The organism is Acidiphilium sp. MT5, from assembly GCF_054767495.1.
Genome location: NZ_BAABMR010000007.1, coordinates 115344 through 170306, shown reverse-complemented (window position 1 = coordinate 170306; position 54963 = coordinate 115344). Strand labels below are relative to the sequence as shown.

The 54963-nt window shown below is 60.9% G+C and carries 57 protein-coding genes (2 of these 57 running past the window's edge); 22 read left to right on the top strand and 35 right to left on the bottom strand.

Annotated features, from left to right (window positions below; genetic code table 11):
- Both ACYUCQ_RS09595 and ACYUCQ_RS09590 read right to left on the bottom strand, forming a co-directional pair.
- Window positions 1-358, bottom strand: the 5' portion of a protein-coding gene (locus ACYUCQ_RS09595) for a P-loop NTPase family protein (RefSeq protein WP_460254309.1). The gene continues 413 nt to the left of window position 1, outside the view; only the first 358 of its 771 coding nucleotides appear in the window; it begins with the start codon at window positions 356-358; its stop codon lies beyond the left edge, outside the window.
- A complete protein-coding gene (locus ACYUCQ_RS09590; protein ID WP_460254308.1) occupies window positions 355-1479 on the bottom strand; it encodes an AI-2E family transporter in 1125 nt (374 codons plus the stop codon). The genes ACYUCQ_RS09595 and ACYUCQ_RS09590 overlap by 4 nt, the downstream gene beginning before the upstream one ends.
- A 193-nt stretch (window positions 1480-1672) precedes the next feature.
- Between ACYUCQ_RS09590 and purM the strand changes: the two genes are divergently transcribed.
- From purM to ACYUCQ_RS09575, 3 genes are all read left to right on the top strand, one after another.
- On the top strand, window positions 1673-2743 hold the full coding sequence (purM, locus tag ACYUCQ_RS09585) for a phosphoribosylformylglycinamidine cyclo-ligase (protein ID WP_460254307.1): 1071 nt from the start codon (window positions 1673-1675) through the stop codon (window positions 2741-2743).
- On the top strand, window positions 2740-3366 hold the full coding sequence (gene purN / locus ACYUCQ_RS09580) for a phosphoribosylglycinamide formyltransferase (RefSeq protein WP_460254306.1): 627 nt from the start codon (window positions 2740-2742) through the stop codon (window positions 3364-3366). The genes purM and purN overlap by 4 nt, the downstream gene beginning before the upstream one ends.
- Before the next feature lie 121 nt (window positions 3367-3487).
- A complete protein-coding gene (locus tag ACYUCQ_RS09575; protein ID WP_460254305.1) occupies window positions 3488-3649 on the top strand; it encodes a hypothetical protein in 162 nt (53 codons plus the stop codon).
- Here ACYUCQ_RS09575 and argF read toward each other — a convergent pair.
- The 6 genes from argF to ACYUCQ_RS09545 all read right to left on the bottom strand — a co-directional run bounded on the left by argF (window position 3646) and on the right by ACYUCQ_RS09545 (window position 8225).
- Window positions 3646-4584, bottom strand: coding sequence for an ornithine carbamoyltransferase (gene argF / locus ACYUCQ_RS09570; RefSeq protein ID WP_460254304.1), 939 nt, complete (start codon window positions 4582-4584; stop codon window positions 3646-3648). The genes ACYUCQ_RS09575 and argF overlap by 4 nt on opposite strands.
- Window positions 4581-5801 carry an acetylornithine transaminase gene (locus ACYUCQ_RS09565; RefSeq protein WP_460254303.1) on the bottom strand — a complete coding sequence of 407 codons (1221 nt, stop codon included), beginning with the start codon at window positions 5799-5801 and terminating at the stop codon, window positions 4581-4583. The genes argF and ACYUCQ_RS09565 overlap by 4 nt, the downstream gene beginning before the upstream one ends.
- Window positions 5802-5933: 132 nt before the next feature.
- Entirely contained in the window at window positions 5934-6089 is a 156-nt protein-coding gene (locus ACYUCQ_RS09560) for a hypothetical protein (RefSeq protein WP_460254302.1), read from the bottom strand.
- Window positions 6086-6214 carry a hypothetical protein gene (locus ACYUCQ_RS09555; protein WP_460254301.1) on the bottom strand — a complete coding sequence of 43 codons (129 nt, stop codon included), beginning with the start codon at window positions 6212-6214 and terminating at the stop codon, window positions 6086-6088. The genes ACYUCQ_RS09560 and ACYUCQ_RS09555 overlap by 4 nt, the downstream gene beginning before the upstream one ends.
- Window positions 6215-6312: 98 nt before the next feature.
- Window positions 6313-7167 (bottom strand): formyltetrahydrofolate deformylase, encoded by an 855-nt coding sequence (gene purU / locus ACYUCQ_RS09550; protein WP_460254300.1) that lies wholly within the window; start codon window positions 7165-7167, stop codon window positions 6313-6315.
- Entirely contained in the window at window positions 7164-8225 is a 1062-nt protein-coding gene (locus tag ACYUCQ_RS09545) for a phosphotransferase (RefSeq protein WP_460254299.1), read from the bottom strand. The genes purU and ACYUCQ_RS09545 overlap by 4 nt, the downstream gene beginning before the upstream one ends.
- Before the next feature lie 350 nt (window positions 8226-8575).
- On the opposite strand from ACYUCQ_RS09545, the gene ACYUCQ_RS09540 reads away from it, so the two are divergent.
- From ACYUCQ_RS09540 to proC, 7 genes are all read left to right on the top strand, one after another.
- Window positions 8576-9859, top strand: a complete 1284-nt coding sequence (locus tag ACYUCQ_RS09540; RefSeq protein ID WP_460254298.1) for an acyl-CoA dehydrogenase family protein — start codon at window positions 8576-8578, stop codon at window positions 9857-9859.
- Window positions 9859-10833 carry an NADPH:quinone oxidoreductase family protein gene (locus ACYUCQ_RS09535; RefSeq protein WP_460254297.1) on the top strand — a complete coding sequence of 325 codons (975 nt, stop codon included), beginning with the start codon at window positions 9859-9861 and terminating at the stop codon, window positions 10831-10833. The genes ACYUCQ_RS09540 and ACYUCQ_RS09535 overlap by 1 nt, the downstream gene beginning before the upstream one ends.
- Window positions 10830-11717 (top strand): SDR family oxidoreductase, encoded by an 888-nt coding sequence (locus ACYUCQ_RS09530; protein ID WP_460254296.1) that lies wholly within the window; start codon window positions 10830-10832, stop codon window positions 11715-11717. The genes ACYUCQ_RS09535 and ACYUCQ_RS09530 overlap by 4 nt, the downstream gene beginning before the upstream one ends.
- Window positions 11718-11825: 108 nt before the next feature.
- On the top strand, window positions 11826-12263 hold the full coding sequence (locus ACYUCQ_RS09525; protein WP_460254295.1) for an ArsR/SmtB family transcription factor: 438 nt from the start codon (window positions 11826-11828) through the stop codon (window positions 12261-12263).
- Window positions 12260-12562, top strand: coding sequence for a 50S ribosomal protein L28 (gene rpmB, locus ACYUCQ_RS09520; RefSeq protein WP_460254294.1), 303 nt, complete (start codon window positions 12260-12262; stop codon window positions 12560-12562). Before ACYUCQ_RS09525 ends, rpmB begins: the two co-directional genes overlap by 4 nt.
- A gap of 122 nt (window positions 12563-12684) precedes the next feature.
- A complete protein-coding gene (locus ACYUCQ_RS09515; protein WP_460254293.1) occupies window positions 12685-13188 on the top strand; it encodes a type III secretion system chaperone family protein in 504 nt (167 codons plus the stop codon).
- Window positions 13185-13991, top strand: coding sequence for a pyrroline-5-carboxylate reductase (gene proC, locus ACYUCQ_RS09510; protein WP_460254292.1), 807 nt, complete (start codon window positions 13185-13187; stop codon window positions 13989-13991). Before ACYUCQ_RS09515 ends, proC begins: the two co-directional genes overlap by 4 nt.
- Here the strand turns inward: proC and ACYUCQ_RS09505 are convergent.
- Window positions 13980-14966 (bottom strand): SEL1-like repeat protein, encoded by a 987-nt coding sequence (locus ACYUCQ_RS09505; RefSeq protein ID WP_460254291.1) that lies wholly within the window; start codon window positions 14964-14966, stop codon window positions 13980-13982. The genes proC and ACYUCQ_RS09505 overlap by 12 nt on opposite strands.
- A gap of 213 nt (window positions 14967-15179) precedes the next feature.
- On the opposite strand from ACYUCQ_RS09505, the gene ACYUCQ_RS09500 reads away from it, so the two are divergent.
- On the top strand, window positions 15180-15626 hold the full coding sequence (locus ACYUCQ_RS09500) for a hypothetical protein (protein ID WP_460254290.1): 447 nt from the start codon (window positions 15180-15182) through the stop codon (window positions 15624-15626).
- Between the two features lie 8 nt (window positions 15627-15634).
- Here ACYUCQ_RS09500 and cysN read toward each other — a convergent pair whose 3' ends face one another.
- The 7 genes from cysN to ACYUCQ_RS09465 form a co-directional block, all read right to left on the bottom strand.
- Window positions 15635-17488, bottom strand: a complete 1854-nt coding sequence (gene cysN / locus ACYUCQ_RS09495; protein WP_460254289.1) for a sulfate adenylyltransferase subunit CysN — start codon at window positions 17486-17488, stop codon at window positions 15635-15637.
- A complete protein-coding gene (cysD, locus tag ACYUCQ_RS09490) occupies window positions 17488-18396 on the bottom strand; it encodes a sulfate adenylyltransferase subunit CysD (protein ID WP_460254288.1) in 909 nt (302 codons plus the stop codon). The genes cysN and cysD overlap by 1 nt, the downstream gene beginning before the upstream one ends.
- Window positions 18397-18559: 163 nt before the next feature.
- The gene (locus ACYUCQ_RS09485; protein WP_460254287.1) at window positions 18560-20068 is read right to left on the bottom strand and encodes a Do family serine endopeptidase; all 1509 of its coding nucleotides are present in this window, start codon (window positions 20066-20068) and stop codon (window positions 18560-18562) included.
- Between the two features lie 158 nt (window positions 20069-20226).
- Window positions 20227-20934 carry a pirin family protein gene (locus ACYUCQ_RS09480; RefSeq protein WP_460254286.1) on the bottom strand — a complete coding sequence of 236 codons (708 nt, stop codon included), beginning with the start codon at window positions 20932-20934 and terminating at the stop codon, window positions 20227-20229.
- A gap of 35 nt (window positions 20935-20969) precedes the next feature.
- Window positions 20970-21464: a MarR family winged helix-turn-helix transcriptional regulator gene (locus tag ACYUCQ_RS09475; RefSeq protein ID WP_460254285.1), complete on the bottom strand. Its 495-nt coding sequence runs from the start codon at window positions 21462-21464 to the stop codon at window positions 20970-20972.
- Complete coding sequence (locus tag ACYUCQ_RS09470) at window positions 21464-22333, bottom strand: universal stress protein (RefSeq protein WP_460254284.1); 870 nt, start codon at window positions 22331-22333, stop codon at window positions 21464-21466. Before ACYUCQ_RS09470 ends, ACYUCQ_RS09475 begins: the two co-directional genes overlap by 1 nt.
- Before the next feature lie 175 nt (window positions 22334-22508).
- Complete coding sequence (locus ACYUCQ_RS09465) at window positions 22509-23558, bottom strand: rod shape-determining protein (protein WP_460254283.1); 1050 nt, start codon at window positions 23556-23558, stop codon at window positions 22509-22511.
- Between the two features lie 273 nt (window positions 23559-23831).
- Between ACYUCQ_RS09465 and ACYUCQ_RS09460 the strand changes: the two genes are divergently transcribed.
- Complete coding sequence (locus tag ACYUCQ_RS09460; RefSeq protein WP_460254282.1) at window positions 23832-24074, top strand: YMGG-like glycine zipper-containing protein; 243 nt, start codon at window positions 23832-23834, stop codon at window positions 24072-24074.
- Window positions 24075-24201: 127 nt separating this feature from the next.
- Here the strand turns inward: ACYUCQ_RS09460 and ndk are convergent, their stop codons facing one another.
- A complete protein-coding gene (gene ndk / locus ACYUCQ_RS09455; protein ID WP_460254281.1) occupies window positions 24202-24624 on the bottom strand; it encodes a nucleoside-diphosphate kinase in 423 nt (140 codons plus the stop codon).
- A 268-nt stretch (window positions 24625-24892) separates the two neighbouring features.
- Here ndk and ACYUCQ_RS09450 point away from each other — a divergent pair, with 268 nt between their 5' ends.
- A complete protein-coding gene (locus ACYUCQ_RS09450) occupies window positions 24893-26767 on the top strand; it encodes an ABC-F family ATP-binding cassette domain-containing protein (protein ID WP_460254280.1) in 1875 nt (624 codons plus the stop codon).
- Between the two features lie 19 nt (window positions 26768-26786).
- Here ACYUCQ_RS09450 and ACYUCQ_RS09445 read toward each other — a convergent pair whose 3' ends face one another.
- From ACYUCQ_RS09445 to secB, 4 genes are all read right to left on the bottom strand, one after another.
- Window positions 26787-28130, bottom strand: coding sequence for a TldD/PmbA family protein (locus tag ACYUCQ_RS09445; protein WP_460254279.1), 1344 nt, complete (start codon window positions 28128-28130; stop codon window positions 26787-26789).
- A complete protein-coding gene (locus ACYUCQ_RS09440; protein WP_460254278.1) occupies window positions 28127-29392 on the bottom strand; it encodes a M16 family metallopeptidase in 1266 nt (421 codons plus the stop codon). Before ACYUCQ_RS09440 ends, ACYUCQ_RS09445 begins: the two co-directional genes overlap by 4 nt.
- Window positions 29389-30792, bottom strand: coding sequence for a threonine synthase (gene thrC / locus ACYUCQ_RS09435; protein ID WP_460254277.1), 1404 nt, complete (start codon window positions 30790-30792; stop codon window positions 29389-29391). Before thrC ends, ACYUCQ_RS09440 begins: the two co-directional genes overlap by 4 nt.
- Before the next feature lie 64 nt (window positions 30793-30856).
- Window positions 30857-31360 (bottom strand): protein-export chaperone SecB, encoded by a 504-nt coding sequence (gene secB / locus ACYUCQ_RS09430; RefSeq protein WP_460254276.1) that lies wholly within the window; start codon window positions 31358-31360, stop codon window positions 30857-30859.
- 76 nt (window positions 31361-31436) lie between these two features.
- Here secB and argC point away from each other — a divergent pair, with 76 nt between their 5' ends.
- Window positions 31437-32375, top strand: a complete 939-nt coding sequence (gene argC, locus ACYUCQ_RS09425; protein ID WP_460254275.1) for an N-acetyl-gamma-glutamyl-phosphate reductase — start codon at window positions 31437-31439, stop codon at window positions 32373-32375.
- Window positions 32376-32377: 2 nt separating this feature from the next.
- Window positions 32378-33976 (top strand): APC family permease, encoded by a 1599-nt coding sequence (locus tag ACYUCQ_RS09420; protein ID WP_460254274.1) that lies wholly within the window; start codon window positions 32378-32380, stop codon window positions 33974-33976.
- Here ACYUCQ_RS09420 and ACYUCQ_RS09415 read toward each other — a convergent pair.
- Complete coding sequence (locus tag ACYUCQ_RS09415; protein WP_460254273.1) at window positions 33955-34329, bottom strand: hypothetical protein; 375 nt, start codon at window positions 34327-34329, stop codon at window positions 33955-33957. The genes ACYUCQ_RS09420 and ACYUCQ_RS09415 overlap by 22 nt on opposite strands.
- 244 nt (window positions 34330-34573) lie before the next feature.
- Between ACYUCQ_RS09415 and ACYUCQ_RS09410 the strand changes: the two genes are divergently transcribed.
- Window positions 34574-35197, top strand: a complete 624-nt coding sequence (locus ACYUCQ_RS09410; protein ID WP_460254272.1) for a hypothetical protein — start codon at window positions 34574-34576, stop codon at window positions 35195-35197.
- Here the strand turns inward: ACYUCQ_RS09410 and ACYUCQ_RS09405 are convergent.
- The 3 genes from ACYUCQ_RS09405 to ACYUCQ_RS09395 are packed head-to-tail and all read right to left on the bottom strand — an operon-like array spanning window position 35156 to window position 36456.
- Window positions 35156-35710 carry a DUF6362 family protein gene (locus tag ACYUCQ_RS09405; protein ID WP_460254271.1) on the bottom strand — a complete coding sequence of 185 codons (555 nt, stop codon included), beginning with the start codon at window positions 35708-35710 and terminating at the stop codon, window positions 35156-35158. The genes ACYUCQ_RS09410 and ACYUCQ_RS09405 overlap by 42 nt on opposite strands.
- Window positions 35707-36024 carry an AsnC family protein gene (locus ACYUCQ_RS09400; RefSeq protein ID WP_460254270.1) on the bottom strand — a complete coding sequence of 106 codons (318 nt, stop codon included), beginning with the start codon at window positions 36022-36024 and terminating at the stop codon, window positions 35707-35709. The genes ACYUCQ_RS09405 and ACYUCQ_RS09400 overlap by 4 nt, the downstream gene beginning before the upstream one ends.
- A 60-nt stretch (window positions 36025-36084) precedes the next feature.
- The gene (locus ACYUCQ_RS09395) at window positions 36085-36456 is read right to left on the bottom strand and encodes a hypothetical protein (protein WP_460254269.1); all 372 of its coding nucleotides are present in this window, start codon (window positions 36454-36456) and stop codon (window positions 36085-36087) included.
- Window positions 36457-36524: 68 nt separating this feature from the next.
- Between ACYUCQ_RS09395 and metH the strand changes: the two genes are divergently transcribed.
- A complete protein-coding gene (gene metH, locus ACYUCQ_RS09390) occupies window positions 36525-40010 on the top strand; it encodes a methionine synthase (protein ID WP_460254268.1) in 3486 nt (1161 codons plus the stop codon).
- A gap of 14 nt (window positions 40011-40024) precedes the next feature.
- Here the strand turns inward: metH and ACYUCQ_RS09385 are convergent, their stop codons facing one another.
- A complete protein-coding gene (locus ACYUCQ_RS09385) occupies window positions 40025-41110 on the bottom strand; it encodes an NADH:flavin oxidoreductase/NADH oxidase (RefSeq protein ID WP_460254267.1) in 1086 nt (361 codons plus the stop codon).
- A 128-nt stretch (window positions 41111-41238) separates the two neighbouring features.
- Here ACYUCQ_RS09385 and ACYUCQ_RS09380 point away from each other — a divergent pair, with 128 nt between their 5' ends.
- The gene (locus ACYUCQ_RS09380) at window positions 41239-41868 is read left to right on the top strand and encodes a Crp/Fnr family transcriptional regulator (protein ID WP_460254266.1); all 630 of its coding nucleotides are present in this window, start codon (window positions 41239-41241) and stop codon (window positions 41866-41868) included.
- Window positions 41869-41931: 63 nt separating this feature from the next.
- Entirely contained in the window at window positions 41932-42120 is a 189-nt protein-coding gene (locus ACYUCQ_RS09375) for a YgaP family membrane protein (RefSeq protein ID WP_460254265.1), read from the top strand.
- 44 nt (window positions 42121-42164) lie between these two features.
- Here ACYUCQ_RS09375 and ACYUCQ_RS09370 read toward each other — a convergent pair whose 3' ends face one another.
- From ACYUCQ_RS09370 to ACYUCQ_RS09350, 5 genes are all read right to left on the bottom strand, one after another.
- Complete coding sequence (locus ACYUCQ_RS09370) at window positions 42165-44027, bottom strand: ABC transporter ATP-binding protein (protein ID WP_460254264.1); 1863 nt, start codon at window positions 44025-44027, stop codon at window positions 42165-42167.
- Between the two features lie 134 nt (window positions 44028-44161).
- Complete coding sequence (lpxC, locus tag ACYUCQ_RS09365; RefSeq protein ID WP_460254263.1) at window positions 44162-45049, bottom strand: UDP-3-O-acyl-N-acetylglucosamine deacetylase; 888 nt, start codon at window positions 45047-45049, stop codon at window positions 44162-44164.
- Between the two features lie 206 nt (window positions 45050-45255).
- A complete protein-coding gene (locus ACYUCQ_RS09360; RefSeq protein ID WP_460254262.1) occupies window positions 45256-46080 on the bottom strand; it encodes an ABC transporter ATP-binding protein in 825 nt (274 codons plus the stop codon).
- Between the two features lie 3 nt (window positions 46081-46083).
- Window positions 46084-47055 carry an ABC transporter permease gene (locus ACYUCQ_RS09355; protein ID WP_460254261.1) on the bottom strand — a complete coding sequence of 324 codons (972 nt, stop codon included), beginning with the start codon at window positions 47053-47055 and terminating at the stop codon, window positions 46084-46086.
- Between the two features lie 47 nt (window positions 47056-47102).
- The gene (locus tag ACYUCQ_RS09350) at window positions 47103-47297 is read right to left on the bottom strand and encodes a hypothetical protein (protein ID WP_460254260.1); all 195 of its coding nucleotides are present in this window, start codon (window positions 47295-47297) and stop codon (window positions 47103-47105) included.
- Window positions 47298-47760: 463 nt separating this feature from the next.
- Between ACYUCQ_RS09350 and ACYUCQ_RS09345 the strand changes: the two genes are divergently transcribed.
- A complete protein-coding gene (locus ACYUCQ_RS09345; protein WP_460254259.1) occupies window positions 47761-49074 on the top strand; it encodes a transglycosylase SLT domain-containing protein in 1314 nt (437 codons plus the stop codon).
- A gap of 16 nt (window positions 49075-49090) precedes the next feature.
- Here the strand turns inward: ACYUCQ_RS09345 and ACYUCQ_RS09340 are convergent, their stop codons facing one another.
- The gene (locus ACYUCQ_RS09340; protein ID WP_460254258.1) at window positions 49091-50296 is read right to left on the bottom strand and encodes a Coenzyme F420 hydrogenase/dehydrogenase, beta subunit C-terminal domain; all 1206 of its coding nucleotides are present in this window, start codon (window positions 50294-50296) and stop codon (window positions 49091-49093) included.
- Window positions 50297-50323: 27 nt separating this feature from the next.
- Window positions 50324-52987 carry a glycosyltransferase family 2 protein gene (locus ACYUCQ_RS09335; RefSeq protein WP_460254257.1) on the bottom strand — a complete coding sequence of 888 codons (2664 nt, stop codon included), beginning with the start codon at window positions 52985-52987 and terminating at the stop codon, window positions 50324-50326.
- Window positions 52988-53291: 304 nt separating this feature from the next.
- Between ACYUCQ_RS09335 and rpmI the strand changes: the two genes are divergently transcribed.
- Window positions 53292-53495 carry a 50S ribosomal protein L35 gene (gene rpmI / locus ACYUCQ_RS09330; protein WP_460254256.1) on the top strand — a complete coding sequence of 68 codons (204 nt, stop codon included), beginning with the start codon at window positions 53292-53294 and terminating at the stop codon, window positions 53493-53495.
- A gap of 12 nt (window positions 53496-53507) precedes the next feature.
- Window positions 53508-53867: a 50S ribosomal protein L20 gene (rplT, locus tag ACYUCQ_RS09325; RefSeq protein WP_460254255.1), complete on the top strand. Its 360-nt coding sequence runs from the start codon at window positions 53508-53510 to the stop codon at window positions 53865-53867.
- Window positions 53868-53893: 26 nt separating this feature from the next.
- Here the strand turns inward: rplT and ACYUCQ_RS09320 are convergent, their stop codons facing one another.
- Window positions 53894-54949, bottom strand: a complete 1056-nt coding sequence (locus ACYUCQ_RS09320; RefSeq protein WP_460254254.1) for a glycosyltransferase family 4 protein — start codon at window positions 54947-54949, stop codon at window positions 53894-53896.
- Window positions 54933-54963 carry the final stretch of a UDP-2,3-diacylglucosamine diphosphatase gene (locus ACYUCQ_RS09315; RefSeq protein ID WP_460254253.1) on the bottom strand. Its footprint extends 797 nt past the window's final position, so the window shows 31 of its 828 coding nt (coding positions 798-828); its start codon lies beyond the right edge, outside the window; its stop codon occupies window positions 54933-54935. The genes ACYUCQ_RS09320 and ACYUCQ_RS09315 overlap by 17 nt, the downstream gene beginning before the upstream one ends.

Below are 54963 nucleotides of genomic sequence, written 5' to 3'. Positions count from 1 at the left end.
CCGCATAGGCGATATTCAGGCTGGCGAGCAACGCGATGGGGTTTATTGCGGTATCGATGTCCTCGATCACCAGCTTTGTCGTGCTGTCGTCAGGGTCAATCGGCGCGCGCAGGCTCGCAGCGTGCAGCGTTTGTGCGCCCGATATTTGCGCCCAAACCGAAGCCAGGTGCGATTTGCCACAACCGCTATCGCCCCACAGGAGCAGCCGATGATTAATCCATGCCGCCTCGTGGGCTAAGGCCGTGCGGGCTTGGGCGTTGGAGGGGGCGGGAACGAAATCGTCGGGCGAAAACCCAACCGGCTCATCGAGCGGCAGGGCGAGTTGACGGGCCTCGGCGAATGGCGCGCTCGCGGTCATTCACGCAGCTTGGGCGGGTCGAGATAGAGCGGGCTTTGCAAATAGAGCTTCAGCCAAAACCGCGTCAGCACACCGAGTGTCGCGGTCACCGGCACGGCGAGCATAACGCCGAGAAAGCCGAAGGTTTCCGCGCCCGCGAAGAGTGCAAAAATCACCCATGCCGCGCCAAGCCCGAGTCGATCACCCAGAAAACGCGGGGCGACCACATAATCATTGAGCAATTGCCCGATCACAAAAATCCCGGCGATAATCAGCACCGGATCAATCCCGTTAAACTGGCCCAGAGCCAGCACCACCGACGATACGGCGCCAACAATCGTGCCGACATAAGGGATGAAAGACAGTAATCCGGCGGTGAGACCGATAACGAGGCCGAGATTAAGCCCCGCGCTGGTCAACGCGATGGCATAGAAGGTGGCGAGAAACAGGCAGCATATCGCTTGGCCACGCAACCACGCATTGAGGATCCGGCTGATCTCTTGGGCCAAACCACGGATGGTGGCTTCCTGAGAGCGCGGCAGCCAGGAATCGATGCGCGCAATCACGGTGGGCCAATCACGCAGCAAGTAGAACGCCACGATCGGCGTGATGATCAGCAGCGTCAAAATATTGAACAAGGCAAAGCCGGTGCCCAGCACATGGGTCAGCGCCGTGCCGATGAACCCCACGATCGTGCCCGCTTCGGTGCCAACCAATTGCTTGAGCTTGTCGGATACGAAGCTGGGGCCGAGATGCGACTGGATGGTGCTGAGTTGATGGGTCGCGAAATTTTGCAGGCGGGTGATCATCGTCGGCAACTGGTCGGCGAGCAGATGGATCTGTGCTGCGGCGAGCGGATACAGCAGAAAGCTGCTCAAAAACAAAAACGCAATCAGGCTGAGCAAGGCAATCGAGGCGCCCAGCGAGCGCGGCACGCCAACGCGGTGTAGGGCTGACACGGCTGGGTCCAGAAAATAAGCAATGCCTGCCGCTGAAACGAAGGGCAGTAAAATCCCCGAAAACAGGCGCAGAAAAATCCAGACAACCAGAACCCCGCCGAGGATGGCGAGCAGGCGCGGCCAGCGGATTGATTTCAATAATCCGCCATCAGCGTCGGTCGAACCGGGGGGGGACTCACTCATGCGGAGAAATTCCTCGTGTGTTGGGTGGTTGCGCCCCGCACGGGTCTGTGGTGATAGACGTCGCGTGACAGTCCGCCTCGGGATGGGCAGGCTGCTTCAGGCAACCGGGCTTGGGGCCCAGCACCTGCAGCGGCGCAAAATCGGGAGCGGAAGCCGGTCATGATCGAATGGACATAGCGCATCGGAGACAGGGATGACCAGCAGCGACGGCGGCAATGGTGCGACCTATCGGGAGTCGGGCGTTGATATCGAGGCCGGGGACGCGCTGATCGAAGCGATCAAGCCTCTGGCAAAAGCGACGTCGCGGCCAGGCGTGATGGGGAGTCTGGGTGGTTTTGGCGCGCTGTTCGATGTGCGTGCGGCCGGCTTTACCGATCCGGTGTTGGTGGCCACCACCGATGGCGTGGGAACCAAATTGCGCCTCGCAATCGATACCGGCATTCATGAGACGGTAGGCATCGATCTGGTCGCCATGTGCGTCAATGATTTGGTAGTGCAGGGCGCGGAGCCGCTGTTTTTCCTCGATTATTTTGCCACCGGCGCGCTCGATGTCGCGGTGGCGCGGTCGGTCATCGCTGGTATCGCCGAGGGCTGCCGGCAGGTGGGTTGCGCGTTGATCGGCGGCGAGACGGCGGAGATGCCGGGCATGTATCATCGCGGTGACTATGACCTCGCGGGCTTTGCCGTGGGTGCTGCGCCGCGTGACGGGCTGCTACCGGCTGGCGTTGCGCCGGGTGATGTTTTGCTCGGTTTGCCCAGCACCGGGTTACATTCGAACGGGTTCTCCCTGGTGCGCCGCATTTTGGAGCGTGCGTCGCTCCGCTGGTCTGATCCGGCACCCTTTGCGCCGGGCTTAACGCTGGGCCAGGCGCTGATGCAGCCGACGGCGCTATATGTGCGCCCGTTGCTCGCTTTGGCGCGTGCGGGATTGTTGCGGGCGGCGGCGCATATCACGGGCGGTGGTCTGCCGGGCAATTTGCCGCGCGTGCTGCCGGAGGGCTGCGTCGCGGTGATCGATCACGCATGGCCGATGCCGCCGGTATTTTCCTGGCTGGTGAAAATCGGCGGGGTCGCGGCGGAAGAGATGCTGCGGGTGTTTAATTGTGGGATCGGCATGGTGCTGGTGGTGCGGCCGGGCGATGAGGCGGCGGCGTGCGATTTACTCGCAGAATCGGGCGTGCAGCCGGTCAAGCTGGGCGCGCTGGTCGCGGCGGCGGGTCCGGCCACGGTGCAGGTGGTCCATAGCCAGAGCCTCTTTGGATGAAGCGGCGCGTTGGCGTTCTGATTTCGGGGCGGGGTTCGAATATGACCGCCCTGATCGATCAAGCGGCCAGGCCGGATTATCCGGGTGAGATTGCGCTGGTGATTGCCAACCGAGCGGATGCGGCGGGTTTGCCGGTTGCAGCACAGCGCGGGGTGGCCACTCAGGTGATTGCGAGCCGCGATTTTGGTGCCGACCGCGCCGCGCACGAAGCCGCAATCGATGCGGCCTTGCGGGCGGCGGGGTGTGAATTTTTGTGCCTTGCGGGCTATATGCGCCTGCTCACGCCTTGGCTGGTGCAGCGTTGGTCGGGGCGGATGATCAATATTCATCCCTCGTTGCTGCCGGTATTCCCCGGCCTCGATACGCACCAGCGCGCTTTGGCGGCGGGCGTCAAAATCCACGGTTGCACGGTGCATCTGGTCACCGATGGCATGGATGCAGGGCCAATTTTGGCGCAGGCGGCGGTGCCGGTGCTGCCCGCTGATGATGAATTAACCCTCGCTGCCCGCGTTTTGGCGCAGGAACATCGGATCTATCCGGCGGCCTTAGCGGCGCTGATCACCGGCATGTCGGTCCCGGCACGGGCTGAGAGCGGACTGGTAAACCCTTGCATTTCCGGCTAATCCACCATAATCAATAGATAGTCACAATCTCGTGTGGCCCTATTCCAAGGCATAACACTGTTTTTTGGCTCGGCTAACCCGTTCCCAAGGAAAGTCTCAAAGGATGTCGCAGGCGAATACGATGGCAAATATTGAAACCCATGAGACGGCGGCTTCGGCTGAAACGGATCTTAACCAGGTGAGCCAAACCGGCTGGAACCGCTTCACCCGGTTTTTGACCATCACCGTGATCGCTGTGGTGGTGGTGATGCTGATTATCGGCGCCTTCACCGTCTGGAGCTAACCGCCCAACGCCCAGTTTAAAATACCCTGCTGCGCAAATAAGCGATTTTCCGCCTCATCGAATACAACCGATTGCGGACCGTCAATAACCGCCTCGGACACTTCCTCATCGCGATGAGCGGGCAGGCAATGCATGAAAATCGCATCGGACGCGGCGTGCGCCATCAGCTTCTCATTCACCTGATAGGGCGCCAACAGCGCGTGACGGGCGGCAATATCGGTATCGCCCATGCTCACCCAGGTATCGGTTACCACGCAGCGTGCGCCAGCCACCGCCTCCTGCGGATTTTCCGTCAGTAAAATTTCGGCGCCCAAGCTGCGCGCCCAGCTCACGGCCTCCGCATCGGGGCGGAGCGACGCCGGGCAGGCGAGGCGTAGCGAAAATCCGAAACGCGCTGCGGCCTCGATCCAGCTTTTCGCCATATTATTGCCATCGCCAACCCACGCAATCACTTGCCCCGCAATCGGGCCGTGATGTTCCTCAAACGTCATCACATCCGCCATCACCTGACAGGGATGCGACCGTTCGGTGAGGCCGTTAATCACCGGCACGGTGGCAAAAGCGGCCAGCTCGCGCAGTTTGGATTCCCGGTCGGTCCGCAGCATGATCGCATCGACATAGCGTGATAACACGCGGGCCGTGTCCGCCACGGTTTCACCGCGACCAATTTGCATCTCATTGGACGACAGCATCACCACATCGCCGCCGAGGCCGCGCATCGCCATTTCGAAACTGACGCGGGTTCGCGTCGAGGGTTTTTCGAAAATTAGCGCCAAAGCCCGCCCAGCGAGCGGGCGCGAGGCACCACGCCCGGCGCGTTTGAACCGCACGGCATGGTCTAAAATTTGCCGTAGTACCGGCGTTTCGATCAAGGAAAGATCGAGAAAATGGCGCAACGGCGCGGCTTTCATGCCCGATTCAATAGCGGCGCTCACTTTGCGGGGACCTTCGCGGTCATCCGGGTGGCGGCGGGAGACATTGCCGGGCGGCAGCGTTTGGCCGCGGCATGCAGGCGGGCCACGGCCTCATCGCATTCGGCATCGCCAATAATCAGCGGCGGCACCAAACGGATCACGTTCTCGCCGGCGGCGACCACGAGCAACCCTTCGGCGAGGCAGGCGCTTTGCACCTCGGTATTGGGCACGGCGCAGACCAGCCCGAGCATCAATCCCTGCCCGCGCACGGCAGAAAATACAGTCGGCTCGGCGGCGACGAGCCGTTCAAGCTGAGCGCGCAGCCGTGCTGCGGTTGCACCCAGCCGATCGAGAAATCCGGGTGCCAGCACCACATCCATCACCGCATTGCCCGCCGCACAGGCGAGGGGGCTGCCGCCATAGGTCGTGCCATGGGTGCCGGGCACCAGATGTTGGGCAACACGTTCATTGGCCAGCAAGGCGCCGAGCGGAAACCCGCCACCAATGCCTTTGGCGGTGCTCACCGCATCGGGTGTCACCTCGGCCCATTCATGGGCGAATAATTTGCCGGTGCGGCCCATGCCACATTGCACTTCATCAAAGCCAAGCAGCAGCGAAAACTCATCGGCGGCGGCGCGCAGGCCGCGCAAATACTCAATCTGAGCCGGGCGAATGCCGCCTTCACCCTGGATCGGCTCGACCAAAATACCCGCCGTTTCCGGCGTGATCGCGGCGCGCAGCGCGTTCAAATTATTGAACGGCACATGGTCGAACCCCTCGACCGCCGGGCCAAAGCCGGCCAGATATTTGGCATTGCCGGTGGCGCTGATCATCGCCAAGGTGCGACCGTGAAACGCGCCATCCGCGCAGATAATCCGGTAGCGTTCGGGCTTGCCCTCATCCGCCATGGTTTTGCGAAACGCCTTGACCAAAGCCTCATTGGCCTCGGCACCGGAATTACAAAAAAACACGCTATCGGCGAAACTCGCGGCGGTCAGCCGTTCGGCGAGCTGCTCGGCCTGCGGCACGCGATAAAGGTTCGAGACATGCATCACCCGCGCGGCTTGTTCGGCAATGGCGCGGGTAAGGCCCGGATGGCCGTGGCCGAGTGACGAGGTGGCGATGCCTGCACCGAAATCGAGGAATCGTTGGCCATCACGCGTAAACAGCCAGGCGCCTTCGCCATGGTCGAACGCAATGTCCATCCGATTGTAATTCGGCATCAAAGCAGGGATCATTTTTGGTCACTTTCTTTCGCAGAGCATCTAATGTGCGAACCGCAAGTGCCAAGTCAAACAAGAAATTTCGCCTGTGCAGCCGAATCGCCCCAAAATTCGCGGTGGCTGGGTTGCGAAATGCGAGGGGCAGGCTCAGCAAACGCCGCGCGAGCCGGTGCGCCGAGCTTGCCCCGGCATAAAGCGCAGCATCGTCGGCGGCATCACCAGCGCTGCAGGCTGGTTCTCGCCGAACAGGGCAAAGAAACAGGTGGCCATAATCGCCCGCCAACGATGATCAAGCCGCGTCACCGGCAGCGATACGGATGATAATAACAAAAGCCCGGACGCGCCGGCACCACCACGCAGCCGGACAGGCTGATGCCAACCCCGATGATCAGAACCGTCGCGCAAATGCCTCGCCAGCGTTTCGCCATGAATAATCTCCTTGGTTGGAGCAGAAACATAGCGCCGTGATCGTAATTATCGGATGTCGCACCGTCTCCAAATGTAACCGGTCAGGCCATCGGGCAAATCAGTCCTTGAACACCACAGTTTTACTGCCGCTGATGAACACTCGGCGTTCCAGATGGTATAAAACGGCGCTGGCCAGAACTCGGCGCTCAATGTCGCGGCCTTTACGCACCAGACTATCGGGCGTGTCGCCATGGGCGATGCGCTCTACATCCTGCTCAATAATCGGCCCCTCATCAAGCGCGCCGGTCACATAATGGGCGGTTGCGCCGATCAGTTTCACGCCACGCGCGTAAGCTTGGTGATAGGGCTTGGCACCCTTGAAGCCGGGCAGGAATGAATGATGGATATTGATGCAGCGCCCCGCTAACTGCTCGGCGAGATCATCAGACAGCACTTGCATATACCGCGCCAGGATCACCAGCTCGGTGCCACTGGCGGCGAGCAGGCGGCTGATTTCGGCTTCCTGTTGCGGTTTACTGTCACGGGTGATCGGCAAATAATGGAACGGAATGCCATCGAAATCGACATGGGCATAGTTTTCGCGCGGATGATTGGCGATCACCCCGGCAATCTCCATCGGTAATTCGCCAATCCGCTGGCGATAGATCAAATCCACAAGGCAATGATCGAAGCGCGACACCAAAATCATGCTGCGCGGGCGGTGGCTGATCGGGGTGATCACCCAATCCATCGCGAACCGTGCGGCGAGGGCGGCGAAATCATGGCGCACCATCGCAGCATCGGTGGCGGCAATCGGTGCGAACACCACGCGCATGAAAAATATGCCACTGGCCGGGTCGTCAAATTGCTGGGCTTGGCGAATATCCAGCCCGCGATCATATAAAGATGTGCCGACGGCACCGACGATTCCAGGCCGGTTTGCGCAAGACAGGGTCAAGATTGACGGGGTCATGCGCCGCGCACCAAATCCCAACCCGTTTGTGCAACCTGAATGCATACGTCATGCATCCGGCTGGCGCGTTCATCCGCCGCATTGCCAGCCAGCGCCCGCGCATACACCCCCTCGACAATCGCGGCTGAGCGAAACAGCGAGAAGCCCATGAAAAATTTCCAATCGGGAATGTCGCTGCGCCCGGTGCGGGCGCAGTAAAGCTCCAGCGCCTGTTGTTCGCTCATCAGCCCGAGTGCGGCGACATCCACGCCTTGATAACCCGCCATCGCCGGGCCGGACCCGGGCGGCAGGTGATAGGACATGCAGCAATAGGCCAAATCGGCCAGCGGATGGCCGAGTGTCGAAAGCTCCCAATCGAGCACGGCGAGAATGCGCGGTGCATCGGGCGCGATCATCATATTGCCCAAGCGGAAATCGCCGTGCACGATGGCACTTTCATCGCGCTCGGGAATATGGCTCGCAAGCCAGTCGGTCAGGGCATCCATCGCGGGTAGGGTCTCGGTTTGCGAGGCTTGATATTGCTTGCTCCAGCGCGCCATCTGCCGCGCCACATAGTGATCGGGCCGACCATACTGGCCAAGGCCCCGGGCATTGTAATCAAGGCTGTGCAAGGCGGCGATGGTTTCAATCAATTCACGCTGAACGGCGCCGCGCTCAGCCGGGGTAAGGCCCGGCATCATCACATCATGAAACACTCGGCCCTCGATATGGGCCATGATATAAAATTCGGTGCCGATAACGCTGGCATCGGTGCAAAAATGCAGCATTGGTGCCACCGGCACATCGGTTCCCGCCAAGGCGCTTTGGATCTGATATTCGCGGTCAATCTGATGGGCGGAGGGCAGCAAATTGCCGGGCGGCTTTTTGCGCAGGACGAATTTTTGCGCAGCTGTTTCGATCAGGAAAGTTGGGTTTGATTGCCCGCCTTGGAATTGGCGCAGTCGGGCGGGCTGAGCGAATCCGGGGCAATGGGCCGCCAAATACGCGAACAAACGCGGCTCATCGAGCCGGTGTTGGGGCAAAACCTCAACCAAAATTGGCCGCATTGACGCTTCCATGCCGTTCCTCCTGAACCGCGCAGAGCATTCGAGATCGCTGCTGCAGTGTCAAGCAGCCGATCCAGCGTTCCACACCCTCCACGCAACAGCCCCTCCACGCAACAGCCCCTCCACGCAACAGCCCCTCCGCGCAACACCCCCTCCGCGCAACAGCCCCTGGGCAGCAGCCCTCTTGCATCGACGCCTCACAAGTCGCACAGTCCTGTCAACCTAATGCGACACATGGCACCGATTACGTGGGGGCGTGACTTGGGCGCAGGCGGGGATTAAAACGGCTACAGCCTAATGATTGAGGGGTTCGCCTCGCAGTGCGCACCTCGTCCGCTCGAATGACTTGGGGAGAAGCAAGAATGGAGTTTCGTTATTCGGCCAAAACCGAGGCCCTGCGGGCGCGGGTGGCAGATTTTATGGCCGAGCATGTCTATCCCAATGAGCAGGCGCTGTTTCAAGCCGCGCACCACCAAGCCGATCGGTGGCAACCCTTGGAAAAGATCGCCGAGATCAAGCAAAAAGCCAAGGCGGCTGGCTTGTGGAACCTGTTTTTGCCGCAATCGGAGCACGGCGCTGGCCTGACCAATGTGGAATATGCGCCGCTGGCTGAAATCATGGGGCGCAGCCCGTTTGGCCCCGAAATGTTTAATTGTTCCGCGCCGGACACTGGCAATATGGAAGTTCTGACGCGCTATGCGGCGGAAAAGCATAAAGAGCGCTGGCTGAAGCCGCTCTTGGCTGGCGAAATTCGCTCCGCCTTCGCGATGACCGAGCCAAATGTCGCGTCGTCGGACGCCACCAATATCGAGACGCAAATTGTCCGCGATGGCGATGAATACGTCATTAACGGCCATAAATGGTGGGCTTCCGGCGCGCCCGATCCGCGCTGCCGGATTTTGATCGTGATGGGCAAGTCCGATCCCACTAATCCAGACCGGCACAAGCAACAATCGATGATTTTGGTGCCGTTCCCCCATCCGGGCGTGACGATGAAGCGGGCCTTGCCGGTGTTCGGCGATGATGATGCGCCGCATGGCCATGCCGAAATGATTTTCGAGAATGTCCGGGTGCCGGCGGATCATATTTTGCTTGGCGAAGGCCGTGGGTTCGAGATTGCCCAAGGCCGCCTTGGGCCGGGACGGATCCATCATTGCATGCGCTCAATCGGTGTCGCCGAACGGGCGTTGGAGCGGATGATCCGGCGGCTGGAATCGCGCACGGCGTTCGGCAAGCCGGTGGCCGAGCAGAGCGTGTGGCGCGAGCGGATCGCCGAGTCGCGGATCATGATCGATCAGGCGCGGCTGCTGACGCTGAAGGCCGCTCACATGATGGATACGGTTGGCAACAAGGAAGCCCGGGCCGAGATTGCCATGATCAAGGTGGTCGCGCCGAACGTGGCGTGTAAAGTTGTCGATTGGGCGATCCAGGCCTTTGGCGGCGGCGGTGTTGCGGATACTTGGTTATCGACCTCGTATGCGCATCAGCGCACGCTGCGCCTCGCCGATGGTCCCGATGAGGTGCATCGCGATCAATTGGCGCGGATGGAGCAGCGTCGTCACCGCAATACCGATCCGGCGCGCACGGGCGGTTATGCGGGGGTGATGATTGCCGATGGGCTGACCGCCCCTGGGCTGCCGCTCTGATGCGCGCCATACGCTGCGAAGCTTGGGGCGGCCCGGAGACTTTGCTGCTGCGTGATCTGCCTGACCCGGTGGCCAAACCGGGTGAGGTGGTAATCCGCATCCGCGCGGCGGGGGTTAATTTTCCGGATGTGCTGATCATCCAGAAAAAATATCAGGTTCAGCCAGCGCTGCCATTTACCCCGGGGGCGGAAATTGCGGGCGAGATCGAGGCGGTGGGCGAGGGCGTCACCGCTTTGGTTCCCGGGGATCGGGTTCTCGCCCTGTGTTCCACCGGCGGGTTCGCCGAGAAGATCGCGCTTGATGCGCGGCTGTGCATGAAGATCCCTGACGGGGTCGGTTTCGATGTCGCGGCCGGGTTCGCATTGGCCTTCGGCACCTCCCACCACGCGGTGGTGGATCGCGGCGCGCTCAAACCAGGGGAGACCGTGCTGGTGCTCGGGGCTGCCGGCGGCGTTGGTTTGGCGGCGGTGGAAATTGCCAAGGCCAAGGGTGCGCGGGTGATCGCGGCGGCATCGTCCGAGGCAAAATTGGCGATTTGCCGCGAACGCGGCGCCGATGCCGTGATTAACTACACCAACGAGGATCTGCGCGGCGCGATCAAGGCGCATACCGACGGCAAGGGCCCAGATATTATTTATGATCCGGTTGGCGGCAAATTGGCCGAACCGGCCTTCCGGTCGATCGCTTGGCGTGGCCGCTATTTGGTGGTGGGGTTCGCCGATGGGGAAATTCCGGCTTTGCCGCTGAATTTGCCGTTGCTCAAAGGCGCTTCGCTGGTTGGGGTGTTTTGGGGCGAGTTTGCCCGACGCGAGCCGCATCATCAGGCGGCAATGATGCAGGATTTATTCGCCATGCTGCTGAGCCAAAAAATCAGGCCGCTCATTTCACGCAGCTACAAGCTTGCCGATACGGCGCAGGCGCTGCAAGCCATGGCCGCTCGGCAAGTCACCGGAAAGATTGTGATCACACCATGAAAGAATTCAAAAATCGGGTTGCCGTGATCACCGGCGCGGGCAGCGGCTTTGGCCGTGAATTTGCCCGCATCGGAGCGGCGCGCGGCATGAAGCTTGCCCTTGCCGACATCGAAGCCAATGCGTTGAGCGCGGTGGCGGACGAGCTGCGCGCCCAAGGGGCCGAGATTCTCACCGAGCGGCTCGATGTAAGCGATGGCGCGGCCATGGAGCGGTTCGCCGATGCGGTGTTCGCGCGGTTTGGCGCGGCGCATCTGGTGTTTAACAATGCCGGGGTCGGTTCTGGCGGGTTGATTTGGGAAAACACGGTCGCCGATTGGGAATGGGTGTTGGGGGTCAATTTATGGGGGGTAATCCATGGGGTGCGCTGCTTCGTGCCCCGGATGATTGCCAGCGGCGATGAGGGCCATATCGTCAATACCGCATCGGTGGCGGGGCTACTCTCCGCGCAGACCATGGGCGTTTATAATGTCTCCAAACACGGCGTTGTCACCTTGTCCGAAACCTTGTTTCAGGATTTGCGAATTGCCGGCTCGAAATTAGGGGTCACGGTGCTGTGCCCGGCCTTTGTCGATACCGGGATCAAGGATGCCGGGCGCAATCGGCCTGAGGCGCTGCGCAATACCGCACCGCCCACGGCGAGCCAGATTGCCGCCGAGGCCCAAAGCCGCAAAGCGGTGACATCGGGGCGGATCACCGCCGCCGAGGTTGCGGCAAAAACCTTCGCCGCGATCGAGGCGAACCAGTTCTATTGCCTTACCCATCAGCGGATTATGGGCGCGGTGCAGCAGCGGCTTGAGGATATCGTGCAGGGGCAAAATCCGCGCGATCCGTTTGCCGCCAAGCAGGATGTGGCGTTTACTGCTGCCTTGGAGCGTCAATCATGATTGGCAGACGGCCAAGCGCATGGTGGCCGCAAAGCAGGAGCGAGGCGGGCAATGTCAAATCGAGAGCTTGAGCGCGGTCGTCGTGAAAATTATTGGGCGGAGGTAGCCATGGCCGATGCAGGATCGTCTGCAACCGCAATCATGCGGCCCGGTGCGGCAGCATCGGGAATTGAGCTTGATGTTATGAAAAACAGCGCCTCGGAAGCGGTGGAGTTCCTGCGCGGGATCGCCAATCCGCATCGGCTGATGATTTTATGTCATCTGGCCCGAGGCGAACATTCGGTCGGCACGTTGGAGCGGGAGTTGGGCATCCGCCAAGCTCATCTCTCCCAGCAACTGGCCCGGCTGCGTCAGGACGGGTTGGTGCAAACCAGGCGGGATTCGCGGACGATTTATTATTCAATGGCGAGTGACGCTGCCGCACGCTTGACCGGCGGGCATTTTTTCGCCATTAGCAGCGCCAGACGTGCGCATTTCGGTGCGGCGCTCACTACCTGTTGTCCAGCTTCATGGTTGGACCAGACCATTTCAAGGGTTTTGCTATGACACGGCGCTGCGAGATCACCGGCAAGAGCGTTCTTTCCGGCAACAATGTGAGCCACGCGAACAATAAAACGCGTCGGCGGTTTTTGCCCAATCTGCAGGAATCATCCTTGCAGTCCGAGGCGCTGGGCGTCTCTGTTCGGCTGCGGGTAACCCCGCGTGGTCTCTCGACCATTGAGCATAAAGGCGGCTTAGATGCGTTCCTGCTCACCACGCCGAGCCGGAAACTGACCGATGAGGCGCAATCACTGAAGCGCCGGGTTAATCGGGCGATTGCACGTAAAACCGTCGCGGCGTCGTAAGCCGATTTTTTCGGTCTTGCGTTGCAGCGGCGCGGGAAATGCCGCTAGACTCCGATTCGCGGCACTGGCGCCGCGCTGCCGCCCGCCCCAACTGGGCGGCACGACAGAAGAGGAGATCCGCGATGTCCGCCCTCGCCTCTGAGTTTTCCGATCGCACCGCGAATCCGTTGGATATTGTCGAGCAAGTGATTGCCGGCAACGAATGGGCTTTTGACCGGCGCAGCGATTGCGAAATCGCCGCCGAAGCCCCTGGTCGCTGGTGCGATTACGGCTTGTATTTTTCATGGTCCCACGAAATTTCGGTGATGCATTTCTCCTGCACCTTCGATTTGAAGGCACCGGAGCGGCGCCGTCATGCATTATTCGAATTGCTGGCCCGCGCGAATGAAAAGCTGTGGATCGGCCATTTCGGCATGGACCAGGATGATGGCATGCCGGTGTTTCGCCATTCAGTGTTGCTGCGTGGTGCGTCCACCGCCTCGGCTGAGAGTGTCGAGGACATGGTCGATATCGCCGTGAGCGAGTGCGAGCGATTTTTTCCGGCGTTTCAATTCGTGCTATGGGGCGGAAAATCGCCGGATGAGGCGTTGGCGGCGGCGATGTTGGAGTGCGTCGGCGAAGCATGACCAAGCTGCCTGCTTTGCTGTTGATTGGCGGCGGCAAAATGGGCTCGGCGCTGCTCGCCGGGTGGCGGGCGCGTGGTGTTGAGCGCGTGGTGGTGATTGACCCTGATCCCGCGTCCCGCGCTTTGGCCGACCACGAGGTCACGGTTGTTGATACCTGCGCCGCCATCCCGGCAGAATTTGCTCCTGCCGCCATTATTCTCGCGGTGAAGCCGCAAATCGCCGCCGAAGCGCTGGCACCGCTCGCGGGCCGGATGGGTGATGCGGTGGTGATTTCGATCATGGCGGGCAAAACAATCGCCTGGCTCACCGTGCAATGCGGCACCGGAGCCGCCGTGCTGCGCGCCATGCCCAATACACCGGCAGCCGTGCGCCAGGGCGTAACCGTCGTTTGCGCCGGGGCGAATGTGCGCCCCGACCAGCGCGCCCTAGCTGAAGCCCTACTCGGCTGTGTCGGGCTTGTCTCGTTCGTCGAGGATGAGGCGCTGCTTGATCCCGTCACCGCCGTTTCCGGCAGCGGCCCGGCTTATGTGTTTTTGCTGGTCGAATTGCTGGAGCAAGCGGCGATCGCGCAGGGGATTTCGGCGGATTTAGCAGCAATTCTCGCCCGCCAAACCGTGATCGGTGCGGGGGCGTTGCTCGCGGCAAGTGATCAGCCCGCCGCATCGCTCCGCAAGGCGGTGACCAGCAAAGGCGGCACCACCGAGCAGGCTTTGGCGGTGCTGATGGACCCGCAAGCCTGGCCCCGCGCCGTGAATGCGGCGATTGAAGCCGCAACCCAACGATCTCGCGAGCTAAGCGCCTGAGCTGACAAGCCGAGCCGGCGCACCGAGTTGGCGGGCGAAGGTGAACCAGCGCGCGGCTAGGCTCGGATCGCGCGGGATGCCTTCGCCGAGTTGATACATGCGCCCCAGATTATAAGCCGCCGGCCAATATCCGCCCGCCGCCGCCTTGGCATACCATTGGGCAGCCTCTGGTGGCGTGCGTTGCATCTGGACCCCTTGCTCCGCCATCACGCCCAAGGCGAATTGCGCCGGAGCAATATTCTGCTTGGCGGCACGCCGAAACCACTGCACGGCCTGCGCGCTGTTGCGTGGCACGCCCTGGCCAGTTTCCAGCAGATAGCCATAGCTATATTGCGCCTTCGCATCGCCCGCTTGAGCAGAGCGTTGAAACCATTGGGCCGCGAAAGCGAGCTGCCGCGGCACGCCCCGCCCCGTTTGATACAATACGCCAAGATCATCGGCGGCTTGGGCGTTGCCTTGCAGCGCCGCCGCACGATACCAGCGCGCCGCCATCGGTAAGTTTTGGTCCATGCCACGGCCCGATTGCGCCATCACTGCCAGATTATACTCCGCCGGCGCAAAACCCTGACGCGCTGCCAGCCGATACCAATGAACGGCGGCCTGATCACTCTGCCCAATACCGAGCCCCTGCTCATACAACGTGCCAAGATTATTTTCCGCCTGTGCATCGCCCTGCAGGGCCGCGCGGCGATACCAGCGTGCGGCGATGGCGGGCTGCTTTGCCACCCCATCGCCGTCCAGATAGAGCAAACCGAGATTGGTTTGTGCGATTTTGTTACCCGGATAACCGTGCCATGTCCGGGCGGCCAGTGACCAATCATGCAAGGCCGTGCGATAATCATGGGCTTGGAATGCCGCATTGCCAGCGATCACATAACGCTGCGCCGCCGATAGCTTGGCACCGGCATGCGCCACACCGGCAACGCCGAGCAGCGCGGCCAATAGCGTGATGACCCCAGCGCGGCACAGTGCCAAGTTGCAAGCGGAGGGAATGTTTTTCAACCTAACGACACAAAAATACCGTGCAAATCGGTGATGGCGTAAAATTTTTGAGCGAAAGAATGTTTTTTGATCGTTTATCATTTAATCGAATAACCTTTACGCTCTTGTCTTATGTTACCGAGTATCGTACGATTATGAAATAATCGTGATTAACAAAAAAATCTAGCCTGTGCTTTGGAGCAGAGAATGAAACGAAACGGACTCGGTCTGGCGGTTATTGTGGCGGCGTTGAGTGGCTGCGCCATGCCGGCACCCCAATCACCGGCCTCGCCCCCAGCACCGGCTATCACGGCGTTACCGCCGTTGGTGCCGCCTGAAATGCCCCAGGCGACACAAATCGATAACGCACAACCGGGAACCACCATGGTTGGCTCTGGCGTGCGGATTGGTTCAGGCACTACAATCGGGCGGAATGCGTTTATCGGTCGGGGCGTGGTGATCGGTCAGCATGTTACCGTGGGCGAGGGCAGCCAGATTTCTCACGCCTCGCTCGGCAATCAGGTGCATATCGCCTCAGGGGTGCGCATCGGCGATGTGGCACCGCCGCCCAGCACCCGGCCCGTCTATCATTCCTATACCCATCATCCCTACCATCCGGTTCACCCGCATAAACCGATGATCCCGCAATCCTGATCGCGCCACTACCCGGCGATGATCGGAAGCACCGCGCGGAATAGCCCATCGGCCAGGGCTTCCGGCGTCGATGAGGCGGTGCGCAGCAGGAATTCCGGCGCTTCGGGCGGCTCATAGGGGCTATCGATGCCGGTGAAGTTGCGAATTTCACCGGCATCAGCCTTGCGATAAAGCCCTTTCGGATCACGCGCCCGGCAAATTTCAATCGGGGTATCCACGAATATTTCGTGAAACAGGCCCGGCGCCACCAGTTCGCGCACCATGCGCCGCTCCGCGCGGAACGGCGAAATAAAGCTGACCAACACCACCAAGCCGGCATCGGCGAATAGCTTGGCGACCTCGCCGACGCGGCGGATATTCTCCACCCGATCCGCATCGGTAAAGCCCAGATCGCGGTTCAGCCCGTGGCGAATATTATCACCATCGAGCAAATAAGTGTGCACACCATCGGCATGCAACTTCGCTTCGAGCAGATTGGCAATGGTCGATTTACCAGAGCCAGACAGCCCGGTGAACCACAGGATGGCCGGGCGGTGCCGGTTGCGCGCCACCCGGTCGGCCTGGCCCACGGTCAGTGTTTGCAAATGAATATTGCTCGCCCGGCGCAGCGGAAACCGGATCATGCCGGCGGCAACGGTCGCGTTGGTTTCCCGATCAATCATGATCAAGCTGCCGGTGCGCCGGTTTTGCTCATACGGGTCAAAGGCGACCGGGGCGGTGAGCGAAATATTCACCGCACCCACGGCGTTCAGCGCAAGCCGGTTAGCGGCCAGCGGCTCGAAATGCGCAACATCGACTTGATGCTTGATTTTTGAAACCACGCCCGAGACCAAAGCAGTGCCAATGCGGAACAAATAAGGTCGCCCTGGTAGCAGGGGGGCCTCATCCATCCAGATCAGATCGGCGGCGAATTGATCGGCCACATCGGGGCGCGCTGCTGGGTCGGCCAGCAGGTCACCGCGCGAAATATCAATCTCCGCCTCAAAAGTCAGCGTTACCGCCTCGCCAGCTCGCGCCTGTTCCGCATCGCCTTGTGCGGTGATGATCCGCGTCACCGCGCTCGATTGGCCCGATCCAGCAACGATGAGCGTGTCACCCCGATGCACCTGCCCACCGGCGATGGTGCCGGCAAATCCACGAAACTGTGCATCGGGACGATTGACCCATTGCACCGGCAGGCGGAACGGTCCGGCATCCGGCTTGCGTGGTTCGATGGTTTCCAAATGATCGAGCAAGGTGGGGCCATGATACCAATCCATGGCCGCACTCCGCCGCACCACGTTATCGCCATGGCGGGCTGAAAGCGGAATCGCGGTGATGGAATCAAAGCGAAAATTACTAGAAATTTTGCTGAAATCATCGACAATTTTTGTGAAAACCGCTTGATCATATCCGCAGAGGTCGATTTTATTCACCGCTAACACAATATCGCGAATTCCAAGCAAATCGGCAATGAAAGCATGGCGGCGGGTTTGGGTGAGCAAGCCTTGCGTCGCATCGACCAGCAAAATCGCGAGTGCTGCGTTTGATGCGCCGGTTGCCATATTGCGGGTATATTGCTCATGACCCGGCGTATCGGCGATAATGAATTTGCGGCGCGGGGTGGCCATGAAACGGTAGGCAACATCAATGGTGATGCCCTGTTCCCGCTCGGCTTCCAGCCCATCGACCAATAAGGCGTAATCGATATTGGCACCATCCGTGCCGAACTTTCGGGAATCACGCTCTAACGCCGCGCGTTGATCATCGGGAATATTATCCGTGTCAAACAACAACCGACCAATCAATGTCGATTTGCCATCATCAACCGAACCGCAGGTGAGCAAGCGGAGCAAGGAGCGTGTGGTCACCAGGGTATGCATCAGAAATATCCCTCGCGTTTCTTTTTTTCCATGGCGGCGGCGTCATCGTGATCGATCAGGCGGCCTTGCCGTTCGGAGCTGCGTGACTCGCGCATTTCCGTGATGATCGCTTCCAGCGTGTCCGCCTCAGACTCAATCGCGGCGGTGAGCGGATAACAACCAAGGGTGCGAAACCGCACCGAGCGCCGTTGCGGCTGCTCGCCCGCCTCTAACGGCAGGCGGTGATCATCAACCATCAACCACTGATCGCCACGTTGCACCACCGGGCGGGGTTTGGCGAAATAGAGCGGCACAACTTGGATGTTTTCTTGCAGAATATAAGCCCAAATATCAAACTCGGTCCAATTGGAGAGCGGGAACACCCGCATAGTTTGGCCAGGTGTTAGCCGCGTGTTGAACAGGTTCCATAATTCCGGGCGTTGTGCTTTCGGGTTCCAGCCATGCTGGGCGGTGCGCACCGAGAAAATCCGCTCCTTGGCCCGGGATTTTTCCTCATCGCGGCGAGCCCCGCCGAACGCGGCATCAAAACCAAGCTCATCAAGTGCGGCTTTCAGGGTTTCGGTTTTCATGATTTGCGTATAGGTCGAGGCGGTTTGGCTGAACGGGGTAACGCCGCGCGCGGCGGCGGCTGCATTATGGCGCACGATCAGGTCAACCCCGAGGCGCTGGGCGGTTGCATCGCGAAACGCAATCATTTCGCGAAATTTCCAACCCGTATCCACATGCAGGAGCGGAAAAGGCGGCTTGGCCGGCGCAAAAGCCTTCATCGCAAGATGCAGCATCACCGAGCTGTCCTTGCCAATTGAATACAGCATCACCGGGTTGCGAAACCCAGCCACGGCTTCGCGAATAATCTCAATACTCTCAGATTCGAGTTGCGCGAGGTCGGTATCGTCGCGGCGCGTCATCGGCAAAATCCCTGGTTACAAACAGCATCAAGCAGGATGATCAAACAAAAAATTCTCCAACCTGCAAGGGCCAGAGAATTTTTTAACGGAAACCGATTGAAACAACCGTGTATGGGGGAGTGTTTTTCTCCCCCATACGGCGTCGCGGAGAAAGCTGAACCGGTTATTTTTTCGGCGCAGGCAACGGCACCGCAACGAAAAGCGATTGATTGCCGCGCATCACCCGCAGCGCAATCGCTTTGGCATGATCATGCTCGGCTTTCTGGATCGCGTTGATCACATCGTTGGGGTTCGGTGTTTCAACCGAGCCGACGCCGATGATCAAATCCCCTGAGCGCAACCCCGCCTCGTCAGCCGGGGAGTCCGGCTTAACGCTGGTGATCACCGCACCTTTGGTGGCCAAGGGCAGATCAAGCTGGCGGCGATCATCCTGGGTGAGCGGGGCAATCGTCAGGCCCAATTCGGGCTTGCTCGCATGATCCGCGTTGGGTGCGGCGCCGCCGATCGTCGCCATGCTAAGATTGGCGGGCATTTTCTCGACCGCAACACTGGTGTGTTTGACCGCGCCGTTGCGCAAATAGGTCACGTGCGCGCGGTCACCGGGCTTGATGGTCGAAATCGCGAGGGCCAGCGTGCGCGGCGAATCCACCTTATGGCCATCGACATCGGTCACGATGTCACCGGGCTTGATCCCGGCATGATCCGCCGGGGAATTCGGCTCGACCGCCGCGATCAGCGCGCCCGGGGCCACGCCGTCTTTGGTCTTGACGCCCATGGCTTGCGCCATTTCCTGGGTAATCGGCTGCACCGAGACCCCAATGAAGCCACGGGTGATATGGCCATGCTTGATCAGCTCGGAGGTGATGGTTTTCACCATATCCGAGGGGATCGAAAAGCCGATGCCAACCGAGCCGCCGGTGGGCGAGAGAATGGCGGTGTTAACCCCGATCACTTGGCCGCGCTGATTGAGCAGCGGCCCGCCGGAATTCCCCTCATTGATCGGCGCGTCTATCTGGATGAAGCTGTCATATTCGCCATCGCCAATGTCACGCCCCAACGCCGAGACAATCCCTGCCGTCGCGGTTTCGGCGAGGCCAAACGGGTTGCCAATCGCGACCACCCATTGACCCGGCACTACTTTGGCCGAATCGCCAAATTCCAAATAGGGGAATGGCTTGGCGCGGGTCACTTTCAGCACCGCAAGGTCGGTGCGTTTATCATGGCCCACGAGTGTGGCCGGCAGTTTTTCGCCGTCGGACAGCGTCACGAAAATCGATTTGGCGTGGCGCACCACGTGGTTGTTGGTCACCAAATAGCCCGATGAGCTGATGAAAAACCCTGACCCCTTGGCCTCGACCGCCTGCGGCTGCTGGGGCTGCGGGAATGGGAACGGAAACGGCATCGCGCCCGGCCCTTGGCCTGGATGTTCGGCGGCTTGCTGCAGTTTCAGATGCACGGTGACCGAGACCACGGCGGGTTTGACGTCGCGGACCAGCGGCGCGAACGAGTTGATCGGCTTGAAATCTTTTTGCACCGAAGCCGTGGCGTTGAGGCTGGTATCATCGGCATGGGCGCTCACAAGGCCCGCAATACCGAGAGCGGTGCCGCCGAGCAGGGCGAGCGTCAGTGCCCGCAAGCGGATCGAGCGGCGGGGCGCATTTGGCGTTGTCATCGAAGCATATCCTTATGGTTTGACCGCAGAATGGTCATGGTTTTGCGCGCAATAAACTCCGTCCCCACCGTCACGCCTCGCAGCGACGCGGAGAAACGATACATGCTCGATATAGAGCGTAATCTAAACGCTGCCAGCGTGCGCGGATGAAACTGGTTTCATTCACGCACATCAACGAACACGATTTCGGTATCAGCCTGCTCCGCCTCGATCACAAGTGCGCGTTCACCGACAATCGCGACCCCATCGCGCGGTTCTGCCGATACGCCATTAACCCGGATATTGCCTTGGGTTGCGACCAAATAGCCCGCACGTCCTGGCGCAATCGGCTGTTCAATGCGCTCGCCAGCCGCCATGCGCGCGGCAAACACCGCCGCATCGGCATAGAGCGGCAAGGCACCGGCTGCCGCATCGCCCGGTCGGCCACCGGCGAGGAGTGCTAACCCGCCACCGGCTTGGCGCGGCAATTCCCGCGTCGCCCAACCCGGTTTGACGCCGCGTTGATCGGGCAGAATCCAAATCTGGAACAGGCGGGTCGGCTCGGCCTCAAGATTCATCTCTGCATGGATAATGCCAGTGCCGGCATGCATCACTTGCACATCGCCCGCCCGGGTGACGCCCTCATTGCCCAGATTATCGCGATGGGTGATCGCCCCCTGGCGGATGAAGGTCACGATTTCCATGTCCCGATGCGGATGCGGATCAAACCCGGTGCCCGGTGCGACCTGGTCATCATTCCACACGCGCAAAGCCCCCCATCCCATCCGTGCCGGATCGTGATAGCCACCGAAACTGAAATGGTGGTGCGCGTCCAGCCACCCATTCCGAAACTGGCCCAGCGTTGCGAACGGCCGACGCTCAATCATTTTTCTGCTCCACAGGCATATTGTTCGATATCGAACTATTTAAGAGGCGGCGCCGCAATTTCAATCATTCCCGTCTGTTCGTCCCGCGCATCGGGGTCTTGGCCCAAAAGGCGCAGCAACCGGCCCAGTTGGGTTTGCTCGGCTTGGGTCAAGCCCGCCATGGCACGGTGAATATCGGCGGCATGGAGCGGAAACACGGTCTCGATCAGGGTTCGCCCGGTCGCGGTGAGGGCAACGCGCACCCGCCGACGATCTTCCGGGCAGGTCGCGCGGGTTACCAGATCGCGCTGCGCCAGCTTATCGATCACATCCGTCAGATTACCGGGGCTGGTCAGTAATTTGCGGGTCAGATCGCGCTGGGTCAGCGGGCCGAGATGCAATATCGCCTCCAACACGCCAAGTTGGGTGTGGGTCAGGCCGAATTCGGCCAAAAGCGGGCCGGTTCGCGCCACCACGGCCCGGGTGGCGCGCAGCAATTTGACATAGGCGCGAACCGAAGCGGTTACCGCCGGATCGGCAACGCCAAACATCACCGGTTCATCAGCACCGGCAAATGGGCGTTCGCCAGCACATGGCGGGTCACCCCACCCAGGATCAATTGGCGCAGCCGCGAGTGGGAATAAGCGCCCATCGCCAGCAAATCTGCGCCGAAATCGCTGGCCGCGCTCAGCAAGCCGGCGCCAACGCTGCGATCAACCGTGGCAAATTGCGCCGTGTCCGCCGTCACCCCGTGCAGGGCCAGAAACTCAACCAGCCGGGCAGCTGAGGGCCCTTGGCGCTGATATTCCGGCGAGAAAAAAATCCGCACAGCCTCGGCTTCGCGCAACCAGGGCAGCGCCGAGCCAACGGCAGACGCACTTTCCGCCGTGCCGTTCCAGCCAATGGCGATGCGCGCGCCGATACGCGCGGGTTCAGCGGTGGGCGCAATCAGTGCCGGGCGGCCCGAGTCGAACAGCACCGCATGCAGCGCATCGGCCGAGGCGACATCATCGGCGGATTTGGGGTGCGGCACCACGATCAGGTCAGCGAGGCGCGCCTCATCGGCCGTGATGTCTTCTTCCCGGCCCATGATCGACTCGAATTTGGCGGTCGCGATGGGGACAGATGCCGGGCCTGGCTCACCCACGGTGACCCCTGCCTCCGTGGCCATCGCGTTGAACATGGCTTCGAGCGCCTGCGCTTCGGATTTACCCTCGCGCTCGGTGGCTATCATCATGTCCTCGATCATCGCGCCGGACAGACCCTCGCCCGCCAGTGGTGCCACGTCGCGGGTATCGGTGCGCACATGCAACGCATAGAGATGCGCGTTGCGCCGTTTGGCGATCATCAGCCCAGTCGCCAGCGCGGATCGTGCCGATGCGACGCCGGCCAATGGCAGTAGAATTTTGCGAATTGCCATGATCAACACCTCCGGGCGTCATCATGGCACGAAAAATCGTTCAACGCACGGGCGCGCCTTTGGCCCCGAAATTAGAGCGTGATTGGTTATCATCAATCACGCTCTAAACCTTGTTTGCCGATCAATTTCATTGGTTTAGGTTGAATCGACAGATTCAAACTAAACCAATATTGATCTAATACATCGAGGACAGAACGGTGCGCAGCCGTTTCAGTTCTTCCAAGGCCCGCCCAGTGCCGAGTGCGACGCATTGCAGCGGCTCCTCAGCGACCACCACGGGCAGCCCCGTCGCTTCGCGCAGCACGTCATTCAGCCCGTGCAGCAGGGCACCGCCGCCGGTGAGCACAATGCCCTTATCGACGATATCGGCGGCGAGTTCCGGTGGGGTGTTCTCCAGCGCGACTTTCACCGCCTCGACGATCTGGCCAACCGGCTCCGCGAGGCTTTCAGCGATTTGCGCTTGATTGACCGTCACTTCGCGCGGCACGCCATTAATCAGATCGCGGCCCTTGACCTCCCGCTTGGGTTCGGTCTGGCGCGGATCGGCCCAGGCGGCGCCAATCTCAAGCTTGATCCGCTCGGCGGAAGCTTCGCCGATCAATAAATTATAGCTGCGGCGAATATAGGAAATGATCGCCTCATCCATTTTATCGCCGCCCACGCGCACCGAGCGGGAATACACAATGCCACCCAGCGAAATCACCGCGACTTCCGTGGTGCCGCCGCCAATATCAACCACCATCGAGCCAGAGGGTTCCGTCACCGGCAAGCCAGCGCCAATCGCGGCGGCCATCGGCTCCTCGATCAGCAGCACTTTGCGTGCGCCAGCACTTTCAGCGCTTTCCTGGATCGCCCGGCGCTCAACGGCGGTGGAGCCGGAGGGGACGCAAATAATGATCAGCGGCGAGGCCGGCATGCCGAAAGCGCGCTTATTATGCACTTTGCGGATGAAATGCTTGATCATTTCCTCCGCCACTTCGAAATCCGCGATCACCCCGTCGCGCAGCGGGCGAATCGCGGAAATATTGCCCGGGGTGCGGCCCAGCATATGCTTGGCCTCTTCGCCCACGGCGAGCACATGCTTGCGGCCTTTGGTTTCCACCAACGCCACCACCGATGGCTCATTCAGCACAATGCCGCGCCCGCGCACATAAACCAAGGTATTGGCGGTGCCGAGATCGATCGCCATATCCGATGACATCAGGCCGAACAGCCGAGAAAACATGCAAACCTTCCTGCGTAGTCGCAACAGTGACGGGAAAAGGGTAAACGTCGGGGAACCGGCGTGCGACGAGACCGCGCGCCGTTCGATTACAGTCTGCGCCGTTTCCCCACAAGTCCGCGCACCGGCTAATTTCGGCTCTCTGCCCGGCGTATTACCAACACGTCAGATGATGGTCATGGAAAGGTCAGAAGCTCGTCCCCAATTAGCGGGAGCGTAAATCGATTTGTTCAGCATCTCGGTGATGGTACCGGTGCGCTTTTGGAGACCACGACAATGATCAAAAAACTCGTTGCCCCTGTTTTATTGGCCGGTTTGGCGCTGAGCCTCGCTGGCTGCGGCTATACGCCGGGCTCGCGCGCACTATCGGGTGGTGCAATCGGTGCGGGTGCCGGTGCCATCATCGGTGCGGCCACCGGCGGTTCCGCCGCCACCGGCGCGCTCATCGGCGGTGCCGCCGGTGCCATTGGCGGCGCGGTCACCAATCCGAACACCGTCAATCTCGGCCACGCGCCCTGATCGTCTGGCTCCGTTCGATCAACGATAGCGGACGCTGAAAATAACAGAGCCTGATTGGAGCAAACCAATCAGGCTCTATTGTCATGTAACGGTGTAGCCGCTTGAGGCAAAGCGACCCATTTTTGGTTCAGCCGGTAATTTCGATCCCGGAGAAGAAAAATGCGATCTCTTGGGCCGCGGTGTCCGCCGCGTCAGACCCGTGTACGGTGTTGGCCTCGATATCTTCGGCCAATTCGGCGCGGATCGTGCCGGGGGCCGCTTTTTTCGGGTCCGTCGCGCCCATCACTTCGCGGTTTTTCGCAACGGCGTTCTCGCCTTCGAGCACTTGCACCACCACCGGGCCGGAGGTCATGAAAGCCACGAGGCCGGCAAAAAACGGGCGCTCGCGATGCACGCCGTAAAAGGCTTCGGCCTGCGCCTTGGTCAGATGCAGGCGCTTTTGCGCAACAATCCGCAATCCGGCGGCTTCCAGCATGGTGTTGACCCGGCCGGTGAGATTGCGCCGTGTCGCGTCCGGCTTGATGATCGAAAAGGTGCGTTCGATGGCCATGATTTGCTTGTCCTGAAGGTTGATTTTGCTCCGCCTTGCGATCAATGGGGGCGCCGCCCGGACCGGCAGATCCGCGCTGAACGCATGAAACTGATCGCCAAATAAAGGCGGAACCGTGATTGAAGATAGGCACGCACGCTCTAGCGACTGAAAGCCGGTGCGACAAGCCCCAGCACGACCAGCCCCAGCACGACCAACCAGGGCTGCCAGTCCCCGAAGCTATCCGGATGGGCTGGGCAAGCGCGCTCGGCTGCGATAGCACCGGCATATGAGTTTGCTGAGCATCGATGATCTGTCCTTCACCCTCGCTGGCCGCGTTTTGCTGGACCGGGCGTCGCTTGCCGTCGATGCCGGGCGGAAAATCGGGCTGGTCGGGCGCAATGGCGCGGGTAAATCCACCCTGATGAAGCTGATTTTGGGCGAATTGACGCCCGATGGCGGGATGATTCGCCTGGCCAACCGCGCCCGGCTGGGCAGTGTGGCACAGGAGGCGCCGGGCGGTGCTGAAACCCCGCTGGAGGTGGTGCTGGCCGCCGATGTGGAGCGCACCCGGCTGCTGCATGAGGCGGAAACCGCGCCGCCGGAGCGGATGGCGGATGTGCATGAGCGCCTCATCGCGATTGATGCCGATAGCGCTTCCGCCCGGGCCGGGGCGATTTTGTCAGGGTTGGGCTTTGATGCGGAGGCGCAAAACCGGCCCATGTCGAGCTTTTCCGGTGGCTGGCGGATGCGCGTCGCGCTGGCGGCGGCTTTGTTCGCCGCCCCTGATTTATTGCTGCTCGATGAGCCAACCAATCATCTGGATTTGGAAGCCACCTTATGGCTGGAAACCTGGCTCGCCCGGTTTCCCGGCGCGGTGCTGATGGTTTCACATGATCGTGATTTGCTGGACCGGGCGGTGGATGCCATCGCGCATCTCGATCGCGGCACGATCAGCCTGACACCCGGCGGGTTTGCTGAATTCATTCGCATTCGCACCGAGCGTGCCGAACAACATAATCGCACCGCAATGCGCATCGCCGCGCAGCGCGCGCATATGCAATCCTTCGTTGACCGCTTTCGGGCCAAGGCCACCAAGGCGCGGCAAGCCCAATCGCGCCTGAAGGCCTTGGCGCGGATGCCTGCACTCGATGCCATCGTTGAAGATTCACCGACCAAGTTTTCGTTTCCTGAGCCAAATGATATTCCGCCGCCGCTGCTCTCATTGGATCGCGTTGCCCTCGGTTATGGCGACCGCACGGTGCTGGGCGGGGTGTCACTGCGCATCGACATGACGGATCGCGTGGCACTGCTGGGGGCGAATGGCAATGGCAAATCAACCTTGGCCAAGGCCCTGGCGGGTCGGCTCGATCCGCTGAGCGGCACGGTTTTTCGCACCCGTGGCCTGCGGATCGGATTTTTTGCCCAGCATCAGGAAGATGACCTGGATTTGGGTGCAACACCGCTTTTGCATTTGGCGCGGGTGCTGCCGCAAGCAACGCCGACGCAATTGCGCGCGCAAGCGGCCCGGTTCGGGCTGGATGCGAACCGGATCGACACCAAGGTTGGATCGCTCTCGGGCGGTGAAAAAGCGAGGTTGCTCTTGGCCTTGGCGACGCGCGATGCACCGCATGTCTTGATCCTGGATGAGCCGACCAACCATTTGGATATTGATGCGCGTGAGGCCCTGGTGCGGGCCTTGGCCGATTTTCCGGGAGCGGTGATTTTGATCACCCATGATCCGCATTTGATCGATTTGGTGGCGGACCGGCTGCTTTTGGTCAATGACGGCCAGGTGCGCGCTTATGATGATGATTTGGCGGCCTATCGGAAATTGATTTTGCAAAAAACCGAGCCCAAGCGGGCGGAGACCAAGGCGCAGGCGCGGGGCGATCAGGCGGCAGATCGGCGGGCGCGGGCTGAGGGGCGTGAAGCCACCGCACCCTTGCGCAAAGCCATCCGCGAGGCCGAGAAAACCCTCAAAGCGCTCACCGCCGAGCATCGGCAAATCGAGGCGAAGCTGGCCGATGCGGCGTTTTATGCCAAAGCCAAACCGCAAGAGATCAACGCGCTCAACCAGCGCCTCGCCGCCATCGCCCGGGCGATGAGCGATGCTGAAACCGAATGGTTGGACGCCGAAGCCGCGCTGGAGGCGGTCTCGTAGCGGTTCGATCAGTCGTGGGTTAGCCGCCGGCCATGGTCATGCCGTCCACCCGCAGGGTCGGAGCGTCGGTGCCTTGGCGGAATTTCAGATCATTCGCCGGGGTGAGGTGTAAAAACATATCCTGCAACCGGCCAGCGATGGTGATTTCGGCAACCGGCTCTGCGATGCGACCGTCGCGGATCATGAAACCAGCGGCCCCACGCGAATAATCGCCGGTAATCCCGTTCACGCCCATGCCGATCAGCTCGATCACATAAAGCCCGAGTTTGACATCCGCCATCAGCGCCTCGGCCGAGAATGCGCCAGGTTCGATGTACAAATTACTCGCCGCCGGGCTTGGCGGGCCGGACGTGCCGCGAGCCGCATGGCCGGTGCTGGTCAATCCGAGCTGGGCGGCGCTGCGCGTATCGAGCAGCCATGAAGTTAGCACCCCGCCTTCGATCAGGGCGCGGCGAGTGGTGGTTTGGCCCTCACCATCATAGGGGCGTGATCGTGCGCCGCGTACGCGCCAGGGATCATCGATGATCGACAGGCCGGGGGCGAACACGGCTTTGCCCATCTGGTCCTTGAGAAAACTGGTGCCGCGCGCGATGGCGTTGCCATTGATCGCCCCAGCGAAATGACCGAGCAAGCTGCCCGCCACCCGTGGGTGATACAACACCGGCAATTGCGCGGTTTTCGGGCGCGCCGGGTTCAACCGGCTCACCGCCCGCACAGCGGCGTCACGCCCCAACTTTGCCGGATCATCCAGATCACTGGCATGGGCAGCGCTGGAAAATTCATAATCGCGCTGCATGGCCAGCCCTTCACCCGCGATGGGTGACACGGATACCCCATGGCGTGACCGATGATAAAGGCTGGCAAAGCCACGCGAGGTGGCGAGCGCCATGGATGCGCGCGACCAACTCGCGCCAGCCCCCTCGGAATTGGTGATGCCGGTGACCGCGAGGGCGGCGTCTTCGGCGGCGGCGGCGCGCGCCATTAATTCATCAATCGAAGGCTCGGTGCGGTCATCAAGGTCCAGCACCGCAGCGTCAGCGGGCGGCGGTGCTTCCGGGATCGAGGCGAACCGATCTTCGGGCACGGCGCGCGCCATCGCGACGGCCTGGCCGGCCAGCCGGTCAAACCCGGCAGGATCAATCGCCCCGGTTGAGACAATCGCACTGCGCTGCCCAACAAACACGCGCAGCCCGATATTATGGGTCTCGGCGCGCTCAATATCCTCAATTTTGCCCATCCGACGCGAAACCGAGAGCGACACGCCGCTCGAAGCCACGGCATCGGCTTGATCGGCCCCGACCCGCTTGGCGGCGGCGAGCAGGTGCGCCAAGTGATCCAGATGGTCCAGATGATGGGCGCTCATGCGGCCAGCCGATCCAAAATCGCGGCCATGTCCGGCACCTGGGCAATCGGGCCGAGGGCAGCGAGGGTGGGCGCGCCCGCGAAAATCCGCTCGGCCACGCGGGTAATATCGGCCTCGCTGACCGCATCGATTTTCGCAATCGTTTCCTCGATCGGCACGATCCGCCCAAACACGTGAAACTGCCGGGCGAGTTGCTCGCAGCGTGACCCGGTGCTCTCCAGTGACATCAGCATCCCCGCCTTGGCCTGCGCACGGGCGCGCTTGAGCTCGGCACTGGTCACTGATTGCCGCACTTTGCTCAGTTCACCCAACGTAACCGGCAGCAATTCCGCCACCTCGTCCTCGCCGGTGCCGGCATAAATGCCGAACAACCCGGCCTCGCGATGCGCCATGGTAAAGCTGTAAATCGAGTAGACCAAGCCCCGCTTTTCGCGAATTTCCTGAAATAAGCGCGAGGACATGCCGCCACCGAGCAGGGTGGAGAGCAGCATCGCCGCATGAAAATCCGGATCAGCATAGCCGACCGAGGGAAAACCGAGCACCAGATGCGCCTGATCGAGATCCCGCGCTTCGCGGTAATCGCCGCCGCGATAGAAAGCGGGGGCCGGTGTCGCGGGTTCAGCCGCCGTCAAATCTGCGAAATGCTCGGCGACCATGTCCACCACGCGCTGATGCTCCAGCTTGCCCGCCGCCGCGATGACCATGTTGCCCGGCGCATAATGGGCGCGCATATAGCCGCGCAGCGTATCCGGGCTGAGCGATTTGATGATCGCCTCGGTGCCCAGCACCGGCCAGCCCATCGGCTGATCGGGATAGGCGGCGAGCTGGAAATGATCGAACACGATATCGTCCGGCGTATCGTTCGCTTGGCCGATTTCCTGCAAAATCACCCCGCGCTCGCGCTCGAACTCGGCTTCATCGAAGCTCGAATGGCACAAAATATCACCGATCAGATCAACGCCGAGCGGCAAATCATCGGCCAACAATTTGACGTAATAGGCGGTCTGGTCGCGCGAGGTATAGGCGTTGATATGGCCGCCGACATCCTCAACGGCCTCGGCAATCGCGGCGGCGGAGCGCCGGGCGGTGCCTTTGAACGCCATATGCTCAAGGAAATGCGAAACGCCGTTTTCCGGCGCGGTTTCAAACCGGGTTCCAACGCCGACATAGGCGCCGAACGACACGGTTTCGACCCGCTCCATCCGCTCGGTAATCACGGTCAGGCCGGAATCGAGGCGGGTAATATCGATATTGGGGTTCATACGCTATTCCTGTTGGCAAAGCGGCGGATCGTGGTTTCGATGTCGGCCAGCGCCGCCGGGGCCCGGTGAAACTGCTCCGGTGTGTCATATAGGTGCGCGAGGCGGCTTGGCAGCCCTGGGCGGATACCAATGGCGCGCTCCATCGCGTCGGGAAACTTCGCCGGATGCGCGGTGGCGGCGGCAATCACTGGCAGGCCAACCGGCGCACAGGCGCGCGCGGCGGCAATGCCGATGGCGCTGTGCGGATCAGCGATATAGCCGTAATCCTGCTTGATCCGGGCAATTTCCGCCAAAGTCGCCGCGTCATCGAGGGCAAAGCCGGCAAATTCGCGCCGCACCGCCTGCCAAACCGGCTCGGGAACCGCCATCCGCCCGGTGGCGCGGAAATCAGCCATGATCCGCGCGGTGGCCGTGGCGTCACGGTGCAAAAACTCGAATAAGAGCCGCTCGAAATTGGAGCTGACCTGAATATCCATCGAGGGGGAGACGGTTTCGACCACCCCGGCCATCCGCATATCGTTGCTGGCGAGGAACCGGGCCAAAATATCGTTCGAATTACTCCCTACGATCAAGCGCTCGATCGGCAGGCCCATTTGCTTGGCGGCCCAGGCGGCCAGCACATTGCCAAAATTGCCGGTTGGCACCGCAACGCCAACCGGGCGATCCGGCGCGCCGAGCGCGAGGGCGGCGGCGGCGAAATAGGGGATTTGGCCGGCGATGCGCGCCCAATTGATCGAATTGACCGCCGACATGCGCAGCTCATCGCGAAATGGCGCATCGGCAAACATCGCTTTGACCAGGTCCTGACAATCATCGAACGTGCCTTGCACGGCGATATTGAGCACGTTGGGGGCAAGCACCGTGGTCATTTGTCGGCGCTGCACGACAGATGTGCGACCCTCAGGGTGCAGAATTGCGATATCGACGCGCTCGCGATCGCGGCACGCCTCGATTGCGGCGGACCCGGTATCGCCGGAGGTTGCCCCGATAATGGTCACGCGCTCATCGCGCGCTTGCAGCACATGGTCGAATAATCGCCCGGCCAGTTGCAGGGCCAAATCTTTGAAGGCGAGGGTCGGGCCGTGAAACAGCTCCAGCGCGAACAGGTCGCGATCGAGCTGCACCAAGGGCACCACGGCGGCATGGTCGAACGAGCGATAGGCGGCCCGGCACATGGATTGTAGGTCGCCGAATGAGACGGCGCCGCCGCATATAAACGGCTCCATCACCCGTGCGGCGAGGCTGGCATAGGGCAGGCCGCGCATGGCACGCCATTCTGCGGGCGAAAAAACCGGCCAGGATTCCGGCACAAACAACCCGCCATCCTCGGCTAGCCCGGCGAGCAGAACCCCGTCAAAGGGACGCGATGCGGCGGCCCCTCGCGTCGAACCATAGCGCATTTTGGATCCTCACCCTGCTTGCGCGGGCCGGGAGCTGCCCCCCGAACCCGCAACGCGCCTGCGATTAGGCGTTAGCGACCGGGGTAGCGGCCAATTGATCGCGCCGCGACTGCCACAGGCCAACGAAATCAACCGGGCCGAGCATCACCGGCGGGAAGCCGCCATCACGCGTGACATCGGCCAGAATGTTGCGGGCGAACGGGAATAACAGGCGCGGGCATTCGACCAGCAAGATCGGCTCGATCTGGTTTTCCGGTACGCCATCGAGGGTGAAAATGCCCGAATAGGCCAGATCGGCAATGAACACGGTCATGTCCTTGGCCGGCTCGGCGCTGCCATTCGCGGTCTCGGGTGGGGTTGGAATGGTGGCTTCGGCGCGGGTGGCGAGGGTGACCTCGAACACGAACTGGTCTTCGTGCAGGCGGCGGACTTGAACATCAAGATTGATATTGACCGAGGGGGGCTGGCGCAAAATAGTATAAATCGCCGGCGCGTTGGGCACCTCGAACGACAAATCTTTCGTATATTGGATGTTGAGCGTCAGGGGTGCGGTTTGCGTATCCGACATAGTTGATCTCCGTTGCGAATGTCGCGCTCGCCTAGCACAGCGCATCGTTTGGTGCCAGCATGGCCGAAGAAGGATTATGCACATGACCAAAACATTGTTCATCGATGGCGAAGCCGGAACCACTGGGCTGGAGATTGGCCAGCGCTTGCGTGGCCTGCCCGGTATCGCGGTGCGTAGCCTGGACCCCGCCGCACGGCGCGATCGGGCGGCGCGATTGGCGATGATGGCGGCGGTGGATTTGGTGGTGTTGTGCCTACCCGATGAAGCGGCGCGTGAGGCGGCAAGCATGATCGAAGGGTTGGGCGCTTCGGCACCGAAATTGCTCGATGCCAGCACCGCCCATCGCACCGCGCCGGGTTGGGTCTATGGTTTTGCCGAACTGACCGCCGGTCATGGCCGCGAAATTGCCGCAGCGTCGCGTGTTGCGAACCCCGGATGCTACGCGACCGGGGCGATTGCCTTGCTGCGCCCGTTGGTGGATGCCGGGCTGATCCCAGCCGATCATCCGCTCACCATCCAAGGCGTGTCGGGCTATTCGGGGGGCGGCAAAGCGATGATTGCGGATCACGAACAGGTGGGCGGGCCTGCGTTCGAGATTTATTCCCTTTCGCTCAATCATAAGCATATCCCGGAAATCGTGCGCCATGCCGGGCTGACCACCCGGCCCATTTTTGTGCCCTCGGTCGGGCATTTCCGGCAAGGCATGTTGGTCATGGTGCCGTTGCATCTGGAGGCGCTGCCGGGTCGCCCGACGGTGCGGGAAATCGGCACGGTGTTCGATGATTATTATCACGCGACCCCGCATGTGCGGCTCCGCCGCCCGCCGGCTGATCAGCGCCTGCCCGCCGAGACGCTGGCTGGAACCGATGTGATGGAAATTTATGTGTTCGAGAACGAGGCGGAAAGCCAAGCCTTGTTGGTCGCCCGGTTGGATAATCTCGGCAAAGGCGCCGCCGGGGCGGCGGTGCAGAATATCGGCTTGATGCTGGACCTGTCCGCACCCATGGATCGTTGAGCATGCCATCACCGGGCGGCGCGCTCCGGCGCGAGGCGGGCCTGGGCGGGCTGCTGCTGGCCAGCATGGGCGGGATTATCGGCTCCGGCTGGCTGTTCGGCCCGCTGCATGCCGCGCAAATGGCGGGTCCGGCTTCCTTGATCGCTTGGGCGATCGGCGGGGCTGCGGTGATGTTGCTCGGATTTGTCTATGCCGAGCTGGTTACCGCTTTTCCCCGGGCCGGGGCGGTGATTGCCCTGCCCAAGCTGAGCCACGGACCGATGCTTGCCACGGTGATGAGTTGGGTGGTGCTGCTGGGGTATCTTTCCGCCGCGCCCGCCGAGGCAACGGCGGTTGTCACCTATGCCAATAATTTCGTGCCGGGATTGGTGGCGGCTGGCGGCACGCTGAACGGGACCGGTTTTGCGGCGGCGGTGCTGTTGCTCGCCCTGTTCGCCGCGATCAACATGCTGGCGATCCGGCTGGTGCTGCGGGTCAATGGCGTGGTGACATTGTTTAAAATTGCCGTCCCGACTTTGACCGCCTTGGCCTTTCTCGGCGCAAAATTTTCCCCCGGCAATTTCACCGCGCATGGATTTGCGCCGCGCGGCGCGGAGGGGGTGTTTGCCGCTGTTGCGGGATCCGGGGTTATTTATGCTTATACCGGCTTTCGTCAGGCGATTGAGTTGGCGGGCGAATCGAAGCGGCCACGGCGCGATTTGCCGGTGGCGATCATTGGCTCGGTGCTGATCGGGTTTGTGCTGTATGCCGCGCTGCAAATTGCGCTGATCGGGGCGATTCCGCCGCATGATCTGGCGCAGGGTTGGGCCGGGCTGAATTTCACCGGCCTGTCCGGCCCGTTCGCCGGTTTGGCCACGCTCGCGGGCATGAGCTGGCTCGCGGTGGTGCTGTATCTCGACTCCGCCATTTCACCCGCCGGCACGGCGATCATCAGCTTTGCGTCGACACCACGATTATTATTCGCGACCGGCCATGAGGGCCTGACCCGCTTGCCGCTGGGGCGGCTCTCGCGCAACGGGGTTCCGGTGATCGGCGTGTTGATCACCTTTGCGGTCGGGGTGCTGTTTTTGCTGCCGCTGCCATCCTGGCGGGCGATCATCAAAGTTGTCTCGGCAGCCGCGCTGCTCTCCTATGGCATGGCATCGGTGAGCCTGATCACGCTGCGCCGCACCGCGCCGCTCGCACACTATCCGCGCCCGTTCACCCTGGCGTTTGGCGTGCCGTTGGCGGGGCTCGCCTTCATTGTGGCGAATTGCATCATCGTATGGACCGGGGCCCACACCGCGACAATGGTGATGGGGTATGTGCTGATCGCGACGCTGCTTTATTTGCTGGTGCAGGGCGTGAAACAGCGTGGGCTTGGCCATGTGGCGTGGCGTGGCGTCTGGTGGTTAGCGCCCTATTTCGGCGGCCTATGGGGCTTCGCGCAGCTTGGCCCGCCGGGCTTGACCAAGGGGAGCGGATTTTTTTCCGATCTTGGGTTGATGGTCGGCATTGCGCTGTTCAGCATCGTCATTCTCGCGCTCGCATCGGCTTGTGGCCTCGCAGACCCGGCCGAGGCGCGCCAGGCGTTGCGTGATCAGGTCAACGCCGCCCGATAAATGTTCAGGACCGTGGCCAGTTTTTCGTCGCCTTTGATCGATAATTCGGGCAGATAAACCATCGCTGAGGGATCATCGGTGCGTGGTGCCTCGATGCTGAATGGCCGCGACCCACGGCGGAATGGCTCTAATATGCGCCACGGCCAGAATTGTTTGCGGCGAAAGGTTTTGACCAGGGTGACGCCTGCGGGCGAGAGTTCAATGCGCGTTGGGCGCAGAACGCGCTCATATAGGGTAGCGACACTCAAACCAATCCAGACAAATCCAATCAAAATCGGGTGCCATGCGGATGCAGGCAGGCTTGCCACCGAAAAAGGCGCATGAACCTTGGCCAAGCCGGTCGTGATGTTCATCACCCCCTCAGAGCCGTAACCGAGGACCATTAATTTCAGGAGCCGGTCGCTAGGGTAATCGCTAACGATAATTCGGTCTGGTTTCGGCGCCTGTTCAATCACCAAAGGCTCCTAATTTAATAAAATCAATCACTTTCGTGCTTGGGCAATGGCGACCCTGGCGTGTGTGTCTCGCGAAAAGGTTCAAAATCACAATTGGTTCAGCCATATTGACAATGACGCACGAACCCCAATGCTACTAACCATGCGCTGGTCTTTGCAAGAAATTTTTTCGGCTCTCACGCCTCGTCTGGCGCTCCGGGGGGTCGCGCTTACGCTGATGCTGGGTCTGGCGGGCTGTGCGCTGGAAGCGCCTGGGCCCTCGGTCGGTTATATGCCGGTGAATAGTTTTGCCCGCAGCGTGGTTGGGGAAGACCCGGCGATTGCTGCCATTGATGATGCAACCTTTGCCTTTGCGCATCCGCAGGCCATGCAGGGTCATCCGGCGCGAATGGCGTTGGCGGTGGCGTCGCTTGATGCGATGGCCGGGCAATTTGCGACGGGCGGGCGCTGGTTGGGCATGAATAGTCTGGCCAAGCAACAGATGCTGCAAGCACGATTGGCGGTGCGCGCCCGGCTTGGCATTCCGGCTGATGCGCCCTCGCAGGATGTGGTGGATGATTTGGTCGGGGCCTCGCAAGCGCTCAATCGTGGCGATCAGGCCGGGGCGGTGCAGGCATTGACCAGCCCTGATTTCACGCGGGGTCCGCGCCGCACTTTGGCGTTGCTCGCGCATTTCCCGCCGATGCCAATCGCCAATCACGCCACAATGTTTGCCAGTAATTATCTATTTCCCGGCGGCAGCGCGCTCGGCCCCAACCCGCGCTGAGAGCGCGAGCCCGGCGAGGATTAAGCGCAACCCCTCCTTATGCCAGCGTTGGACCGATTTATGGTCAGCGCCGAGCAAGGTGGCGAGACGCCGCCACGGATAGAGATGACGCAGCGTGATCGGGTGGACCAAGGCGCGCGCACCGACAATCCGGCGGATCACCGCTTGTCCCTCGGGGATCAGCGCGAGCCAGGACCAGCTTTCATCCATCTGGTCGATCGCGTGGTTGGAAGGGTGGGGCGGGCGCAGCCGGGTTGGCTGCCAGCCATAGGCGGTGACGGCATCTTGCACGCAATCATAGCGCGTCATGCGCAGGCGCGTTGAGGGCCCGGTCGCGGGCAGGGCCAGCAAGGTTGCGCCGGCATGTTCCAGCCGATCGATCAAATCCTGCAGCGGGTCGGGGCCATTGAGAATGTCAGCACCGCCGGTAATGCGCGGGGTGGTGGTGAGGCCCGAGCCGAGCACGGCCCCTGGCGGGCGGGCGCGGACTTGCCGGATGCTGAGTTCGGTCACGACAGGCGCTCCAGCCGCCGGGCGGAGAGCGGCACATACAGTGTTCCATCGAGCAAAGTGCCCTCGGTCAGCACCTGCCAGGCGATGGGATGCCCGGCGGGTAGCGACCCACGGTTTGGCTCATCCAACGGCGCGCGCGGAGGCCGAGCGCACCGCACCGGGCCGCCATGGGCGTTGATGCGGCGGCCTCGTTCGATGATGCTGTTGCGCGACAAGCCGAGCTGCACGCCAATGGCAGCCCAGGTGGCGCCAGCGGCGCGCATGGTGATGATGGTGTTGTCGGCTGCCTCGGTCCAACTGCGACGTTCCGCCATGGTTTTGCTCCTCTGCTATGAGGAGGAGAATAGGCGCATCATGTTCGGATGTCAATATAACTAACAAAATGTCACATCGCGGTCGGTTAAGACAAAGCGGGCGCGGCTTAATACATCATCGGCAAGGGCCGCCCGCAGCTCGGCTTGGGCCGCTTCATCACCAATAAAAATCAATCGCTTGAACCACGGTACGGTGCCGCGCGCCCGGGCCAGAAACAGCCGGTTTAACGCCAAGGCGGCTTGGTTGCGCGGCGCGCAGCAATAACATCCGCGCTTGTGCCCGCGTGCCGGGCCGGTCGAAAACCGCTCGACCGCCGCAACCACCGGTGCTGGCGCATCCCCGGCAATCAGCACGGCATCGTCCGCGCGCAGCTTCCCGCCAAATTCACCAAATTCACCAAATTCAATGGTAATGCGTTGATCCGCCGTCATCGCAACTCCGCCATGCCTGTCCGCGCCCACGTTGGATTCCCCAGACTCTTCCTATATGGCTCTCTATCATGACCAAACCACATCTGCTTGAGGCCCTGAAACACCGTGTGCTGCTCTGCGATGGCGGCATGGGCTCGCGCGTGCAAGCCCTGACGCTCGATGTTGAGCGCGATTATTGGGACAAGGAAAATTGCACCGAAGTGTTGAATCTCTCACGCCCCGATTTGGTGCGTGACATTCACCGGGGCTATTTCGCGGCGGGCGCGGATATGGTGGAAACCAACAGCTTCGGCGGCTCGCCGATTACGCTGGAGGAGTTCCAATTGGGCGACCGCGCCCGCGAGATTAACCGCATCGCGGCGGAATTGGCGCGCGAGGCGGCAGAAAGCTTTGCCGATAGCCGCCATCGCTTCGTGATCGGCTCGGTGGGGCCGGGCACCAAGCTGCCGAGTTTGGGCAATATTCCCTATGATCCACTCGAAGCAGCACTTGCCGAGCAATGCCGGGGGCTGATTGAAGGCGGCGTCGATGCGATTCTGATCGAAACCTGCCAAGACACGTTGCAGATCAAAGCGGCGGTCAATGGCGCCAAAATCGCCCGCGCTGAACTGGGCAAGGACACGCCGATTTTTGTGCAAGTGACGGTGGAAACCACCGGCACCTTGCTGGTCGGCCCTGATATTGCGGCGGCGACCACGGTGATCCACGCGCTCGATGTGCCGTTGATTGGCCTGAATTGCGCCACCGGCCCGCAAGAAATGGCCGAGCATGTGCGATATCTCGCGCAAAACTGGCCCGGATTGATCTCCGTGCAGCCCAATGCCGGGCTGCCTGAATTGGTCGATGGCCAAACCCATTATCCGTTAGGCGGGCCGGAACTCGCGAGCTGGATGGAACGGTTTGTGGTGGAAGACGGGGTTAACCTGGTGGGTGGCTGCTGCGGCACCTCAATCCCGCATATCGAGGCGTTGGATGCGATGCTCAAGCGCTTGGGTGGGCTTCGCCCTACGCCGGTGTTGCGCAAATCGATTTGGGTGCCCAGCGTTGCGAGCCTGTATGGCGCAACACCGTTGCGACAAGAAAATAGTTATTTTTCGATTGGTGAGCGTTGCAATGCCAACGGATCAAAAAAATGGCGCGAATTGCAAGAGCAAGGCGATTGGGATGGCTGCGTTGCCATGGGCCGCGAGCAGGTCGCGGAAGCCTCTAACGCGCTTGATATTTGCACCGCCTTTGTCGGGCGTGATGAATTGCACGAGATGAATGCGGTGATCACCCGGTTCACCTCATCGGTGAATGCGCCGTTGGTGATTGACTCAACGGAAACCCCGGTGATTGAGGCAGCGCTCAAGCTGCATGGCGGCAAGCCGATCATCAACTCGATTAATTTTGAGGATGGCGAGCATGTTGCGCATGAACGCCTGAAGCTCGCGAAAAAATTCGGCGCCGCCGTCATTGCCTTGACGATTGATGAGGTGGGTATGGCGAAGGAACCGGCGCAAAAACTGGCCGTCGCCTCGCGGTTGGTCGATTTTGCCTGCACACAGCATGGCCTCGCCCAGAGTGATTTGCTGATTGATCCGCTGACATTCACCATTGCCACCGGCAACGAAGATGATCGCAAATTGGGCCAATGGACGCTGGAGGGGATTAAGCTGATCCGGGAAAAATTTCCCGACATTCAGATTATTCTAGGACTGTCGAACATCTCGTTTGGCCTCAACCCGGCAGCGCGCGCGGTGTTGAACTCGGTGTTTCTCGATCATGCGGTGCGTGCCGGCATGACGGGTGCGATTGTGCATGTGAGCAAAATTCGCCCCCTGCATTTGATCCCCGCCGCCGAAGTCGAGGTGATGGAGGATTTAATCTTTGACCGGCGTCGCGAAGGTTATGATCCGTTGCAGCGTCTGCTTGAAATGTTTGCGGATCGTAAAGCAGCGGATGCGGTCAAAAAAACCCGCGCCGAGACGGTCGAAGGCCGGCTTAAAGATCGGATCATTGATGGCGACCGGAAAGGTCTAACCGATGAGCTTGATGAGGCGTTAACCCGCCATCCGCCGCTCGATATCATCAATAATATTTTGCTTGATGGCATGAAGGTGGTGGGCGAGCTGTTTGGCGCGGGCAAAATGCAGCTTCCCTTCGTGTTGCAATCGGCGGAAACCATGAAGGCGGCGGTGGCGTATCTGGAGCCAAAAATGGAGCGCGTCGCCGGGCAAGAGAAAGGCACCATCGTGCTCGCGACGGTGAAGGGTGATGTGCATGATATTGGCAAAAATCTGGTCGATATTATTCTCACCAATAACGGCTATCGCGTCGTTAATTTAGGTATCAAAGTGCCGCTGGCTGATATGGTGGCGGCGGTGCGTGAGCATCATGCCCATGCCATTGGCATGTCCGGGCTATTGGTGAAATCCACAGTGGTGATGCGCGAAAATCTTGAGGAAATGTCGCGTCAGGGTTTGGATATTCCGGTCTTGCTCGGCGGGGCCGCCCTCACGCGCAATTATGTCGAGGAAGATTGCGTGGCGGCGTATAGCAGTGGCCGCGTAGCCTATGCGCGCGATGCGTTCGATGGGCTGCATTTGATGGATCGGGTGACTGGCAACGGCTTTGATGATTATTTGGCGGCGCTGCAAGTCAAACGCAAAGACAAGCCGCGCAATTCACGCCGAACGCTTGGTCAGGCGGATCAGCGCGGTTTTGCGCCGGTTGATGTGCAGGCGGCGCAGGCGCGGCGTCGGCGCCTCACGGCCGATCAGCCGATACCACAGCCGCCATTCTGGGGGGCGCGGATGATTGAAGCGGCACCGAAGGCGATCATTCCGTATATCAATGAGCGCAGCTTGTTCCAATTCCAATGGGGATTTCGCAAGCAGGGCAAGTCGCTCGATGATTTCATGGGGTGGGCGCGTCAGGAATTACGCCCGATCATGAAACGCATGCTCGCCCTCTGTGACGCTGAGGCAATTTTGAAGCCGCAAGCGATTTACGGGTACTGGAAAGCCGCAGCGCAGGGCAATGATCTGATTTTGTTCGAGCAGGATGGTCAAACCGAAATTGCACGCTTTTCGCTGCCGCGTCAGCCGCGCGAGGATGGTGAGTGCATCGCGGATTTCTTCCGCGATATTGAGGATGATCAGCGTGATGTGATTGGGCTGCAAATCGTGACGGTGGGGCAAAAAGCCTCGGAGATTGCGCGTGATTGGTTCGCCGATAATCGCTATCAGGATTATCTCTATCTGCACGGGCTCTCGGTAGAAATGGCGGAGGCGATGGCCGAATATACCCATAAACGCATCCGCGCCGAGTTGGGTTTTGCTGGCGAGGATGACCGCGATATGGAGAAAATGCTCTCGCAGAGTTATCGCGGCTCACGCTATTCGTTTGGCTACCCGGCCTGCCCGAAATTAGAAGATCAAAGCCAATTGCTGCGTTTGCTCGATGCCGAGCGCATCGGGGTGTCGCTGTCTGACGAGTTTCAGCTCCACCCCGAGCAATCGACCAGTGCAATTGTGGTGATCAATCCGCACGCCAAGTATTTTTCGGTGTAAAGGCGGCACGGAGCCTAAGCAGGCGTCGCCCGTAAATATTGCGGCGGGTCAATGAAGGGGTGGCCGAGCTCAGCGGCAACCCGACGCGGCCAAGCGGGGTCGGCCAGCAAGGCGCGGGCGACAAACACCAGATCGGCGCGACCATTGGCAATGATTTCGGCGGCATGATCGGCGGTGCGGATCATGCCGACCGCCCCGGTCGCGATTCCGGCCCGGTGGCGCAGTGCTTCGGCGAACGGCACTTGATAGCCGGGATGGATCGAGGTGATTTTTTGTGCGGGCGACGCACCGCCGGACGAGCAATCGATCAGATCGACATCGCCGCGCGCCTGCAACCACTGACCGATTTGCACGCTATCCTCAAGGGTTAACCCGCCTTCGATCCAGTCCACGCAGGATAGCCGGACAAACAGCGGCAAATCCGCCGGCCATTCGCTGCGCACGGCATCGGTAATCTCCATCAACAGCCGGGCGCGATGATGGAGCGAGCCGCCATAACCATCGGTGCGCTGATTGCTCACGGGCGAGAGGAATGAATGCAGCAAATAGCCGTGCGCGGCGTGGATTTCGATAATTTTGAAGCCGGCACGCCGCGCGCGGGCGGTGCTCGCGGCGAAGTCCGCCGCGATGGCGGCAATGTCACTCACCGTTAGCGCGTGCGGCACTGGGCGATCCGGGCTGAACGCGACGGCGCTGGGTGCGGCCGGCAGCCAGCCGCCATCGACACCAGGCGCGTTAAATCCATCGCCGCGCCATGGCTCCCAACTGCTCGCCTTGCGCCCAGCATGGGCAATTTGCATCGCCGGCACCGCGCCCGATTGCGCGATCAGGTGCGCTAGTCGTGTCAGAAACGCCTCATGCGCATCATTCCATAACCCCAGGCACCCATTGGTGATCCGCGCGTCAGGCGACACATGGGTCGCCTCGGTGAACACAATGCCAGGACCGCCAAAGGCTTTGGCACCCAGATTTTGCAGGTGCCAATCCTGTCCCAGACCATCAACGGCGCTGTATTGGCACATCGGCGAAACAACGAGGCGGTTTTTGGCGGTGACGCCGCGAAATTCTATCGGCTGCAAGAGAAGCGGCACATGAGCCATCGGCGAGGTCTCCCAGGGTTATAGGGTGCGAAATGGGCCGTCGCTGCGCCGGTGCAACAGGTTTCATGGTATAGGACCCATGCGCAGGCACATCCGATCCTGTTATGAGCGGTGATGAAGGAGCAAAAATGGCGCTGACTGATGTGATCGAACCGGTGCGGGCGGCGGGGGCGGTGAAGGTTTCGCTGGAGCGCGGCCATGTGTTGTTTCGGCCCGGCGATGCGTGTCAATTTTTCCCGATCCTGCTCGCCGGTGCAGTCCGGGTGGAACTGACCACCCGGGCGGGGCGCGATATTTTGCTTTACGAAATCAAGCCAGGCGAGACCTGTGTGATGAGCACCTCCTGCCTGTTGGGTGCCGAAGCTTACGCGGCGCAGGGCAGCGTGGTCAGGCCGGTTGAGGCGTTGCTGTTGCCGGCCTCGGCGTTTGATCGGGTGATGGCGCAGTCCGCGCCGTTTCGCCGCTTTGTGCTGGCAGGCTGCACGGCGCGGCTGATGGCTCTGATGCAGCGGATCGAGGCGTTGGCCGATATCCCTTTGCCGGTTCGCTTGGCGGCGGCGATTTTGCAGGCGGCGGGATCCTCCGCGCAGCTCATCATCACCCATCGCGCCCTTGCCATCGCGATTGGCTCGGCGCGCGAGGTGGTGAGCCGGGCGCTGGAGGATTTTGCGCGGCACGGTCTGGTCGCGTTGGCGCGGGGTCAGGTGACTATTCTGGATCGCGCGGGGCTAGAACGGCGGGCGCGAGGGATTGTGTGACATAGTCACCGACAGCGCACCGCCAACGGTCTATGCTGCGCTCAACTCGAAAGGAGTTTCGTCATGAATGTTGGCAATATCGATCGCGGTTTGCGCATTGTGTTCGGTTTGTTGCTGATCTCGCTGGTCTTTGTCGGCCCGCATACCCCATGGGGCTGGCTTGGCGTGGTGCCGTTGGCGACGGCGGCGTTCCGTTTCTGCCCGGCCTATCGGCTGTTTGGGATTAATACCTGCTCGATTTCCAAAAACTGAACATCGCCCCCAATATCGGATCAAGCAGCGGATCAAGTATTGGATCAGGCATCGAGCCGCATGGCACCGGATTGGCGCTGCCAAAGGCTGGCATAAAGCCCGCCGCGCGCCAGTAAGGCGTCATGCGTGCCCTGTTCAACGATGCGCCCGGCATCCAGCACCACCACCCGGTCCATCCGGGCGAGGGTGGAGAGCCGGTGCGCAATGGCGATGACGGTGCGCCCTTCCATCAGCCCGGTGAGCTGCTCTTGAATGGCCGCCTCGACCTCGGAATCCAGAGCCGAGGTTGCTTCATCCAGCACCAAAATCGGCGCGTCCTTTAAAATCACCCGCGCAATTGCGATGCGTTGGCGCTGCCCGCCGGACAGCTTGACGCCGCGTTCGCCGACATGCGCGTCAAAGCCACGCCGTTGGTCCCAATCCTCCAAACCTTCAATGAACTCCAACGCATGGGCTTCGCGCGCGGCGTTGATCACATCCTGCATCGAGGCTTCAGGACGGCCATAGCGAATATTTTCGGTGATCGAGCGATGCAGCAGCGACGTATCTTGCGTAACCATGCCAATGGCGGCGCGCAGGCTTTCCTGGGTCAAGCCTTTGATGTCCTGATCATCGATGGTGATGCGGCCCGTCGCGGGATCGAAAAAGCGGAGCAACAGATTGACCAGGGTGGATTTGCCCGCGCCCGAGCGGCCAACCAGCCCGACGCGCTCGCCCGGCTGGATGTCCAGGCTCAGCTCATGCAGCACGCCGCCGCGCGCACCTTCGGGCCGGTCACGGTCATAATCAAAGCTCACCTGGTCGAAGCGGATACGCCCGGCCTTGAATCTGAAAGGCACTGCGTCAGGCGCATCACCCATCTGGCGCGGCTGCGCAATCGAGCGCATGCCATCCTGCACCACCCCGACATTTTCAAAAATCATCGAGATATTGTGGGAAATCCAGCCGGACATATTGGCGATATTCCAAGCCATCGGCAGCGCGGTTGCCACGGCACCCAGCCCAATGGCGCGATGCACCCAGAGCGCAATGGCGACAGCGCCGGTGGCGGTCACCATCGCGGCGTTCAGGGCGGTGAGCGAGAAAATCCAGCCGGTGACCATGCGCATTTGGCTGCGGAATTTTTCGGTGTGGCGCTCAATCGTGTCTTGCACGAACGCATCTTCATCAGCGGCGCGGGCGAAAAGTTTGACGGTGAGGATGTTGGTGTAGCTATCAACGATGCGCCCGGTGAGGGCTGAGCGTGCTTCAGACACCGCCTTTGAGCGGTCGCGCAGGCGGGGCACGGAATAGATCATCAGCGCGGCATAAGCGATAAACCAAAGTAAAATCGGCACCGCCAAACGCCAATCGGCACGTCCCAGCACGATCGTCGCGACCGAGCCATACACTGCGATATACCACACCGCATTGGTGGCCGAGACCATGCTTTCACGCAAAGCCGGCCCGGTTTGCATCACCCGGTTGGCGATGCGCCCGGCAAAATCATTTTGGAAAAAACTCCAGCTTTGTCGAACCAGGTGAAAATGATTTTGCCAGCGGATCAAATTACTGAACCCGGCGGCGAGCGATTGGTTGGTAATCAAATCCTGCAGCAACCGTGCGCCGGGGCGGCCGATGAGCAAAATCGCGGCCATGGCGGCAAAGCCGCGCCAATGATCGGCCAGCAATGTTGGTGGCGATTCGTGCGACAGCAGCGAGGTGACGCGCCCGATGAACAGCGGAATGGTCAGATCAAGCAGGGCGACCAGAATCCCCGAGAGAAATAATCCGGCCACCAACCAGGGAATTTGCCGCAAAAAATTGAGGTAAAACCGGAGCAAAGCCCGATCTTCGCCGACATGCGGCAACGGGCCGTGTGGCGGACGCGCCGTGGGGTTGATCAGGCGCTCGAATGCTGAAAACATGATCTCTAGATCAAGGTGAATCGGGATGAGGTCAAGCGCTGTTCGCAATCATATGCGATGTGATCGCGATCTTGCGCCCTGATGAGAGGTGGTGAACCCGCCGCGATGCTGCGGCGGGTATTTATCAATTTGGCCTATGCCACCGCCGCCAGAACCGGCGCCGACGTGGTGATCCGGTAATTATTGGCATTGGCAAACAAAGCGCGCAGCAACCGATTATTCATCCGGTGGCCGGTTCGCTCGCCAATGAAACGGCCCCGGATCGGCGCGCCCGCCAAGGCCAAATCACCCACCACATCCAGCATTTTATGGCGCACGAATTCATCCGGCCAGCGCAACCCTTCCGGATTAACCACCTGTCCGGCATCAACAACAATTGCATTGGCGAGGCTGCCGCCTTGCGCCAATCCTGCCGCCCGCAGCGCCTTGATTTCGGCGGCGAGGGTAAAAGTGCGCGCCGGCGCAAGGTCGTGGCGGAACATTTCAGCGTCCAGCGTCAGCGCCAAATGCTGGCGGCCAATGGCCGCGTCAGCAAAATCAATGGTGAGGGCCATCGGGAAGCTTGGCTCGCCAGCGCTGACCGGATGCAGTTCCGCCATCACATTGCCATCGATCACCCGCACCGGGCGGAGCACATCGAGCGTCGAACGCGGCATATCACTCTCGATGATGCCAGCACAGGTGAGCAAAAACGCGAATTCGGCGGCTGATCCATCCAAGATCGGCAATTCCGGCCCGTTGACCTCAACCCGCACATCATCAACGCCAAGCCCGGCCAACGCGGCCATCACATGCTCGACCAGCCCGATCCGATGTTCACCGATCCCGATGGTGGTGCTGAGCTGAGTTTCCACCACGTAATCATAGCGTGCTGGAATGCTTACCCCGATGTCGGTGCGGTGAAACAGGATGCCAGAGCCGGTTTCGCTCGGCACAAACCGCATCGCAACCGGCGTGCCCGAATGCAGACCAATACCTTCGCAACCAATCGGCCGCGCAATCCCGCGGCGATAACCACGCATCGTCGACAGGCTTTGGTTTCTCATCATCTGATCCCGTTCACGCCACATTACCGCAAAACCCCATATCTCGTTGCAGCGCACACTAGTCGGGAATTATGGCAACGGAAAGTCAATGAATATTTCTGATTATTTCTCTATAAGTCATTGATAATAAAAAATATTGATGTTTCAGATTGTTGCAAATGGCGGCGGACGGACTCAGCCGGTCACGCGGCTTGCTGATTAGCCATGCCGTCCGCCTCGCGTTTGGTGCGCGCGGCGAGGGCCATGGCGGCCTGGGCGAATTGCTCGCTCGGCAAATATTGCTGCAAAATCTCGTGGGGTGTGCCATCGGCGCGCACGCGGCCCCCTTCGAGCCAGATCACCCGATTGCACCATTGCATCACCACATCAGGCGCATGGGTTGAGAGCACCAGGATTTCGGCACCCTGCACCATTGACTCCAAACGCGCCCGCGCCCGGCCCATGAAGGCGGCGTCACCGGCCAAAATCCACTCATCCATCAGCAAAATCTGTGGCCGGATCGCGGTGGCAAGCGCGAAACCGAGACGCACGACCATGCCGGAGGAATAGATGCGCACCGGCAGATTGATGAAATCATCAAGCTCGGCAAATTGCGCGACGTCTTGTTCCAACTGCTCGATCTGCTGGGGGCGCAGCCCGCTATAGAGGCCGCGCAGCCGGATATTTTCCCGCCCGGTTAGGTCGGGATTCATCCCCTGGGAGGCGTCCAGCAGCGCCGATAGAGCGCCCTCGATTGTGATGCGCCCGCCGCTGGGCTCATAAATTCCGGCAAGCGTGCGCAGCAATGTGGATTTGCCCGCGCCATTGGCGCCGATCAACCCGAGCCGATCCCCGCTATGCAGCTCGAAATCGACATCGCGCACCGCCTGCACCACCAGCCGTTTACGCCCATCCTGGCCCAGTCGGCGCCCGGCGGCGGCGGCGAACACGGTTTTCTTTAGGCTGCGACTCTCGCCGTGATAAAGCGGGAAGTCGATCGAGAGATGCTCAACACTGATCCGGGTCATCGGTTAAATCCAAAACGCGATGCGGCTGCGCGCGCGGGTGAAAAACACCGCCGTGATCAGCACCAGCGCGCCCGAATAGCCCAAGGCCGATCCCCAGGTGGCGAGGGTTGGCATTTGGTTGAGCAGCGGGGCACGGACGATTTCGAGCAGCGCGTAAAACGGATTCCAGTTGAGCAGCACGATGCCAATGCCGCGATGCGCCAGAATTTCCGGACTCCAGATGATCGGGCTGACGAAGAAGGCAATTTGCATCACGCTCGCGACAATCGGCGGCACATCGCGAAACCGCGCACAAAACCCACCCAGCAGGATCGAAATGGCAAGCCCATCAACCATCCAGAGCGCGAAGGCGGGGAGCATCATCAGGGCCACGCGCCCTGGCCATACATTCATGATGGTGAACACCACCACAATCACCAGAATATTATGACCCAGCACCAAGACGTTGCGCGCCACCGAGCGGGCGGCATGGAGCGATAACGGCATTCGCGCAGCGCGGATCATCGCCTCATTGGACGTGTATGCGAGGCACCCATCCGTCACCAAGGCATTGATAAAATTCCACAAAACCAACGAAAGCGACAAAAATGGCAAATAGGTGTGCAAGTTGGTGTGGAACAGATGCGAATAAACAAATCCCAACGCGCCCACCATCAAGCCGGTGGACAAGGTCAGCCAAAACGGCCCCAGCAAGGAGCCGCGATAGCGCAGCCGAATATCCAAAAACGCCAAAGTCGCGACCAGACGGCGCAACCGCCACGTATCGGCAAGGTCAGTCAGCGCCAAGCGCAACCGCCCGATCATGCCGAGCCCGGCGACGATCACCAGCCGAGAATTGGGCTGGATCAGCGCGGGCATATCGCTCGGTTGTCCGTCATCACGCACCATGACGCTGGCTCCAGGCCCCGTCATCACGTCGGCGCGCGCGCCGTCACCCGGATCGATTGGCTCAGGATTAACAAGTTGCGTGTCCATAGAGTGGCGATACAGGAACCGGCTTGGCGGTTCAACCAAACCGGTCTTTAGCTGTCGGGAATTTCATTCGCCGCGTGCGGGCCTTGGCTCCCGGGCGCTGAGCTGTCGGCCGGGCGTAGGACTGAGAGAACCCGGCCATTGGCATCGCGCAATATCACTTCCTGCCCCGCCTCGCGCGGTGCATCAGCCGCACCAATGATCGCGAGAACGCCTGACACGCCACCGGCACCTATGCGGCTCACGGGCCGAACCGCCAGGATTTTACTGGGTCCGATCGAAGACGCCGAGAGAGTGGCCGATGGGTCGGCGGCCAAAGGCCCAGGCGTTACCGCTCGTGCGCATGAGGTCAATCCGACGGCGGTGAACAATGCGGCGGCCCTGAAATATGATCGGGAAAGCGGGTTCATTCGCTGTCCTTAGCGCAATCTTACGGATTGGTCATCTCAATCAGCGGACACCGCATACTGGATTTCGGCGCGCCCCAGCAAATTAAACTAATGCTTGCCATAATTTCGCCTATAAGATAACAGCTTACATCGATCCGCTGAGAATTCGCACGAACTTTGCTCCGGATCTCGGCTTTGATGCGCTGGCGGTCATCATCGGCAGCGTTGGTTTTACTTTGGTCAACTCCGCAGCGTCTGGCGGAGCAAAATTGTTGCAACGCGGATCGTCAGATCCGCCTAGTTTGGAAGACCCTGCGCCATGGCAATCACGGCGTCTGCCGTCCTCGATTTCTCCAAACGCCGTACGGTGCGGCTGTTGCAGCGTGCCGCTCTATTTTCCGCCTTGGCGCTCTTGTCGGCCTGCGCCAGCCATTCATCGAAATTATCCGCGACCGGCCAAGCCTCGCGCTATGCCAATGCCGCATCCGGCAGTTATGCGCCGCCCGGCCCGCCGAGTGATCCGTGGGGTCCGTATATCCGGCAGGCGTCAAAGCGGTTTGACGTGCCGCAGCAATGGATCCGCCAGGTCATGCGCGTCGAATCCGGCGGGCATGAATATCTCGGCGGTCATCTCACCACCTCGCCCACCGGTGCGATGGGATTGATGCAGTTGGAACCGGCGACCTATCGTGAAATGGCGGCTGAATACGGGCTCGGCAGCGATCCGTATAATCCGTATAACAATATCATGGCTGGCACCGCCTATATCCACGAAATGTATCAAATTTACGGCTCGCCGGGGTTTCTCGCCGCCTATAATGCAGGACCGGGGCGGCTGGATAATTATCTGGATTACCGTCAGCCACTGCCCAACGCCACGCGGCAATATGTGGCGATGATTGCTCCGCATATCAGCGGCATCTATCCGGCGGCGCCAAACGCGGCTGGGACGCCCAATGTCCAGCTAGCGATGAACCGCCTGCCCGCGACGATGCCGCCGGGCATGCGAACGGGGGATGGCTCATCGGCCACTGACCAGCTTAATCAACAGGCGCTAGCCGCCGCACAGCAAACCACGCCGAACCAATCCGGCGCACCAGCCCCCGCACCCGTCGCCGCACCTGTAGCCGCACCGGCGCCGATTGAGGTGGCGTCACTCACGCCGCCGCCGCAAATGGCTCAGCAAACCCCGTTTGCCCCACCGTCCTCAGTCCCGCCGTCCTCAGTCCCACCCCCGGTTCGGCATAGCGGCGGCTTCGCTTTGATCCCGAGCGCTGAGGCGGCAACCCGGCTGCCTTATATTCCGCCGCAACCGGTGATCACCGCGCCGCCGCTGCCCCGACCGGTGCGCCCGGCGACCATGGTGATTCCGCCTCACCATAGCGGCTGGGCGATCCAGGTGGGTGCCTATAACACGCCCTCGCAGGCCAAGGCCGCCTTGGGGGTTGCCGAATTGTCAGCGGTGCAGATGTTGATCAAAGGCAAGCCGGTGGTGATCAGCGTGAATACCCCGCGCGGACGGCTCTATCGCGCCCGCTATATCGATCTGCCGCAGACGGCAGCGTTGAGTGCCTGTGAACGCCTGCGCTCGGCACCAACCGGTTGTGCGGTATTGTCGCCCGCCGCCCAATGAACCGCCCGATGCGGGGTTAATCGGCGCCGGGCGTGCGCTCGCCGGGTTTGGGGCTAAGCCCATAGGGTGCGACCAGCCGCCAAACATGCGCCGGGATCATTGATTTCATCCGCGCCGGCTCTGCCCGGCGCAAATGCAGCACCGTCTCAATCGCCTTCATTTCAACGCGCGTGCGCGCAAACTCCAAGCCGCGCGGCCCGACCTTTGGCATCAACCAGCCCATGATCAGGCGTAACGGACCTGGCATCCGCCGGAGCGGCAATCCCCCCGCCGCCCGTTCGGTATTGACCATGAAGCCCTTCACCGCCCCGTGCCGCTTGCCGGCACTTTGCAATGGCGTGATCTTGACCTCATCGCCGAGCAGTGCGGCCAGTTCCGCACCGCGTGCATTACGCACGATCATCCATTGCTCGCCTTGGCCGGCCATATACCCAATGGTGATATCCGCCAGCACATTGGTGTAATCGACGCAGGTGCGGCAGGTGAGCGGGAAAAAATCGGGTGGCAGTTTGGAAATCGGCAATTGCAAAAACGGAATGATTTTCCGCCGCCCATCGCGAAACCGCAGCTCAACATGATAATCAGCGCGAAATTCCAGATAGGTGATGGTCTCCGGCGCGTCGGATAACAAGGCCAGAAACTGATGAAAATTCTCAGTGCTGGTATTATCCGAACAGGGCGTGCCAACCACATAGAGGCGCTCAAATCCAAGGGATTTCTCAAGAGCGCGTAAGGCGTAAACTTGGCAAGGAATACCGATCACCGCGAGCCGCCGGTAGCCTTGCGCGCGGGCGGGCTCTAACAAGGCGAGCAAGGGCGCGTAGCCCATGCGCATGCCGCGCGCTTGCGCCATGTCGCTGGCTTGGGTGATCAAGGCTGGCACGGGCCGCCATGGATCATCCGGGTCAGGTACCATGGTCAAAACGGCTTGAACCTGGCCAGTTTCCAGCAATTTCTCGGCGATTCTGGTGGTGATGCCGCTCCATTGGGCGCCAGCGCGCGGGGGCTGCAGCGTGGCGCGCTCCATGCGCTGAAACGGCCCGAAAAATAACTCATCGGGCCGCGCCGGATCGCGGGTGCGGCCATGAACTTGGGTTTCCAGCCGGTCATAGTCGGGTTTGATGAATTGGCAGGCCTGCCCGCAACGCTTAGGATCATCGGTGCGCGAAATCCCGCAATCGGTGCAGAGATGCCGGTGCGGTGCGGCCTCGCCGACCGTCATGGGTGGTGCATGGCGGCTAAAATAAGGTCAGCTTCCATTGCGCGGTCCACGCTTGCTCTTCGTGCGCACAGCACTTTCAGAATGAGGCTCGTGAGTGCGGGCCGCGCTAGCGCGCGCCGCCATGGCCGGGGCAATGATGTCTGTGGCCTTGGGCAGTTGCTGCCAGGGTGTTTCCTGCGTCGGCTCAATGATGCGCAAATCTCGATAAACCCCGCCCTCCCGGGCAAATTGCCGATTATAGAACGGATCGAACGGCAATGTATCACCCCAGCGCACGCGCATCACCTCATTTTCCAACATGAAGCGCGCCAATTTCTCTTCGCCGAGATCATCACCCCGGCTCATACTCTCGCGATGCTCACAAACCACGTCCGGGGTGAATAAAATCCGATATCCGGCTTTGCGGAGCTTCAAGCATAAATCAACATCGTTGAACGCAACGCCCAGCTCCTCGGCATCGAAACCGCCCACCTGTTCGAAAGCATCACGCCGCACTAACATGCAGGCCGCTGTGACCGCAGCCACCTCTCGGGCGGTCATGGCATGGGCGACGTAGCCAGGTTCGGCGGCGCCAAGGCCGCGAAACGCGTGGTCGGCCACACCGCCCACGCCCAGCACCACACCGGCATGCTGCACCGTACCATTCGGATAGAGCAATTTGGCGCCGATCGCCCCAGCACCCGGATCGGCCAGGGCTTCGTTCAAGAGCGTGCGCAACCAGGTTTCGTCTTTGACAAACACGTCATTGTTCAAAAACAGCAAATAGGGATAGCGCGCAGCGGCGACGCCGCGATTATTGATCGCTGAATAATTGAATGGCTCTGCGATTTTCAAAACCCGCGTATCGGGCAGATTACCGTGGTCGACGGCAAATTTTTCAGCGTCCACGCCATCGGACCAATTATCCAGCAAAATGATTTCATATTTCACGCCGCTGGTGTGTTTGCGGATCGCCTCGACGCATTGGCGGGTCAACGCAATGTGATTGCGATACGGGATCAGGATCGACACGCCCGGATCGGCCTGACTGGTGAACTGGGTTTGGTAGCATGTGAGCGCCCCGCGCCGTTCGACTTTGGCCGCGAGGCGGCGGCGCTTCAAATGCTCGGCAACTGCCACCTCGCCGGCAAGGGCCGCGCGCGGCTTGGCGCTCGCACCGCCTGCGGTGGATTGGGCGGTGATGCGCCAATGGTACAAAATTTCGGCGACGTGATGAACCTCGTCCGCCCGCAAATGCTCGGTCAGGCGCAACAGCAAATCATGATCCTGCGCACCATCGAAGCGCGGATCAAGCCCGCCCGCTGCGCGCACCAAGGCGGTTTCCGCAATCACCAAATGACAAACATAATTGAGGTCGAGCAAGAACCGATAATTGAAATCGGGTTTGAAATTCGGCTCACTCACCCGCCCGCGCGCATCGATTTTATCTTCGTCGGAATAAAGCAGCCGCGCCCCGGTTGCCGCCTGAGCGCGCATCATCACTTCGAGTGCGCACGGGATCATGACATCGTCATGATCGAAAAACGCGACGAAATCGCCCTGGGCCGCGCCAAGTGCCAAGTTGGTCGCGGCGGCAATGCCGCCATTTTTCGCCTGGGTGAGCACCCGAATGCGCGGATCAAGCTTAGCCAGCTCCGCTAGGGTCGCGCTCAGCGTATCGTCCCGGCTGGCATCATCAACCAGGATTAATTCCCAATGCGGATAGGTTTGCGCACGCACCGAATCGACCGCCGCCAGAAATTCCGCGAGCACCGGGCGGTAAACTGGGCACAGCACGGAAACGCGCGGTTCGGCGGTTAACCCGCCGTAGCGCTGGGTCGCGCGGGGGAGGATCAAGGGGGCGTTTTGCTCAGCCCAGCTCGGATAATCGGCCAAAGAATAGCGATCCGTGGGCAGGGCGGCCTTCAGGTCGCGGCGCAAATTATAGGCAAACCGAAACATCTCATCGGTTCGCTCAATCATCGCGGCGATCTGGCTGCGCTCTTGGGATGTGGGCACGCTAATCTCAATCGGCGCACCGCGCAGCTGCACACGCTCAGGCATCGCGTGAAAATCGAGCTTGACCAGGCGGCCCAGTCGCAGCGCCGGGGGGAGCACGAAGGAAAAGCCGCACGCCGGATCACAGCCGAGGGCCTCGGCAACGTCGCCGCGAAATTGATCGGCGACAAGCTCGGTCAGCGGCTGACCTTGGGCCGTCACCATCAACCGCACGCCGCCCGATTTTTCATTGCTGCGTTGATCAACGCGCAGCGCCCAGCCCTGGATCAAGCCATCCACCAAGCCGTCAAGCACGCCATCGATCCGGACTTGCCGGGTCAGGCAAAAATGCAATTCAGGTAAAATAATGCCGCCGCGCCCGGGTAGATGGATCGGCACGCCGTCAATCCCGGCCAGCGACAGCACATGGCGTAGCCCGTCCTGATACTTGGCCGGGATCGCATATTCGAAACCCACTTTGGTGCTCGGCAGGTTGAGTGCGGACACGTCTGGCCGGTTGACGTCGCAGGTCAGCACGTCGGCAATGGCACCATCGATCATCACGCGCATCGTTAGGGGCGTCGCTGGATCGATCGGGTCAAACGCCCATCCCGCAATTTCCGCATCTTCGATCCGGTCGAGAAAACCGAGAATGGGCCGCATTGTCGGGCGTGGCGCACGGCGGGTCGGGGCTGCGGGGGGCGATTTTTTCATCATCATCCAATCAATTGAAACTCAACCGATAATCATTCAACCGGCGATCCCGGTGCGAATTTGTTTGCCCGTGATTGCAACCCGATCCGTCTTGATGACGTTAACCAATTAAACGGTCGCGTTCAATGTGCGATTGCAGCATTTTCGGTCGTGGGGCCGATTTGTGGCACCGCGCTTGCGTCGGCCTGCTGGTCTGTGTAAAAGCCGGGCTTCCGCGCGATCCCGTCGCGAGTCCGGGCCAGTTGGCATGCCCGGCCGCACACCGCGCACCCGCCGAGCGGGCACGGAGATAAGGAGACAGAAAATGCCGAAAATGAAGACCAAATCGTCGGTCAAAAAGCGATTCAAAATCACCGCAACTGGCAAAGTGCTGGCCGGTCATGGCAATAAGCGCCATGGTTTGATCAATCGCTCGCAAAAAATGAAGCGCACCAATCGCGGCACCATGGCTCTGCCCGAGCAGGACGGCAAAACCGTCAAGCAATGGGCCCCCTACGGTCTCAATTAAGGAGCGCAGCACATGGCACGCGTAAAACGGGGCGTTACCGCCCATGCTCGTCACAAAAAAATTCTCGATCAATCCAAGGGCTTCGTTGGCCGGTCCTCGACCAGCTACCGGATCGCGTTGGAGCGCCTGGAAAAGGCGTTGCGCTACGCCTATCGTGATCGCCGGGTAAAAAAGCGCGAGTTCCGCTCGCTCTGGATTCAGCGCATCAATGCGGCGGTGCGCGAGCACGGCATGACCTATAGCCAGTTCATCAATGCGCTGAAGCTCGCGAATATCGAGCTTGACCGTAAGGTGCTGGCCGCCATGGCGTATGATGACGCCGAGGGCTTCGCCGCCATCGTGCAAGCGGCCAAGGCGGTTCACGCCGGCTGATTTCGGCATACCACCCGTGCCGCTGCTCAATGAAATGAGGCGGCGCGGGCGGAACCAATGGCGACCAGATTTTTGCGAAATAACCGCGCGCACGACTCCCATGAGTGGTGTTCGGCATAGGCGCGGCAATGATCGCGATTAATGGTCAACGCGCCCAAGCAAGCGGCCCCTAAATCCTCATCAAGCACACCGACTGCCGGTTCAGCGCCGCCGATCACATCGCGCGGTCCGGCGACCGGATAGGCCGCAACCGGCGTCCCGGCGGCGAGGGCTTCAAGCACGACCAAGCCGAATGTGTCGGTCCGGCTGGGAAACACAAACACATCGGCGGAGGCAAATAGGCTGGCGAGGGACGTGCCTTGCCGCGTGCCAAGGAAATGCGTGTGGGCGCCCGCATAGCGCTGCTCCAATGCAGCGCGGGCTGGGCCATCGCCGACAATCACCTTGCTGCCGGGCAAAGCGAGGTCAAGAAAAGCGGGCAGGTTCTTCTCCACCGCCAGCCGCCCGACCGAGAGGAAAATCGGCCTCTGATAGGGCAGGGGCGTGGCCCGGCTCGGGTGAAACAAGGTGGCATCGACACCGCGTGACCAGAGCAGCGTTTTGTCAAAACCGCGCGCTGCCAGCTCGGTCGCAAGCCCGGTGGTGGCAACCATCACGCCAGCGCCTTGATGATGAAACCGGCGCAACCATGCATAGGCCATGCGGCGCGGCACCAGCAGCCGTGCGGCGAGATAATCGGGAAATCTCGTATGGTAGGCGGTGGTAAAGGTCATCCCGAGTGAGCGGGCGCAGCGCGCCGCGCTGAGGCCGAGCGGTCCTTCCGTGGCGATGTGCAACGCATCGGGCGAAAAATCCTCGATCATTCGCCGTAATCGGCGGCCACCGCCAATGGTGAGTCGAATTTCCGGATAGGTTGGGCAAGGGAGGGTGCGAAATCGATCTGGCCCGATCACCGATACCACATCGCCCGCTGCGATCAGCCGTTCCGCCACCATGGAGAGTGTGCGCACCACCCCGTTGACTTGCGGGTGCCACGCGTCCGAAATAATTAAAATCCTCCCCGGTTCAGGCAGGTTCGGCATCCATCACTACGCGG

Bases quoted from the DNA above. Each gene is read 5' to 3' on its own strand.
- ACYUCQ_RS09590 (WP_460254308.1), bottom strand. From the start codon at position 1,479: ATGAGTGAGTCCCCCCCCGGTTCGACCGACGCTGATGGCGGATTATTG.
- purM (WP_460254307.1), top strand. From the start codon at position 1,673: ATGACCAGCAGCGACGGCGGCAATGGTGCGACCTATCGGGAGTCGGGC.
- purN (WP_460254306.1), top strand. From the start codon at position 2,740: ATGAAGCGGCGCGTTGGCGTTCTGATTTCGGGGCGGGGTTCGAATATG.
- ACYUCQ_RS09575 (WP_460254305.1), top strand. From the start codon at position 3,488: ATGGCAAATATTGAAACCCATGAGACGGCGGCTTCGGCTGAAACGGAT.
- ACYUCQ_RS09565 (WP_460254303.1), bottom strand. From the start codon at position 5,801: ATGATCCCTGCTTTGATGCCGAATTACAATCGGATGGACATTGCGTTC.
- ACYUCQ_RS09555 (WP_460254301.1), bottom strand. From the start codon at position 6,214: ATGGCGAAACGCTGGCGAGGCATTTGCGCGACGGTTCTGATCATCGGG.
- purU (WP_460254300.1), bottom strand. From the start codon at position 7,167: ATGACCCCGTCAATCTTGACCCTGTCTTGCGCAAACCGGCCTGGAATC.
- ACYUCQ_RS09545 (WP_460254299.1), bottom strand. From the start codon at position 8,225: ATGGAAGCGTCAATGCGGCCAATTTTGGTTGAGGTTTTGCCCCAACAC.
- ACYUCQ_RS09540 (WP_460254298.1), top strand. From the start codon at position 8,576: ATGGAGTTTCGTTATTCGGCCAAAACCGAGGCCCTGCGGGCGCGGGTG.
- ACYUCQ_RS09535 (WP_460254297.1), top strand. From the start codon at position 9,859: ATGCGCGCCATACGCTGCGAAGCTTGGGGCGGCCCGGAGACTTTGCTG.
- ACYUCQ_RS09530 (WP_460254296.1), top strand. From the start codon at position 10,830: ATGAAAGAATTCAAAAATCGGGTTGCCGTGATCACCGGCGCGGGCAGC.
- ACYUCQ_RS09525 (WP_460254295.1), top strand. From the start codon at position 11,826: ATGGCCGATGCAGGATCGTCTGCAACCGCAATCATGCGGCCCGGTGCG.
- rpmB (WP_460254294.1), top strand. From the start codon at position 12,260: ATGACACGGCGCTGCGAGATCACCGGCAAGAGCGTTCTTTCCGGCAAC.
- ACYUCQ_RS09515 (WP_460254293.1), top strand. From the start codon at position 12,685: ATGTCCGCCCTCGCCTCTGAGTTTTCCGATCGCACCGCGAATCCGTTG.
- proC (WP_460254292.1), top strand. From the start codon at position 13,185: ATGACCAAGCTGCCTGCTTTGCTGTTGATTGGCGGCGGCAAAATGGGC.
- ACYUCQ_RS09500 (WP_460254290.1), top strand. From the start codon at position 15,180: ATGAAACGAAACGGACTCGGTCTGGCGGTTATTGTGGCGGCGTTGAGT.
- cysN (WP_460254289.1), bottom strand. From the start codon at position 17,488: ATGCATACCCTGGTGACCACACGCTCCTTGCTCCGCTTGCTCACCTGC.
- cysD (WP_460254288.1), bottom strand. From the start codon at position 18,396: ATGACGCGCCGCGACGATACCGACCTCGCGCAACTCGAATCTGAGAGT.
- ACYUCQ_RS09485 (WP_460254287.1), bottom strand. From the start codon at position 20,068: ATGACAACGCCAAATGCGCCCCGCCGCTCGATCCGCTTGCGGGCACTG.
- ACYUCQ_RS09480 (WP_460254286.1), bottom strand. From the start codon at position 20,934: ATGATTGAGCGTCGGCCGTTCGCAACGCTGGGCCAGTTTCGGAATGGG.
- ACYUCQ_RS09475 (WP_460254285.1), bottom strand. From the start codon at position 21,464: ATGTTTGGCGTTGCCGATCCGGCGGTAACCGCTTCGGTTCGCGCCTAT.
- ACYUCQ_RS09470 (WP_460254284.1), bottom strand. From the start codon at position 22,333: ATGGCAATTCGCAAAATTCTACTGCCATTGGCCGGCGTCGCATCGGCA.
- ACYUCQ_RS09465 (WP_460254283.1), bottom strand. From the start codon at position 23,558: ATGTTTTCTCGGCTGTTCGGCCTGATGTCATCGGATATGGCGATCGAT.
- ACYUCQ_RS09460 (WP_460254282.1), top strand. From the start codon at position 23,832: ATGATCAAAAAACTCGTTGCCCCTGTTTTATTGGCCGGTTTGGCGCTG.
- ndk (WP_460254281.1), bottom strand. From the start codon at position 24,624: ATGGCCATCGAACGCACCTTTTCGATCATCAAGCCGGACGCGACACGG.
- ACYUCQ_RS09450 (WP_460254280.1), top strand. From the start codon at position 24,893: ATGAGTTTGCTGAGCATCGATGATCTGTCCTTCACCCTCGCTGGCCGC.
- ACYUCQ_RS09445 (WP_460254279.1), bottom strand. From the start codon at position 28,130: ATGAGCGCCCATCATCTGGACCATCTGGATCACTTGGCGCACCTGCTC.
- ACYUCQ_RS09440 (WP_460254278.1), bottom strand. From the start codon at position 29,392: ATGAACCCCAATATCGATATTACCCGCCTCGATTCCGGCCTGACCGTG.
- thrC (WP_460254277.1), bottom strand. From the start codon at position 30,792: ATGCGCTATGGTTCGACGCGAGGGGCCGCCGCATCGCGTCCCTTTGAC.
- secB (WP_460254276.1), bottom strand. From the start codon at position 31,360: ATGTCGGATACGCAAACCGCACCCCTGACGCTCAACATCCAATATACG.
- argC (WP_460254275.1), top strand. From the start codon at position 31,437: ATGCACATGACCAAAACATTGTTCATCGATGGCGAAGCCGGAACCACT.
- ACYUCQ_RS09420 (WP_460254274.1), top strand. From the start codon at position 32,378: ATGCCATCACCGGGCGGCGCGCTCCGGCGCGAGGCGGGCCTGGGCGGG.
- ACYUCQ_RS09415 (WP_460254273.1), bottom strand. From the start codon at position 34,329: ATGAACATCACGACCGGCTTGGCCAAGGTTCATGCGCCTTTTTCGGTG.
- ACYUCQ_RS09410 (WP_460254272.1), top strand. From the start codon at position 34,574: ATGCGCTGGTCTTTGCAAGAAATTTTTTCGGCTCTCACGCCTCGTCTG.
- ACYUCQ_RS09400 (WP_460254270.1), bottom strand. From the start codon at position 36,024: ATGGCGGAACGTCGCAGTTGGACCGAGGCAGCCGACAACACCATCATC.
- ACYUCQ_RS09395 (WP_460254269.1), bottom strand. From the start codon at position 36,456: ATGACGGCGGATCAACGCATTACCATTGAATTTGGTGAATTTGGTGAA.
- metH (WP_460254268.1), top strand. From the start codon at position 36,525: ATGACCAAACCACATCTGCTTGAGGCCCTGAAACACCGTGTGCTGCTC.
- ACYUCQ_RS09385 (WP_460254267.1), bottom strand. From the start codon at position 41,110: ATGGCTCATGTGCCGCTTCTCTTGCAGCCGATAGAATTTCGCGGCGTC.
- ACYUCQ_RS09380 (WP_460254266.1), top strand. From the start codon at position 41,239: ATGGCGCTGACTGATGTGATCGAACCGGTGCGGGCGGCGGGGGCGGTG.
- ACYUCQ_RS09375 (WP_460254265.1), top strand. From the start codon at position 41,932: ATGAATGTTGGCAATATCGATCGCGGTTTGCGCATTGTGTTCGGTTTG.
- ACYUCQ_RS09370 (WP_460254264.1), bottom strand. From the start codon at position 44,027: ATGTTTTCAGCATTCGAGCGCCTGATCAACCCCACGGCGCGTCCGCCA.
- lpxC (WP_460254263.1), bottom strand. From the start codon at position 45,049: ATGCGTGGTTATCGCCGCGGGATTGCGCGGCCGATTGGTTGCGAAGGT.
- ACYUCQ_RS09360 (WP_460254262.1), bottom strand. From the start codon at position 46,080: ATGACCCGGATCAGTGTTGAGCATCTCTCGATCGACTTCCCGCTTTAT.
- ACYUCQ_RS09355 (WP_460254261.1), bottom strand. From the start codon at position 47,055: ATGGACACGCAACTTGTTAATCCTGAGCCAATCGATCCGGGTGACGGC.
- ACYUCQ_RS09345 (WP_460254259.1), top strand. From the start codon at position 47,761: ATGGCAATCACGGCGTCTGCCGTCCTCGATTTCTCCAAACGCCGTACG.
- ACYUCQ_RS09340 (WP_460254258.1), bottom strand. From the start codon at position 50,296: ATGACGGTCGGCGAGGCCGCACCGCACCGGCATCTCTGCACCGATTGC.
- ACYUCQ_RS09335 (WP_460254257.1), bottom strand. From the start codon at position 52,987: ATGAAAAAATCGCCCCCCGCAGCCCCGACCCGCCGTGCGCCACGCCCG.
- rpmI (WP_460254256.1), top strand. From the start codon at position 53,292: ATGCCGAAAATGAAGACCAAATCGTCGGTCAAAAAGCGATTCAAAATC.
- rplT (WP_460254255.1), top strand. From the start codon at position 53,508: ATGGCACGCGTAAAACGGGGCGTTACCGCCCATGCTCGTCACAAAAAA.
- ACYUCQ_RS09320 (WP_460254254.1), bottom strand. From the start codon at position 54,949: ATGCCGAACCTGCCTGAACCGGGGAGGATTTTAATTATTTCGGACGCG.